General features: G+C 64.1%; 55 protein-coding genes, 2 tRNA genes, 1 other RNA gene and 1 pseudogene (2 of these 59 running past the window's edge). 26 read left to right on the forward strand and 33 right to left on the reverse strand.

What is annotated here, in order from left to right:
* An RNA gene (gene rnpB, locus ACIQLF_RS06755) (RNase P RNA component class A) lies at nt 1-363 on the reverse strand; it reaches 3 nt to the left of the window's first position.
* A 101-nt stretch (nt 364-464) separates the two neighbouring features.
* Between rnpB and ACIQLF_RS06760 the strand changes: the two genes are divergently transcribed.
* Nucleotides 465-1,250 carry a YaaA family protein gene (locus ACIQLF_RS06760; RefSeq protein ID WP_400295939.1) on the forward strand — a complete coding sequence of 262 codons (786 nt, stop codon included), beginning with the start codon at nt 465-467 and terminating at the stop codon, nt 1,248-1,250.
* A gap of 102 nt (nt 1,251-1,352) precedes the next feature.
* Here the strand turns inward: ACIQLF_RS06760 and ACIQLF_RS06765 are convergent, their stop codons facing one another.
* The 4 genes from ACIQLF_RS06765 to ACIQLF_RS06780 all read right to left on the reverse strand — a co-directional run bounded on the left by ACIQLF_RS06765 (nt 1,353) and on the right by ACIQLF_RS06780 (nt 8,614).
* Entirely contained in the window at nt 1,353-1,838 is a 486-nt protein-coding gene (locus tag ACIQLF_RS06765; RefSeq protein WP_400295941.1) for a glyoxalase, read from the reverse strand.
* Nucleotides 1,835-2,596, reverse strand: a complete 762-nt coding sequence (locus ACIQLF_RS06770) for a zinc ribbon domain-containing protein (RefSeq protein WP_400295943.1) — start codon at nt 2,594-2,596, stop codon at nt 1,835-1,837. The genes ACIQLF_RS06765 and ACIQLF_RS06770 overlap by 4 nt, the downstream gene beginning before the upstream one ends.
* A gap of 251 nt (nt 2,597-2,847) precedes the next feature.
* Nucleotides 2,848-6,981 carry a Pls/PosA family non-ribosomal peptide synthetase gene (locus ACIQLF_RS06775; protein ID WP_400295945.1) on the reverse strand — a complete coding sequence of 1,378 codons (4,134 nt, stop codon included), beginning with the start codon at nt 6,979-6,981 and terminating at the stop codon, nt 2,848-2,850.
* Between the two features lie 658 nt (nt 6,982-7,639).
* Nucleotides 7,640-8,614, reverse strand: coding sequence for a Nif3-like dinuclear metal center hexameric protein (locus tag ACIQLF_RS06780; RefSeq protein WP_400296399.1), 975 nt, complete (start codon nt 8,612-8,614; stop codon nt 7,640-7,642).
* Between the two features lie 349 nt (nt 8,615-8,963).
* Between ACIQLF_RS06780 and msrA the strand changes: the two genes are divergently transcribed.
* The 3 genes from msrA to epsC all read left to right on the forward strand — a co-directional run bounded on the left by msrA (nt 8,964) and on the right by epsC (nt 11,274).
* On the forward strand, nt 8,964-9,506 hold the full coding sequence (gene msrA, locus ACIQLF_RS06785) for a peptide-methionine (S)-S-oxide reductase MsrA (RefSeq protein ID WP_400296401.1): 543 nt from the start codon (nt 8,964-8,966) through the stop codon (nt 9,504-9,506).
* A gap of 93 nt (nt 9,507-9,599) precedes the next feature.
* A complete protein-coding gene (gene cysK / locus ACIQLF_RS06790; RefSeq protein ID WP_400296403.1) occupies nt 9,600-10,535 on the forward strand; it encodes a cysteine synthase A in 936 nt (311 codons plus the stop codon).
* 154 nt (nt 10,536-10,689) lie between these two features.
* Nucleotides 10,690-11,274: a serine O-acetyltransferase EpsC gene (epsC, locus tag ACIQLF_RS06795; protein ID WP_400295948.1), complete on the forward strand. Its 585-nt coding sequence runs from the start codon at nt 10,690-10,692 to the stop codon at nt 11,272-11,274.
* 96 nt (nt 11,275-11,370) lie between these two features.
* On the opposite strand, the gene ACIQLF_RS06800 is transcribed toward epsC, so the two are convergent.
* The 3 genes from ACIQLF_RS06800 to ACIQLF_RS06810 form a co-directional block, all read right to left on the reverse strand.
* Nucleotides 11,371-12,474 (reverse strand): ATP-binding protein, encoded by a 1,104-nt coding sequence (locus tag ACIQLF_RS06800; protein WP_400295951.1) that lies wholly within the window; start codon nt 12,472-12,474, stop codon nt 11,371-11,373.
* A 144-nt stretch (nt 12,475-12,618) separates the two neighbouring features.
* On the reverse strand, nt 12,619-13,575 hold the full coding sequence (locus tag ACIQLF_RS06805; protein ID WP_400295953.1) for a proline dehydrogenase family protein: 957 nt from the start codon (nt 13,573-13,575) through the stop codon (nt 12,619-12,621).
* 121 nt (nt 13,576-13,696) lie between these two features.
* The gene (locus ACIQLF_RS06810; protein ID WP_400295955.1) at nt 13,697-14,701 is read right to left on the reverse strand and encodes an aldo/keto reductase family protein; all 1,005 of its coding nucleotides are present in this window, start codon (nt 14,699-14,701) and stop codon (nt 13,697-13,699) included.
* 186 nt (nt 14,702-14,887) lie between these two features.
* Between ACIQLF_RS06810 and ACIQLF_RS06815 the strand changes: the two genes are divergently transcribed.
* From ACIQLF_RS06815 to ACIQLF_RS06825, 3 genes are all read left to right on the forward strand, one after another.
* Nucleotides 14,888-15,889: a DUF4236 domain-containing protein gene (locus ACIQLF_RS06815; protein WP_400295957.1), complete on the forward strand. Its 1,002-nt coding sequence runs from the start codon at nt 14,888-14,890 to the stop codon at nt 15,887-15,889.
* Between the two features lie 186 nt (nt 15,890-16,075).
* Nucleotides 16,076-16,768: a hypothetical protein gene (locus ACIQLF_RS06820; RefSeq protein ID WP_400295959.1), complete on the forward strand. Its 693-nt coding sequence runs from the start codon at nt 16,076-16,078 to the stop codon at nt 16,766-16,768.
* A gap of 121 nt (nt 16,769-16,889) precedes the next feature.
* On the forward strand, nt 16,890-17,060 hold the full coding sequence (locus ACIQLF_RS06825) for a hypothetical protein (RefSeq protein WP_400295961.1): 171 nt from the start codon (nt 16,890-16,892) through the stop codon (nt 17,058-17,060).
* Between the two features lie 71 nt (nt 17,061-17,131).
* Here ACIQLF_RS06825 and gndA read toward each other — a convergent pair whose 3' ends face one another.
* A complete protein-coding gene (gene gndA / locus ACIQLF_RS06830) occupies nt 17,132-18,571 on the reverse strand; it encodes an NADP-dependent phosphogluconate dehydrogenase (RefSeq protein ID WP_400295964.1) in 1,440 nt (479 codons plus the stop codon).
* A gap of 212 nt (nt 18,572-18,783) precedes the next feature.
* Here gndA and ACIQLF_RS06835 point away from each other — a divergent pair, with 212 nt between their 5' ends.
* The 6 genes from ACIQLF_RS06835 to ACIQLF_RS06860 all read left to right on the forward strand — a co-directional run bounded on the left by ACIQLF_RS06835 (nt 18,784) and on the right by ACIQLF_RS06860 (nt 22,115).
* Nucleotides 18,784-19,509: a FadR/GntR family transcriptional regulator gene (locus tag ACIQLF_RS06835; protein WP_400295966.1), complete on the forward strand. Its 726-nt coding sequence runs from the start codon at nt 18,784-18,786 to the stop codon at nt 19,507-19,509.
* Nucleotides 19,510-19,584: 75 nt separating this feature from the next.
* The gene (locus ACIQLF_RS06840; protein WP_400295969.1) at nt 19,585-20,064 is read left to right on the forward strand and encodes a DUF2975 domain-containing protein; all 480 of its coding nucleotides are present in this window, start codon (nt 19,585-19,587) and stop codon (nt 20,062-20,064) included.
* Nucleotides 20,064-20,294: a helix-turn-helix domain-containing protein gene (locus tag ACIQLF_RS06845; protein WP_400295971.1), complete on the forward strand. Its 231-nt coding sequence runs from the start codon at nt 20,064-20,066 to the stop codon at nt 20,292-20,294. Before ACIQLF_RS06840 ends, ACIQLF_RS06845 begins: the two co-directional genes overlap by 1 nt.
* Nucleotides 20,294-20,533: a hypothetical protein gene (locus ACIQLF_RS06850; RefSeq protein WP_400295974.1), complete on the forward strand. Its 240-nt coding sequence runs from the start codon at nt 20,294-20,296 to the stop codon at nt 20,531-20,533. The genes ACIQLF_RS06845 and ACIQLF_RS06850 overlap by 1 nt, the downstream gene beginning before the upstream one ends.
* 78 nt (nt 20,534-20,611) lie before the next feature.
* A complete protein-coding gene (locus ACIQLF_RS06855) occupies nt 20,612-21,415 on the forward strand; it encodes a ferritin-like domain-containing protein (protein WP_400295976.1) in 804 nt (267 codons plus the stop codon).
* A gap of 136 nt (nt 21,416-21,551) precedes the next feature.
* Nucleotides 21,552-22,115: a hypothetical protein gene (locus ACIQLF_RS06860; RefSeq protein ID WP_400295979.1), complete on the forward strand. Its 564-nt coding sequence runs from the start codon at nt 21,552-21,554 to the stop codon at nt 22,113-22,115.
* Between the two features lie 139 nt (nt 22,116-22,254).
* On the opposite strand, the gene ACIQLF_RS06865 is transcribed toward ACIQLF_RS06860, so the two are convergent.
* The 4 genes from ACIQLF_RS06865 to ACIQLF_RS06880 form a co-directional block, all read right to left on the reverse strand.
* A complete protein-coding gene (locus tag ACIQLF_RS06865) occupies nt 22,255-23,295 on the reverse strand; it encodes an L-idonate 5-dehydrogenase (protein WP_400295981.1) in 1,041 nt (346 codons plus the stop codon).
* Complete coding sequence (locus ACIQLF_RS06870; protein ID WP_400295983.1) at nt 23,285-24,058, reverse strand: SDR family oxidoreductase; 774 nt, start codon at nt 24,056-24,058, stop codon at nt 23,285-23,287. Before ACIQLF_RS06870 ends, ACIQLF_RS06865 begins: the two co-directional genes overlap by 11 nt.
* A 31-nt stretch (nt 24,059-24,089) precedes the next feature.
* A complete protein-coding gene (locus ACIQLF_RS06875) occupies nt 24,090-25,496 on the reverse strand; it encodes a GntP family permease (protein ID WP_400295985.1) in 1,407 nt (468 codons plus the stop codon).
* A 61-nt stretch (nt 25,497-25,557) separates the two neighbouring features.
* Complete coding sequence (locus ACIQLF_RS06880; protein WP_400295988.1) at nt 25,558-26,076, reverse strand: gluconokinase; 519 nt, start codon at nt 26,074-26,076, stop codon at nt 25,558-25,560.
* A gap of 290 nt (nt 26,077-26,366) precedes the next feature.
* Here ACIQLF_RS06880 and ACIQLF_RS06885 point away from each other — a divergent pair, with 290 nt between their 5' ends.
* The gene (locus tag ACIQLF_RS06885; RefSeq protein WP_400295990.1) at nt 26,367-26,552 is read left to right on the forward strand and encodes a CsbD family protein; all 186 of its coding nucleotides are present in this window, start codon (nt 26,367-26,369) and stop codon (nt 26,550-26,552) included.
* A 152-nt stretch (nt 26,553-26,704) separates the two neighbouring features.
* On the opposite strand, the gene ACIQLF_RS06890 is transcribed toward ACIQLF_RS06885, so the two are convergent.
* The 7 genes from ACIQLF_RS06890 to argE form a co-directional block, all read right to left on the reverse strand.
* Nucleotides 26,705-26,780, reverse strand: a tRNA-Val gene (locus ACIQLF_RS06890).
* Between the two features lie 261 nt (nt 26,781-27,041).
* Nucleotides 27,042-28,316: a sensor histidine kinase gene (locus tag ACIQLF_RS06895; protein WP_400295993.1), complete on the reverse strand. Its 1,275-nt coding sequence runs from the start codon at nt 28,314-28,316 to the stop codon at nt 27,042-27,044.
* Nucleotides 28,317-28,351: 35 nt separating this feature from the next.
* Complete coding sequence (locus tag ACIQLF_RS06900; RefSeq protein ID WP_400295996.1) at nt 28,352-29,014, reverse strand: response regulator; 663 nt, start codon at nt 29,012-29,014, stop codon at nt 28,352-28,354.
* A gap of 150 nt (nt 29,015-29,164) precedes the next feature.
* Nucleotides 29,165-30,139 carry a BTAD domain-containing putative transcriptional regulator gene (locus ACIQLF_RS06905; protein WP_400295999.1) on the reverse strand — a complete coding sequence of 325 codons (975 nt, stop codon included), beginning with the start codon at nt 30,137-30,139 and terminating at the stop codon, nt 29,165-29,167.
* 739 nt (nt 30,140-30,878) lie between these two features.
* Entirely contained in the window at nt 30,879-31,241 is a 363-nt protein-coding gene (locus ACIQLF_RS06910; RefSeq protein ID WP_400296002.1) for a hypothetical protein, read from the reverse strand.
* Nucleotides 31,238-32,032: an MFS transporter gene (locus ACIQLF_RS06915; protein WP_400296005.1), complete on the reverse strand. Its 795-nt coding sequence runs from the start codon at nt 32,030-32,032 to the stop codon at nt 31,238-31,240. The genes ACIQLF_RS06910 and ACIQLF_RS06915 overlap by 4 nt, the downstream gene beginning before the upstream one ends.
* Before the next feature lie 167 nt (nt 32,033-32,199).
* Entirely contained in the window at nt 32,200-33,345 is a 1,146-nt protein-coding gene (gene argE / locus ACIQLF_RS06920; protein ID WP_400296008.1) for an acetylornithine deacetylase, read from the reverse strand.
* Nucleotides 33,346-33,604: 259 nt separating this feature from the next.
* On the opposite strand from argE, the gene ACIQLF_RS06925 reads away from it, so the two are divergent.
* Nucleotides 33,605-33,748 carry a hypothetical protein gene (locus tag ACIQLF_RS06925; RefSeq protein ID WP_400296011.1) on the forward strand — a complete coding sequence of 48 codons (144 nt, stop codon included), beginning with the start codon at nt 33,605-33,607 and terminating at the stop codon, nt 33,746-33,748.
* Nucleotides 33,749-33,851: 103 nt separating this feature from the next.
* Here ACIQLF_RS06925 and ACIQLF_RS06930 read toward each other — a convergent pair whose 3' ends face one another.
* The 6 genes and pseudogenes from ACIQLF_RS06930 to ACIQLF_RS06955 form a co-directional block, all read right to left on the reverse strand.
* On the reverse strand, nt 33,852-34,334 hold the full coding sequence (locus ACIQLF_RS06930) for a response regulator transcription factor (protein ID WP_400296014.1): 483 nt from the start codon (nt 34,332-34,334) through the stop codon (nt 33,852-33,854).
* A gap of 91 nt (nt 34,335-34,425) precedes the next feature.
* A complete protein-coding gene (locus ACIQLF_RS06935; RefSeq protein WP_400296405.1) occupies nt 34,426-35,061 on the reverse strand; it encodes a bacterial transcriptional activator domain-containing protein in 636 nt (211 codons plus the stop codon).
* A 24-nt stretch (nt 35,062-35,085) separates the two neighbouring features.
* Nucleotides 35,086-35,355: pseudogene (locus ACIQLF_RS06940) on the reverse strand (winged helix-turn-helix domain-containing protein); the annotation flags it as partial.
* Between the two features lie 553 nt (nt 35,356-35,908).
* Nucleotides 35,909-35,984 (reverse strand) — tRNA-Val (locus tag ACIQLF_RS06945).
* A gap of 120 nt (nt 35,985-36,104) precedes the next feature.
* Entirely contained in the window at nt 36,105-36,596 is a 492-nt protein-coding gene (locus ACIQLF_RS06950) for a redoxin domain-containing protein (RefSeq protein ID WP_400296016.1), read from the reverse strand.
* Nucleotides 36,597-36,600: 4 nt separating this feature from the next.
* A complete protein-coding gene (locus tag ACIQLF_RS06955; protein WP_400296019.1) occupies nt 36,601-37,017 on the reverse strand; it encodes a DUF3052 domain-containing protein in 417 nt (138 codons plus the stop codon).
* A 332-nt stretch (nt 37,018-37,349) separates the two neighbouring features.
* On the opposite strand from ACIQLF_RS06955, the gene aceE reads away from it, so the two are divergent.
* The 6 genes from aceE to fabF all read left to right on the forward strand — a co-directional run bounded on the left by aceE (nt 37,350) and on the right by fabF (nt 45,455).
* A complete protein-coding gene (aceE, locus tag ACIQLF_RS06960) occupies nt 37,350-40,097 on the forward strand; it encodes a pyruvate dehydrogenase (acetyl-transferring), homodimeric type (protein ID WP_400296021.1) in 2,748 nt (915 codons plus the stop codon).
* 202 nt (nt 40,098-40,299) lie between these two features.
* Complete coding sequence (locus ACIQLF_RS06965; protein ID WP_400296024.1) at nt 40,300-41,556, forward strand: PucR family transcriptional regulator; 1,257 nt, start codon at nt 40,300-40,302, stop codon at nt 41,554-41,556.
* Nucleotides 41,557-41,642: 86 nt separating this feature from the next.
* Complete coding sequence (locus tag ACIQLF_RS06970) at nt 41,643-42,566, forward strand: ACP S-malonyltransferase (protein ID WP_400296026.1); 924 nt, start codon at nt 41,643-41,645, stop codon at nt 42,564-42,566.
* Nucleotides 42,567-42,581: 15 nt separating this feature from the next.
* Nucleotides 42,582-43,637 carry a beta-ketoacyl-ACP synthase III gene (locus ACIQLF_RS06975; protein WP_400296029.1) on the forward strand — a complete coding sequence of 352 codons (1,056 nt, stop codon included), beginning with the start codon at nt 42,582-42,584 and terminating at the stop codon, nt 43,635-43,637.
* A gap of 96 nt (nt 43,638-43,733) precedes the next feature.
* Nucleotides 43,734-43,979, forward strand: a complete 246-nt coding sequence (locus ACIQLF_RS06980; RefSeq protein WP_400296032.1) for an acyl carrier protein — start codon at nt 43,734-43,736, stop codon at nt 43,977-43,979.
* A gap of 237 nt (nt 43,980-44,216) precedes the next feature.
* Nucleotides 44,217-45,455 carry a beta-ketoacyl-ACP synthase II gene (fabF, locus tag ACIQLF_RS06985; RefSeq protein ID WP_400296035.1) on the forward strand — a complete coding sequence of 413 codons (1,239 nt, stop codon included), beginning with the start codon at nt 44,217-44,219 and terminating at the stop codon, nt 45,453-45,455.
* Between the two features lie 251 nt (nt 45,456-45,706).
* On the opposite strand, the gene ACIQLF_RS06990 is transcribed toward fabF, so the two are convergent.
* The 5 genes from ACIQLF_RS06990 to dprA all read right to left on the reverse strand — a co-directional run bounded on the left by ACIQLF_RS06990 (nt 45,707) and on the right by dprA (nt 49,581).
* Entirely contained in the window at nt 45,707-46,132 is a 426-nt protein-coding gene (locus ACIQLF_RS06990; RefSeq protein WP_400296407.1) for a dihydrofolate reductase family protein, read from the reverse strand.
* The gene (locus tag ACIQLF_RS06995) at nt 46,036-46,344 is read right to left on the reverse strand and encodes a hypothetical protein (protein WP_400296038.1); all 309 of its coding nucleotides are present in this window, start codon (nt 46,342-46,344) and stop codon (nt 46,036-46,038) included. Before ACIQLF_RS06995 ends, ACIQLF_RS06990 begins: the two co-directional genes overlap by 97 nt.
* Before the next feature lie 211 nt (nt 46,345-46,555).
* Nucleotides 46,556-47,059 carry a DUF3145 domain-containing protein gene (locus tag ACIQLF_RS07000; RefSeq protein WP_209996617.1) on the reverse strand — a complete coding sequence of 168 codons (504 nt, stop codon included), beginning with the start codon at nt 47,057-47,059 and terminating at the stop codon, nt 46,556-46,558.
* A 131-nt stretch (nt 47,060-47,190) separates the two neighbouring features.
* Nucleotides 47,191-48,174: a tyrosine recombinase XerC gene (locus ACIQLF_RS07005; protein WP_400296042.1), complete on the reverse strand. Its 984-nt coding sequence runs from the start codon at nt 48,172-48,174 to the stop codon at nt 47,191-47,193.
* A gap of 108 nt (nt 48,175-48,282) precedes the next feature.
* On the reverse strand, nt 48,283-49,581 hold the full coding sequence (gene dprA / locus ACIQLF_RS07010) for a DNA-processing protein DprA (RefSeq protein WP_400296044.1): 1,299 nt from the start codon (nt 49,579-49,581) through the stop codon (nt 48,283-48,285).
* Nucleotides 49,582-49,976: 395 nt separating this feature from the next.
* Between dprA and ACIQLF_RS07015 the strand changes: the two genes are divergently transcribed.
* The 4 genes from ACIQLF_RS07015 to ACIQLF_RS07030 all read left to right on the forward strand — a co-directional run bounded on the left by ACIQLF_RS07015 (nt 49,977) and on the right by ACIQLF_RS07030 (nt 53,503).
* Nucleotides 49,977-50,915 (forward strand): ABC transporter substrate-binding protein, encoded by a 939-nt coding sequence (locus ACIQLF_RS07015; protein WP_400296047.1) that lies wholly within the window; start codon nt 49,977-49,979, stop codon nt 50,913-50,915.
* 124 nt (nt 50,916-51,039) lie between these two features.
* Nucleotides 51,040-52,116: an ABC transporter ATP-binding protein gene (locus ACIQLF_RS07020; protein ID WP_400296049.1), complete on the forward strand. Its 1,077-nt coding sequence runs from the start codon at nt 51,040-51,042 to the stop codon at nt 52,114-52,116.
* A complete protein-coding gene (locus ACIQLF_RS07025) occupies nt 52,113-52,844 on the forward strand; it encodes an ABC transporter permease (RefSeq protein ID WP_400296051.1) in 732 nt (243 codons plus the stop codon). Before ACIQLF_RS07020 ends, ACIQLF_RS07025 begins: the two co-directional genes overlap by 4 nt.
* Complete coding sequence (locus ACIQLF_RS07030) at nt 52,841-53,503, forward strand: ABC transporter permease (protein ID WP_400296054.1); 663 nt, start codon at nt 52,841-52,843, stop codon at nt 53,501-53,503. Before ACIQLF_RS07025 ends, ACIQLF_RS07030 begins: the two co-directional genes overlap by 4 nt.
* On the opposite strand, the gene ACIQLF_RS07035 is transcribed toward ACIQLF_RS07030, so the two are convergent.
* Nucleotides 53,500-53,853 carry a hypothetical protein gene (locus tag ACIQLF_RS07035; RefSeq protein ID WP_400296057.1) on the reverse strand — a complete coding sequence of 118 codons (354 nt, stop codon included), beginning with the start codon at nt 53,851-53,853 and terminating at the stop codon, nt 53,500-53,502. The genes ACIQLF_RS07030 and ACIQLF_RS07035 overlap by 4 nt on opposite strands.
* Before the next feature lie 37 nt (nt 53,854-53,890).
* Nucleotides 53,891-54,541, reverse strand: coding sequence for an ATP-binding protein (locus ACIQLF_RS07040; RefSeq protein WP_400296059.1), 651 nt, complete (start codon nt 54,539-54,541; stop codon nt 53,891-53,893).
* 21 nt (nt 54,542-54,562) lie between these two features.
* Between ACIQLF_RS07040 and ACIQLF_RS07045 the strand changes: the two genes are divergently transcribed.
* Nucleotides 54,563-55,174, forward strand: partial view of a recombinase family protein gene (locus ACIQLF_RS07045; RefSeq protein WP_400296062.1) — the beginning only. Its footprint extends 846 nt past the window's final position; only the first 612 of its 1,458 coding nucleotides appear in the window; the start codon lies at nt 54,563-54,565; its stop codon lies off the right edge, out of view.

Raw genomic sequence — 55,174 nt, forward strand, 5'->3', positions numbered from 1 at the left:
ACGGGATGGCCTGTACGCCGGGTTTTGTGCCGCGGTCGGTTACCCGAATCGCGGTGACGATCATCTATCTAGGAGTGCCGTTGCCGACACCCTCAAGCAGTCCACCCGACTACATTGAGCGAACAACCCAGTAGTCTGTCTGACCTTGCTCCGGGTGGGGTTTACCTAGCCGCCCCAGTCACCTGGGGCGCTGGTGGTCTCTTACACCACCGTTTCACCCTTACCCGCACGAATGCGGGCGGTCTATTCTCTGTGGCACTGGCCTGCGGGTTACCCCGAGTGGGCGTTACCCACCACCCTGTTCTGTGGAGCCCGGACGTTCCTCGGGCCACTTGCGTGGCACGCGATCGTCCGGCCATCCCGTCCAGCGTTCAATTCTAGTCCCATTCGCGGTGCCGCTTTGCACATCGATGGCCGGCATTCACGAAAGCGGGTTTGGATGGCGAGGCGATTAGTATCGATGGGTGCTGATCTTGCTTCCGCCCTCCGAGGGCAAACAACCCGCTTCAAGCGGCGAACCGTTCGACGCAGATGCCCTGCAGTTCCCGGAACTGAATGCGCATCGCCACCAGCTCCTGGACGTGCTGGCGGAGGTTTCGCGCGGCGAGGATGCCCTTGACGTGCTCGGCGTGGGCAAGTCGTTGGTCGAGGAGGTCACCCGCAACATTGAGCTGCACCGGGAGCCAGCGGCTGCGGCCCACGCTGTCTATACCGGGGTGCTCTTTGAGGCGCTCGGCTACGAACGGCTTGATGCGGCGCAACAGGGCTTGGCCGACCGGAGCATCCTGGTGATCTCCGCACTCTGGGGCGCCGTCGGCTTCGCTGACCGGATCCCGGCTTACAGGTTGTCGATGTCCGTGAAGTTGCCGGAGATCGGCAAGCTGGCCAGCTGGTGGAAGCCGAAGCTGACCCCGGTGCTCAACGAACGGGCCGCGGGCGAACTGGTGGTCGATTGCCGGTCGAGCACCTATGCTGCGGCATGGGTGCCGGCACCCGCGCAGACCGTCAGCGTTTCGGTGTTCCAGCTGCGTGGCGGGGTGCGCAAGGTCGTCTCGCACTTTGCCAAGCACACCCGCGGCGAATTGGCCGCGCACCTGCTCACGCGCGGCACCGAGGTGTCGACGCCCGAGGAATTGCTGGCCGCGGCACAGGAACGCTGGGAGGCGGAACTCGTGACGGGGGCCGCACGCAAGGCGCACCAGTTGAACATCATCCTGCCCGAGGACCACGCGTTCCGGGCCGTGGGCTAGCAGACAGAGGATTTTCGGCGGCGTGCGGCCCTGCCGCATGCCATCTTCACCGGACAGCGCATTGTCCGATCGCAGTGTTCCCCGGGTGGCCGCCGGGTCACGCTAATCCTCGGCGACCAGCTCGAACTCGAATCCGTCCGGATCGACAAGGTACGCGGCGTAGTGCTGCGGGCCGCCGGCGAACGGGTGGGCGTCGGCAAACAACAGCCTGAATCCGCGCTCGATGGCAGCGGACGTGATCCCGTCGACGCGGCTCCGGCTCCCGGCAGCGAACGCCAGGTGGTTGACCCCCGGGGCGCAGCGTTGGTGTACAACGGGCAGGACGTCGGGACCCGATTCGAGCACGATGTAGTCGTGCGCCCCCTGGTAGCTCACGCCGTTGGCCCAGGGCTCCCCCGGGCTGTAACCAAGTTGCTCCAGCAGCCAGCCGACGGTGGCGCGGGATGCGTCGAAGTCGCGGACCCAGAGCTCGGTGTGGTGCAGGCGGCCGCTGCCCGGTACCGGCATGTATTCCGGCACGGGCACCGAACCCAGGGGCCCGGAGTCCGGGTGACCCGGGTGACCCGCGGTTTTGCCGGACGGGCTCATGAACCCCACTCGCTGCTGCGGACCAGGATGGCGCCGGAGTCTGGGCAGAAGACGATGTCGTCTGCCGGAGCCGCCTTGATTTCAGCGAGGTCGCCGGCGGCCAGTGCTATGCCGCTGGCCTCAGAAGCGCCGTGGAAGAGCCGGGCAGCGCCGATGCCGGAGCGGGTGCGGATGCGCTCGTAGGTGCTGAACAGGCCCTCCTCGAAGGTGGCTGCCAATTCCTTGCGCCGGGCCTCGACGGCTGCCAGCTCTTCCTTCAGCGCGGCAACGGCCGCGTCGCGGCGGGCCGTGTGGGCGTCCAGCTCCGCGGAACGCTGGATGTTCAGTGCCGCCGCGGCGTCGTGCTCGGCCTGGAGGTCCTCCAGTTCGCCCATGATCTCCAACTCTGCGTCCTCGAGGTCGCTGCGGCGCTTGGTCAGGGATTCGACCTCGTGGGACAGTGCCATCATGTCGCTGGCCGAGCCTGCGTTGGTGTCGATCCGCTTCTGGTCCTTGTTGATGTGCGCGGTCACCTTTTCGACGGCAGCCTCGGATTCCTTCAGCGCGGCTTGCTGGGCGGTGAGGCGGGCGAGAACCTCGGCCAGCGAGGTACCGGACTCTGTGAGCCGCGCCTGCGCGGCATCGACCTCGGCGTCGTTGGAGGCCTCGGCGATGGTGCGCTTGAGCTTGGTGATTTCCGAATCGAGCCGTGCCAAGTCCAGGAGTCGAAGTTGTTCCGCCGGTGCTGCCTTTGCCATGGTGTCCTCCGCAATACGCACGGTACCCGCCTATGCCGCGGGCACGAGGCGATCGGTGATCGCTTAGCCACAACACTAGTGCGCCGGGGTCGAACGCAGGGTTCTCGACCCGCCGGGGCGGTGGCGGGCAACATCGACCTGCCAAACCCGCCAACCGGCTGACGGTGGCGATGCGGTCGAATTGCACCGTGAGTGGTAATGCCGCCACCCAGCGGGCACATACCCGTCGAAGCGATGTCGGTTCATCGTCCTCTAGGTCCCGGCAGCCCGTGTCAGGCTCGGTGCTTGCCGTGCTGGCGCACGGCTTCCCTCGGCTTTCGAACCACGTAGGCCGACAGGTCCTGCGCAGGGTTGCCGCCGAACATTCCATTTGCCGGAACCTCGGAGCCCTTCATCAGGAATGCATCGGAATCCAGCACGGAGTCGTCATGCATGGTCACCCCGTAGTGGACATACCCGCTCACGCCGATCGTGACCCTCGAGCCAATGGAGATGGAATCAAGCTTGAAGGCACCGTCTTCCATCGAGTGGCATTGGATGCAGCTCCCCGCATTCAGGATCGTGTCGTCACCCAAGGAAACCAGCGTCTTTTCCGGAATCGCGCACCCGTCATCGAATAGCCTCCTGCCCACCTTCACGCCCAAGCATCGCCAGATGAAGGATTTGAACGGCGTGCCGTTGAATGCGCCAAGATAACCCCCGGCAGCGAATTTCCAAAAGCGCTCGTGGTTCCAAAAGGGAACCTCGTAGATGGAGCAGAAGCGCGGGATGAGTTTGTGCCCAAGTTGGGCGAGGCGTTCGGCGGCAATGGACACGGTTACTAATGTCATGCCGATGAGCAGCAGACCGAGCGCAACGACGGGCGCGCCTAGGTCTTCAAGATAGGTCAGGTCTATCGATCCGATCCACAGCGCCAGGAAGGCATAGACCCATTGCAGCATCAGGAACATCGCAAGGGTGACGCCGTTGTGTCGGTTCTTGGCGGGGAGGCGCATCCCCATTTCCTCCGCCGATTTCAGGTCGTCGAAGGCGGCATCCCGCTGAACCGAGCGCGGGATTTCGAAGGAAGGCGACCCCAGAAGACCTATCCCTTCCCGGATTGACCCGTCAATGGGAACCATGGCCCGGGTCCCGAACAAGCAATTTTCCCCGGTCTTCCCCGCTGGCGGATAGGTAACGTCGTTGCCAAAGAAATTGTTGCCTCCAATGCGGGTGGGTGCCAGGCGGAACGAGGTGTTCGATACCTCCGCGGTGATGATTGACAGGCCATCCGACACCATGGTTCCGGAGCCCACCGTGACCATGAACGGGGTGTCATGCTTGACTTCGACCCCGTAGTTGGACCCCGTTTGCACCGGGTTCGGGTGGTGGTATCCGATCCAGTTCAGGTAGTAGAGAATGAGTGAGCTGTCACCCGCGAGGTGCTTGAAATAGCGGAGATTCGTGATCCGTGCAACGGTCCGCTGAACGGCGTAGTGGAAGCCATAGAGGGGATAGACCTTGCCCGGGGTCAGGAACTGGTTTAGGAGCCTCGGCAGGGTGGCGACCACAAGCAGACCACCGATGATCCCGACAGCCACAGCGACAAAGGAAACGACCAGCAGCTCGGCGGAGAACCTTCCCGTGTCCTTCCAAAGCAGCCCTGATTGCAGGTAGCCCGGCAAGAACTCCGCTACCAAGAAGATGCCGAGGGGCGCGATGAGAAAAAGCCTATTGAACACGACCCAGAAGCTATAGATGATCTTCCGTCTCAAGGTGCATAGCGCCGGTTCAACGGCCCGGTAATCGGTGTCCGTGCGCTGGGCAGGAGTCCCGTGCCAGCTCTGGTGGGCAGGAACTACTTGCCCACGTTGCAAGGATGAGGAGTGGCCAAGCTGGGAGCCATCCCCCATCGCGGTGTCGATGTCCAAGACCGTCTTCTCACCCACCAGGACATTCTTGCCCAACGTCACGGGACCAAGCTGGATGACCCCCCGATGGGCGCGGTAGCCGTTGTAGAGGCAATCCTTGCGGACCACCGTGCCGTCTCCGATCGTCAACAGATCGGTGCACACGGGCACGGCGGTGGAGAAGAGGGCGACATCGTGCCCGATCTTGGCGCCGAGGAGACGCAAATAGACATTGAACAACGGCGTCCCGGCGAACATCCGCAGTGGATTGCTGAGAAGCAGCGCCTTGACGAACCAGAATTTCACATAACCCGCGGACCAGATCGGAATCTCACGGGCCGTCCACCGGCCAACAAGCATCCATTTCAGGGCAATGGGGACTATCGACAAGCCTGCAAAGGTTGCCAGGCCAAACACGACGGATCGCAGCCAAAGATGCAGCAGGTCAGGTGCCGCCGCCGCCCAGTAGTATCCGATGACCATGAGGGTGACCGTGACGTATGTGTAAGCCAGGAAGATCAACATCTGGAGGGCACCGGTGGTGACGAACTGGCGGGTTGTCGCCTGTGTTCCCTCAGCCGCTTCGGGATACTGGACGTGCTGAACCGTGGCAACGCCCGTCCTCGTCACAACCGCCGCCAATTCTTCAACGGTCGGGTTTTGGTAGATGTCCCTCATGGCTAGCGGGGGAAGCGCGCTGTTCTTCCGGGTGTGGGAACAGAAATATGCAAGCAACAGGGAGTTTGCCCCAAGATCGCTGAAGAAATTTGCGCGCGTGGATACGACCTCGACCTTGAGAACTTCGGCCAAGGAAGAAGCCAGAAGTTCCTCCGTTTCATTTGCCGGAGCCGTGTATTCCTGGGCGTCGGCGCCGGAACGCGGGGACGTCGGCGGCGGCAGGCGCTTTCGATCCGCCTTGTCGCTGGGCAACATCGGTATGGTTTCCAGCTGCTCCAAGTACGCCGGCACCATGTAGCCGGGCAAACGCTGTTGTAGACGATCCCTCAGCGTCGCCTTATCCAGCGCCCTGGTGTCATGGCGCAGGCTGTAGTAAGCAACCAACTCAGCCATCCCCGGCACCGGCTCGTATGGGACGACCACTGCCTGGGCCACCCCGGGAACCTGTAGCAGCACCGATTCGATTTCCGTTAGTTCTATCCGATAGCCACGGATCTTGACCTGGGTATCGATCCGGCCGAAGTATTCGATCTCGCCGGCTTCATTGATCCGGCCCAGATCGCCGGTGCGGTAGATCCTCCCCGACGGGTTGTTGTCGATCTCCAAGAAATCCGCGATGAAGGCCTTGTCGGTCAGATCGTCACGATTGACGTATCCCCTGGCCAGCCCTATACCCGCCAAACCGATTTCGCCCCTCGAGCCGGCTGGCAATGCCATCGGTTCGTCGGGGTCCAGGATGACCACCGAGTAGCTGGGCAAAGGTATCCCCAGCGTGACGGGACGGGTGGGATCAACGACCGAGTACGTGGCAGTGACTGTGGCCTCGGTGGGTCCGTAGACATTCAAGAAGCGGCGGCCCGGACGGTGCCAGCGCACGATCAGGTCACGCGGGCAGGCCTCACCCGAGACCAGAAGGAACCTGAGGGTGGGGATGTCCTCATCGATGGTGGCCAACAAGGTCGGCACGCAGCACATGGCCGTGATCCTGTTTGCCACCAGGAACTCGGCCAGCTCCGCCCCAAGCAGCGCGGTTCCGCTTGGCTTGGGAACCAACGTGGCGCCGGACATCCAGGGAACCCAGATCTCCTCCACGGAGAAGTCGAATGCGATGGTCATGCCCTGGTAAACCCTGTCCCGTTCCAGGAACCCGTAGGTGTCGGCGGCAACCCTGACGAAGTTACAGATGCTGGCGTGCTCGATCGCCACGCCCTTGGGGCGTCCGGTGGTGCCGGATGTGTAGATGATGTAGGCCAGTTGTTCCGTCGACGAGCCTTTTTCCACTGCGCTCAGGCGCGAGGACTCCAATGAATCGATCAGCCCGGCTTCCTCGTCCAATGCGGTGACGGGAACCACGGCGTCCACGAGGCACTCCCTCAAATGCGCCAGAGTCAGAACCATGGCGACGTCTGCGTCGGCAATGATGTAGGAGAGCCTGTCAGCAGGATATCCGGCATCCAGGGGAACATAAGCGGCATGGATCTTAAGCACGGCGAGCATCCCCACGAACGAACGCGTCGGCTCGTCGAAAAGCAGCGCGATCTTGTCACCGGACCGACACCCTCGAGCGAGCAGATGACGGGCAAGTTGGTTGGCCTTGCCATCCAACTGGTCGTAGGTGAGCGTGAGCGTCCGGCAGTCAACCGCCAGGCGTGATTCGTTTCCGGCGTCGCGCAGCCGGTCACATTGCTCTTCAAAGAGCTGGTCCAGCCGTTCGCCGGGCAGCCAGCGGGCTTCCTGGTTTTCATCCGCTGCAACCAATACCTGGCCACGCATCAAGCCCAAGGGCGCGCGTGCAGGTTCATCCTGGGACTTCGTTTGAACGACATTTCCCTTGTGCATGGGAAACTCCTGGTTCGCGCAGGCAACCGCCTGTGGTTCCCAAGCGGCTGCGGTATGGCATGTCGATTGTCGCTTCGGCTGTTCGGTGCCATCGAGCAGCATTCGGCGGGGTATCGGCAAATGGCGCGAGCGTGTCCGGGCTTTGGGTTCCCGGGCTTCCTTATGCAGGTAAATTCGACGAGTCGTGCCCCTGCATCGAACGCGACACGGGCAACCCGGTCACGTCGACGCATTCAGTTCAATTAGCCATGATGATTTCCGATCGCCGGGACAATTCCTGCGGCCAGTCTGGCACCGTCCATGAGGGCACACAAGGCCTCACGGGGGCCTTTGGCCGCTGGGTATGACACCGCTTCCTGACGCTCGCAAAGCCAACAGCCGGTCTCGACTTTCGATGCCCGTCGACATCCATGAAAAGGCCAGGTTGCCAGCTGTGCGATGGACTTCGAGAAGTAGTCCGGGCATCCCGCGACGCTTTCGCGGATTCGGACTTCCCGGCAAATTTCAGGCGCCACACAGGATCATGGCGTGGCCTTCCTCGCCTGGGGAAACGAAGACTGGCCCCGGGCCAGGGTCATCGGGTCGACGATCACGGCCGACGCCGTCCGGTCGAGCATGCGTCGGGGTCCGGTGTTGGCCTGGCCAGCGACACCCGACGCTACGGGGTGAGGATGAAGTCCCAGGGATCGGAATTGATCTTGGAGACCTCGGCCTCGACCGAGTGGCCCAGGTCGTGCAGCACGTTGACCAGGGCGTCGGCGGCCGAGGGCAGCCACAGCCATTCGCTGGCGAAGTGGGAGACGTCGATCAGGTACGGCTTGCCGTTCAGCGAGGCCTCGCGGGCCTCGGAGGCGGGGTGGTGGCGCAGGTCGGCGGTGACGTAGACGTCGGCCTCGGAATCGCGAACGGCGTCGAAGAGCGAATCGCCGGCGCCGCCGCAGACGGCGACCTTCTGGACGATTCCTGCACGCTCGCCCGCGACGCGCACTCCCCCGGCCACGGAGGGCAGTGCGGAGAAGACGCGGCTGGCGAATTCCTGCAGCAGCATCGGTTCGGGCAGCATGCCGACGCGGCCGATGCCCTCTTCGGGCAGCCCGGCGCTGGAGGGCGCCAGCGGCTTGGTGTCCGTGACACCCAGGATGTCTGCCAGCACGTCGGAGACGCCGCCAAGCGCGGAATCGGCGTTGGTATGCGCGGTCACCAGTGCGCAACCGGATTCGATCAGCAGGTGCACGGCCTCGCCCTTGAAGCCCGTTGCGGCGACGGAATTCACGGACTTAAGCAGCAGCGGGTGGTGGGTGACCAGCAGGTCGGTGCCGCGCGAGACGGCATCGGCAATCACCTCGAGCGTGGGGTCGACGGCAAACATGATGCGGCGCACCGGACGCTCTGGGCGGCCAACGACGGGTCCGACGGCGTCCCAGCTCTCGGCCAGGGACGAGGGCCAGAGTTCCTCGATGGCCAGCAGCACCTCGCCCAGGGTCGGGGTGGTCAGCACGGGGGCCGGCTCGACTGCGCTTTCGTCGTCGGGATCCTGGCCATCTGCAACGTCGCGGGGACCCTCGGCGGCCACGGCATCGTTCGTTGCCGACTCGGCGGCCGACCCGGCAACGGCCAGCCCCGCAGTGGGCATCGCGGCACCGGCATGTCCGGCCACGCCGGGCAGCGTTGAAACGTTACCCGGTACGGAGGCCATTGCCCCGTGATCGGATTCGGGCATGGTTGCTGAGGCCTGGTCGACCACTTCCGGGTCCGTCCGGTCGGAGACGATACGCATGCCGTGTGGCTGTCCCTTGTTGCTTTGCATGCATCTACCGTAACCGGATCGGCGCGCTTTGGACGCATGGCCGGGATTGGTTTGGGCGCATGTGCCGGGAATGAAATGCCGTGTCCCGTGATTGAGTATCCATGTGAACGATTTTTCAATCTCCGACATCCCGATCCGCTTTTCGCCGACCAGCGAAGGCGGCGACGGACAGCTGTTGCGCACCTTTGTCCTAGCAGGCGGCTGTTTTTGGTGCTTGGACGCGGTGTACCAGCGGACCCGCGGGGTGTCCTCGGTGATTTCCGGCTACACCGGCGGACACGAGCCGGCGCCCACTTACAGGTCGGTCTGCGCGGGAAACACGGGTCACGCGGAAGCCGTCGCCGTAACATTCGACCCGGCGATCGTGCCCGAGGAAGTCATTCTTGACATGTTCTTCACCACGCATGATCCCACCACGCTGAACCGGCAGGGCTACGACGTTGGCACGCAATACCGCTCGGCGATGTACCCGCTGGATGCCGACCAGGACGAGCTTTTCCGCGAATTCGTGCGGAAATTTGCCGGGTTGTACCCCGACCCGATCGTGACGGCCATCGAGGAACCCGCGGACTTCTTTGTCGCTGAGGGCATCCACCAGGACTACTACAACCGGTTCCCCCGCGAGGGCTACTGCCGCGTCATTATCGACCCGAAACTCGCCAAGGCGAGGAAATATTACGCCGCGTGGCTTGAAGAACCCGTCGAACCGCGAGGCTGACTAGGCTTATAGCCAACCACTTGACCACGGTTCAACACTGCGGGACCGCTTGCATGTAAGGACACATCCACCATGGCTAAGGAAACATCAACCATGTCGAAGATCTACAACGACGTCACCGAAATCGTCGGCCGCACCCCGCTGGTGCGCCTGAACCGCCTGGCCGAGGGACTGCCGGGCAACATCGCGGTGAAGCTGGAGTTCTACAACCCGGCAAACTCGGTCAAGGACCGCATCGGCGTGGCCATCGTGAACGCCGCCGAGGCATCGGGCGCGCTGAAGCCGGGCGGAACCATCGTCGAGGGCACCTCCGGCAACACCGGCATCGCCCTGGCCATGGTCGGTGCGGCACGCGGCTACAAGGTTGTCCTGACCATGCCGGAGACCATGAGCACCGAGCGCCGCGTCATGCTGCGCGCCTTCGGCGCCGAGATCGTGCTGACCCCGGGTTCCGAGGGCATGCGCGGCGCGGTGGAGAAGGCCAAGGAGATCGTGGCGACCACCGAGAACGCCATCTGGGCGCAGCAGTTCGCCAACGTCGCCAACCCGAACATCCACGAGGCCACCACCGGCCCGGAGATCTGGGAAGACACCGACGGAGAGATCGACATCCTCGTTGCGGGCATCGGCACCGGCGGCACCATCACCGGCGCCGGCCGCTTCCTGAAGCGCCAGAAGCCGTCCCTACAGGTCATCGCGGTGGAGCCGAAGGATTCGGCGATCCTCAACGGCGGCAAGCCGGGCCCGCACAAGATCCAGGGCCTGGGCGCCAACTTCATTCCCGAGGTGCTGGACACCGAGCTGTACGACGAAGTGCTTGACGCCGCGATCGATGACTCCGTGTCCGTTGCCCGCGCGCTCGGCACCCAGGAAGGCATCCTCGGCGGCATCTCCGGCGGCGCCGCCGTCTGGGGCGCCCTGCAGGTCGCGGCCCGCGAGGAGAACAAGGGCAAGCTGATCGTCGCCGTGATCCCCGACTTCGGCGAACGCTACATCTCCACCCTGCTCTTCGACGACATCCGCGGCTAGGCTTTAGCAGCACTTTCCGGTGGACCGACCCTCCGCGCGGTGCGCCCCGATTCCCGGGGCGCGCCGGGCGGAAGGGGCGAGTCCGCCGCTTTTGGTTTCCCGCGCCGCAAGCCGGGGAACCTCCCGAACAAACCCCTGGAACAAAGGTCACGTTGTGAGTTTCTTTTCCCGATTGCGCGAGGATCTAGTCAGCGCGAGCGCCCATGATCCTGCCGCCCGCGGCAATGCCGAGAACTTCCTGGCGTACTCCGGGTTGCATGCCATCTGGATCTACAGGCTGACCCATCGGCTCTGGCAGAATCCCAGGTTGCGCTTCCCGGCGCGGCTGATTTCCCAGGCCGGCCGGTTCGTCACCGGGATCGAAATCCACCCGGGCGCGACGATCGGCCGCCGCTTCTTCATCGACCACGGCATGGGCGTCGTGATCGGCGAGACAGCGGAGATCGGCGACGACGTGATGATCTACCACGGCGTCACGCTCGGCGGGCGGTCGCTGGCAAAGGTCAAGCGCCACCCGACCATCGGTGACCGCGTGGTGATCGGTGCCGGCGCCAAGGTGCTGGGGCCGATCGTGATCGGCGCGGACTCGGCCATCGGCGCCAACTCCGTGGTGGTCAAGGACGCACCGGAAGGCTCGATCATCACCGGCATCCCGGCGAAGAACCGCCCCCGCACTCTGGAGGAGCGCAAGCCGGCGGTGGATCCTGCCGAGTACATCGACCCGGCCATGTGGATCTAGCCGGATCGCAAAACAGAGAATTGCCGCGGCGTCGGAGCCTTCCCCTTTCGGGGCGGTTTCGACGCCGCTTTTCTTTGCCCGCCGACCGGACCGTGGTTAGGCCCCGTCCGGGTACTTGGCCAGCAGGTACTCACGCAGGCCCGGGATGGCGAACCGGATGTTTCCACGCCCCGCTGGCTCGGCCAGGCCGGCGGCGATCAGCCGGGAACGGTAGTTGCCCGAGGTGTTGCGCCTGTCCCCCATGCGGGCGCCGACCTCGGCGATCGAGGACGGTCCGTCGTCCACGGCCATGGCCAGCAGGAAGTCCAGGTCCTTGGACGAGGCCTCGGAGAGCGCCGCCTCGATGACAACCCGGGTGTTGCGACGCCGGGCGACCCGAGTCGCCTTCTCGATGTCGCCGACGTCGATCGTCCCGGAGCCGACCTCCGCCAGCTGCCACAGGTGGTAGCCGACCAGCTGGATCAGGAACGGGTATCCGTCGGTGGCCTCGGCGGCCTGCCTGGCCAGCCCGGGGGAAAGCGTGAAGCCGGCGTCGTTGAAGGTTTCCAGGTAGGAGGCCTTGACCTCGCCGACCGCGGCGGCGTGCAGGTCGATCCGGTCCGCCCGGCGCAGGAAGGTGGCGACGCCCTCGTTCAGCAGGTCGGAGACGGCTGCGGGCAGCCCGGCGAACACCAGCGCCACGGGCAGGCCGTCGCGGATGAAGTGCTGGACGCTGGCTGCAAGCTGCGCCAGCTCGCTGCGGTCGGCCGCATGGATTTCGTCGACCGTGATCAGCAACCCGGTTTTCTGCGCCTCGAGGTGGCCCAGGAGCTCCTCGCCGAGCTGCCGCCAGTCAAGCTGTTGCTCGGGCGGGAGGCTGGTGGCGATGCTGAACCCGCCCGCGGAGATCCCGGTGATGCGCCGCCGCGGGGGCCCGTCGCCGAGTTCGTCGGCCGCGTGCTCCATGGCCTTGCCCAAGCGGCCGAGGAAGCCGGCCGTCGCCGTTTCGGAGATGACGACCCAGCCCTTGGCACGCGCCATGTCCTCAGCGACGCCGAGCATCACGGTCTTTCCGATGCCTCGGGCACCGGTGATGATGGAGAGCAGCCCGGGTGCGCCGGATCGGATGTCGAGTCCGTACTCGAACTCGTCGAGGACTCCCGTGCGGCCGATGATGTCCGGCGGTGTCGCACCGGCGGTCGGGCGGAATGGGTTGATCACTGGCAACTCCGGTGAATAGTTGTGTCATCTGTGAATACTTGTGTAATAAGTGTAATCCAGTGTTCGCAACCCGCAAGGTCCCGATCGTTGGCGCCCTCAAGTGCGAAAACCGCAGCGCAGCGGGACGCCCGCCGGCCGATGGATCTACGCCGTGGGAAGCAGGTTCAGGTCGGCCAGGGCCGCCAGAGCGCGCTCGGGGTGTTCAGCCATGCGGTTGAGCACGTACAGCCACCATTCCCCGCCGAAGACGATGTACTCGCGCGTGGCGTAGCCCTGGGCACCCAGTCGATCCATCAACTGCGTGCCAAGCCCCAGCAGCATTTCGAATTCGATCTGGCCGCCCTTCAGGGCATCACCGTGCTCGGCGATGAGGGCATCGACCAGTTCCTCGTCGTGCGTGGCAAATGCCGCGCGGTGCCCCGATTCCACCAGCCGGGCAGCCAGCGAACGGTACGCGACGGCGAGCTCCCGGCTGTTGCGGGGGTAGGCAACGGATTCCGGCTCAAGGAAGGCGCCCTTGACCAACCGGATCGTTCCCGGGCGCTTCAGGACGCGTTCGAGGTCCGCAGGCGTCCGGTGCAGCCTTGCCTGAAGCGTGATGCCGATCCGCGGGATCTCGTCGGAAAGCCGATCGTACAGATCCAGGACGAGGTCGGTCCGGTCCGACCCTTCGGCGGAAATCATGAGGGTGGTTCCCTGCGCCTCCGTTGCCCGGGCAAGTGCCCGGACGTGTTCCAGCGCAAGCTCGGGGTCAACGAGCGCACCGAGGTGCGTCAGGTCGAAGGAGATGGTGCCGGGCAGCTCGGATTCTCCCATCGCAGTGGCCACGTCCAGGAAAACCCCCGCCTCGGACACGGCCAACTCGCGTGTGCGCACCGACTCACCCGCGTATTCGATGCTGACACGGTGGCCCCGGTCCATGGCCTTCCGCGCGGTTAGTATCGCTTCCTCGACGGTGTCCCCCGCGGTGTATCTCCGCGAAACTCGCGTTGCCATCTCTGCCAGCACCGGCGAGGACATGACCCGCGCTTTCAGGCCCTCGTCCAGGGCAAATGTCCGCAGCGTATCGGCCGCGCGTTCCAACTCATAAGCACTTGTCATAGCCCTAAACGTAACCCACGACGGATCATGTTCCTGCGCAGGTTACGCATCTGCCGGGCGAACAATCGGACGTTGTCGCCGGAGCACGGCAGCACCATTTCGGGAGGGATCCGTTCGACACCTACGCCGGGCGCTTCTCCGGGCTCACGGTCATGGCCGGGTCGCGCTCGACCGAGTCGCCAAGTGCATCGTCGATGGCGGCCATCAGCTCCGGCGGGATCACCACGCCGGATGCCTTGACGTTCTCCGCCACCTGCTCGGGCCGCGAGGCACCCACCAGGGCAGTGGCGACGTTCGGGTTTTGCAGGACCCAGGCGATGGCCAGTTGGGACATCTTCAGCGCCAGCTCGTCGGCGATCGGCCGCAGCTTCTGGACACGTTCGAGCAGCACGTCGTCCATGAACCGGGAGATGGTGTTTTGACCGCCCTTTTCATCCGTGGCGCGGCTTCCGGCCGGGGCGGGCTGGCCGGGAAGGTACTTGCCGGAGAGGACTCCCTGCGCCATCGGGGACCAGACGACCTGGGACATGCCCAGCTCCCTGGAGGCAGGCACCACCTCGGCCTCGATCACGCGCCACAGCGCCGAATACTGGGGCTGGTTGGAGACCAATGAGAACCCCGCCTGCCGGGCCAGTCGCTGGCCTTCGCGCAACTGGGCGGCCGACCACTCGGAGACGCCGATGTACAGGGCCTTGCCGGCACGCACTACGTCGGCGAACGCCTGGATCGTCTCCTCAAGGGGCGTCTCATGGTCGTACCGGTGCGCCTGGTAGAGGTCGACATAGTCCATGTCCAGGCGCCGCAGCGAACCGTTGATGCCCTCCATGATGTGCTTTCGGGACAGGCCTGTGTCGTTGGGTCCCTTGGGGCCGACTGGCCAGTACACCTTGGTGAAGACCTCAAGTGATTCGCGGCGCTGCGACTTCAGTGCCGCCCCGAGCACTTCCTCGGCGGCACCGTTGGCATAGGCGTCGGCCGTGTCAAAGGTCGTGATGCCAGCATCGAGTGCCGCCCTGACGCAGGCGGCCGCGACATCGTTTTCCACCTGGGAGCCGTGGGTGAGCCAATTGCCGTAGGTGATTTCGGTGATCTTGAGCCCGGAGGCCCCGAGGAATCGATAGTCCATGGGACCGAGCCTATGCCCGCCCGCCAACCGCGGACAAGGACCAGCCGTTCGGACAGCAGACCGAAGAACGGCGGCACGGGCAGGTTGGTGCGCCGTGCCGATCCGGGATGCGTCGGGGTCGTCTGTCTAGACTGGTTCAAGCCGAACAGAGCACGATTCAAGGGGGAAATTGTTGTGGGATTCAGGATGAGGAAGTCGTTCAAGATCGCGCCGGGAATCCGCATGACGGTCACCCCGAAGAGCCTCGGACTGAGCGCGGGCGTGAAGGGTGCCCGGATTTCCGCCAACACCTCGGGCCGCGTCACCCACACCGTCGGCATTCCCGGTACCGGCATCTCACACGTCAGCACCTCCACGTTAGGCGGCTCCGTGCGGCGCACGGCCACCCCTGCCGGAAATGCGGCGCACGCAGCTCCGCCCGCTCCCCCGACGCCCGGGATCTTTGCGCCGAAGTGGGAGAAGGAACTGCACCGGCATTTGGTCGCGAAACCCGATCTGCAGCAGCTCAAGCGCGTCGCCATCGAACACCCGGCCGCGCGACAGATCGCCGCATTCCGGGAGGCCGCCGACGATGCCTTGCCGACAAACAACTTCAACCGCGGGATCGAGCTGCTGACATGGCTTTTTGAAATCGGGTACGACCCTGCTGCGGATCCGTTCGTGCTCAAGTACCTGCCCGGGCGCACGGTGGCCGCCATCAACATCGCCGAGGGAATCACCGCGGAACTGTCGACGGACCACGATTTCATAGGCCTGTTGCTGGCCGAGGTCCACCAGGCCGCGGGAAACCTGCCTGCCGCCGTCGACGCGGTGGAACAGTTGACACCGAGCACCGTTGCCGCCGTCTCGTTGGCCGAACTGTATTCCTGCCAGCGACGGTGGGACGACGTGGTTGCACTGACCGACGGAATCTCCAACGTGGACGAGGCCGCCACTTTCCTGCTGATCCAGCGCGCCATTGCTCTGCGCGAGCTCGCGTTCCTGGATGCCGCCCGAGATGCATTCAAGGAGGCGTTGAGGATCCGGTCCAGGCCCGCCGCCCTGCGGCACCGAGCGCTAATCGAGCGTGGGCGGTTGCTCCTCGCACAAGGCAAGCGATCGCTTGCCCGGAAGGACTTTGAAAAGGTATTGGCGGAAGACTCCAGCTATCCCGGGCTCATGGGCCAGCTGGACCACTTGGCCGATTGATTCCCGTGTGAAAACTCCAGAGGTGCTCCCGGTTGAGCCAGGAGGATGTCGCGCATCCCAGGTTCAACTGGGCAGGCTGGCGCTTTACACCTCCGCCGACCGCCGACCACTATCCCAAACAGTGCCGTCTCTTCACGAGGACCGGGTTCGACCTGGCCCTAGGGCCGCGTTGGACAAAGCCCGGTCATGGACGGCACAGCAGCGTCCGTGTTGCACCTTGCCGATGCCAGTTCGATTGGAGTTCATGACGTGGATCGCCAAGATGCCGACCGTTTCACCAGTGGGTCCTGCCCATGGGGTGCGGCCGAGCGCGACACGCCTTGGCTGGATGTCCATGGCGACGGCTATTGGATTCGCTGCTACAGGACTGGCCACAACAGCTTTGAATGGTTCCTGGCCTTGCGCAGCGGACAAAGCTACGAAAGCACACAACCAACGTCGATCCGTGCAGACATCGTCCCTGACCAGGCAATCTTTCCGGACGCAATTCTTGACGCGTTTTCCGAGATAGAAATTGCCGCGCCACGGCTGGAACATGCGGAGGCCGGGCTCGAGATTGAGACGGGACTGGGAACCCTAAGCTTCGACCGGGACCCTTTCGAAACCCGCGAGACCGACATCCTGCATTTTCCACGCACCCTTCCACCATCGACCGACACCGAACGAGTTCCCCACGTACTGCGACTCGTCCCGAATTCGCGGTCCACCCGGAAGAAGCGACGATTCCTGCCCCACAGGCCAGCGAACATTTTTCAAGGCTCGGACCCGTGGCTGGACTTTGAAATCGACGGCCGGCTCCTGTCCTCGTGGCTGGAGCAGAGGGGCGCAGGAACCCCGTCGATCATCGACTCATGCCAGACGAATTTGCAGGCTAGCTAGCCGTGACGACGCGGCCAGACAGCAGCTGGATTGCTTGTCGGGCCCGCGGCTGCATGAATCGGGACGGGACCCCTGGTTGCTGGGTTGCCCCTGTGGCGACCCGGGCTGTGGCGGACTAACGGTGCGCATCACTCGAACCGAGGGCCGGGTAGTGTGGTCGGACTTTGCCTATTCATGGTGCTACGGGGATGACGACTACTTCGGAAACTACGTGCCGGCGGCCGGCGAATTCGTGTTCGACGAGGCCCAGTACGACGCGGAAATCGCCGACGCCCGGAACCGGCTGCCCTAAGCGACCGCACGCAAAGAGGTGGTGCCCCGCAAAAACAGGGGTACCACCTCTTGGGGTGAAACGCGTGAAGACTAGTGGGTGTCTTCGGCTTCGATTTCAGTCTTGTCGCCGCTCCACTGAGTGTGGAACGATCCCTCGACATCGACGCGGTTGTAGGTGTGCGCACCGAAGAGGTCGCGCAGGCCCTGGGTCAACGCGGCCGGCAGGCGCTTGCGGCGCAGGCCGTCGTAGTAGGCCAGCGAGGAGGAGAACACCGGAACCGGCACACCCATCTGGACGGCGGTGGCGACCACGCGGCGCCAGGCCGGGACGGCCTCGGCGATGGCGGCGGCGAAGGCCGGGGCGAAGAGCAGGTTGGCCGGCTTCTCGTCCTCGGCGTAGGCCTTGGTGATGTCGGCAAGCAGGGCCGCGCGGATGATGCAGCCTTCACGCCACAGCGAGGCGATCTCGTCGAGCTTCAGGTCCCAGTTGTATTCCTTGCCGGCGGACGTGAGCATGTCCAGGCCCTGGGCGTAGGAAACCAGCTTGGAGGCGAAGAGCGCCTGGCGCACGTCCTCGACGAAGTTCTCGCCGAGCTCCACGGCGATCTCGTGGCCAACGAGGACTTCCTGGCCGATGGCACGCTGGTCACGCTGCGAAGACAGGCCTCGGGCGAAGACGGATTCGGCGATGGCGGAGATCGGGGAACCCAGGTCCAGGCCGGACTGCACGGTCCAGCGGCCGGTGCCCTTCTGGCCTGCGGAGTCGACGATGACGTCGACGAGCGGCGAACCGGTCTTGGCGTCGACGTGGGCCAACACCTCGGCGGTGATCTCGATGAGGAAGGAGGCGAGCTCGCCCTTGTTCCATTCCTCGAAGATCGCTGCCTGGGCGGCGGGCTCAAGGCCGGCTCCGGTGCGCAGCAGGTCGTAGGCCTCGCCAATGACCTGCATGTCGGCGTACTCGATGCCGTTGTGGACCATCTTCACGAAGTGGCCGGCACCGTCGGTGGAGATCCACGCGCAGCACGGGGCCCCGTCGATGGCCTTGGCGGAAATCTTTTCGAGCATCGGGCCCAGGGCGTCGTAGGACTCCTTGGAACCGCCCGGCATGATCGAGGGGCCCAGCAGTGCGCCCTCTTCGCCGCCGGATACGCCGACGCCGACGAAGTGCAGGCCCTTGGTTGCCAGGTCGGCCTCGCGGCGGCGGGTGTCCTGGAAATTGGAGTTGCCGCCATCGATGATGATGTCGCCCTCTTCGAGCAGCGGGACCAGGGAGTCGATCACGGAGTCGACCGGGCCACCTGCCTTGACCATGATCATGACGCGGCGGGGAGTTTCGAGGCTCGCGACGAGTTCTTCCATGGTTTCGGTGCGGATGAAGTCGCCTTCATCGCCGTGTGCGGCCAACAGGGCGTCGGTCTTGGCGACCGAGCGGTTGTGCAGGGCAACGGTGTAGCCGTTGCGGGCGAAGTTACGGGCAAGGTTTGCGCCCATGACGGCTAGGCCGGTGACGCCAATCTGTGCAGGCATGAAGTCTCCATCGGTTGCGAATATCGAAGCCGGGCAAGATACCGGCACGACAAGCGCCGGGCACGGCTTCGTGACTACCCACCAGCTTAGTTTGTCCGGTGTGCACAAGGCCAAATAAACACGCTTCGTTGCAAGAAATTGCCCCCGGAATGGGCGCGATTCTGGGAGTTGGCTGGTCGGTTTGTGTGCGAAGTAACCTATAAGGTTGAGTCATGCCCAATAGCTTGCACCACCGCGCAGTGGAACACGTCGGAAGCCGAATTGTCGACGGCTCCATTCCCGCCGGCGCGGTCGTCCTGGCTTCGGAGATCGAAACCGAGCTTGGGGTCTCCCGCTCGGTGGTTCGCGAGGCCGTCCGGGTGCTTGCCTCCGCCGGGCTGGTGGTCTCCACCAAGCGCGTCGGCATCCGCGTCTTGCCACCAGAGGACTGGAATCCCTTCGATCCGCTGGTGATCAGGTGGCGCTTGGCCAGCGGCGGACTGGGTGCCCAGCTGCGTTCACTCACGGAGCTTCGCGTCGCGGTGGAACCGATGGCCGCGGAACTCGCCGCCGAACACGCCCCGGATGAATTCTGCGGCGAGCTCCTGAACCTTGCCGCGCAAATGCGACATGCCGGCCGGTCCGGGGACCTCCACACGTTCCTGGAACTGGACATCCGCTTCCACTCGCTGGTGCTGGCCGCCTCGGGCAACGAAATGTTTGCGAACCTCGCCAACCCGATCGGCGAAACCCTGCGCGGTCGAACCGAACTCGGGCTCATGCCCGAACGCCCGCACGAGGAGGCGCTCACCTGGCACCAAGCCGTCGCCGACGCGATCTCCGCACACGTGCCGCAGGACGCGCGGGCCTCGATGGAGAAGATCATGCGGCGGACCAACCAGGAGATTTGCGGCGTCTGGGCCGACAAACCAAGGATCTTCCCCCGCCCCAAGAACTAGGCGATTCGGGAAACACTAAGGGTCCGATTCTCGGAATCGATTGACTTTCGATAGATTCCTATCGATACTCGATACATGAAACGATCCGTTATCCTCGCTTTGCGCGTGTTGCTCGTCTTGGTGTTCCTGGTCTTGCTGCTGGGCCAGATAGTCGTCGTTCCGAGCTACACACTGGAATCCGCGACGGCGTTTCCCGAAGTGGCGTTCCTTGCCGGACCCTACACGGTCATTGCCGTTGCAGGAATCGCCTGCGTCCAGATCGGGCTGTTCGCAACCTGGGTGCTGCTTTCCATGGTGGAACGCAATGCGATCTTCACCGAGCATGCGTTCCGCTGGGTGAACGTCATCATCGGCGCCGCCATCGCCCTGACGCTCCTCACCGTATTTGCCGGCGTGCACCTCCTGGCCGTGGTCCGGGTCGGGGGACCCGGCGTGGTGCTGGCCGTCAGCGCGGCGGGAATCGCTGGCGCATCCATCGTCCTGCTCATGTTGGTCATGCGCGGGTTGCTCCGCAGCGCGACGACTCTCGAAAACGAGCTGGCAGAGGTCGTCTGATGGCCATCATCGTCGACATCGACATCGAGCTCTCCAAACGGAAAATGTCGGTGAATGATTTCGCCGACGCCGTGGGGATCTCCCCCGCCAACATCGCCGTGCTCAAGAACGGGAGGGCCAAGGCCGTGCGGTTCAGCACCCTCGATGCGATCTGCAAGGTCCTGGAATGCCAGCCCGGGGACATCCTGCGCTGGGTTCCCGACGGGCCGGAGAACCAGAACGGCCCCTGATGGGCGCCCCATCGAGAAAGGTCCTCGTTGCCGGCCTGCCGATCGCACTTTTGGTCGCACTGGCACTTTGGATCCTTCCCGGGTTGAAGTGGGACAAGGCCATGGACGCATGCATGCGAAGCGACGGCGGTGCGACCGGTTTCGAGATCCAGTGGAGCTACCTGCCGACCGGCTACCTGTGCACCACGAGCGACCGTGAACCCGGGAACGAACACCTCATTCCCTTCCTGACCCTCTAGGAAATCCAACCAATTTCAAGAATGAAAACCCACAGGGGACCACTCCTGCCTTTTGGAGTACCCCGGATCGGAGACATCATGACGGAACCACTGAGCATGGACGCAGGCGCCGCCACCGTATCAAAGCCCGTTACATTCGACCGCTGGCTTGAACATTTCCGCGCCAACCCGGCACACCATCGGCTCATCGAAGCCGACATCGAATGGGACGCACGCTCGAACCTGGACGAACCGACGCGACAGGCGTTCATCAACTCGTTCCAGCGCTTCGAACTCGGTGAAAGCGGCGACGGAAAACGCCTTCTTTCCAAGGCGGCTCTCGAGGGCGACCCGACCTACCTGGCCGCGCTTGAGCTGCTGGTTCGCGAGGAACAGAAGCACTCGGCGCTCTTCCGCCGCGGCCTGGACCACCTGGAGGCACCCAGCCTCAAGGCACACTGGTCGGACGCGGCATTCACCGTGCTGCGCCGGGCGCTCGGCCTGCGCACGGAGCTGGGCCTCTTCCTGATCGTCGAATCGGTGTCCATGGGCTATTTCACGGCACTTGCCGAGCGGGCTCCCGATCCGGTGCTGCGGGGCATCGGCCTCCGGATCGCCAGCGACGAGCAGGACCACATCCGCTTCCAGATCGACCGCCTGCGCCAGGGATTCCGCGACACGCCCCGCGCCGGACGCATGCTGATCGGTCTGGCTTGGGGAGTCATCGCCGGCGGTGCGGCAGCGGTCCTGGCGCTGGACCATGGCCCGGCCCTGCGGGCCTGCGGTCTTTCCCCGGCGAGGTACTGGCGGCAGGCAATGGTGGGATTCCGCCGCGCATCGCGCTCGGTGCTGGCGAACCCCGGAGCGGAACCCATGGGGCCGTTGGCCAAGGACTACCGTTAGCACCGCGCCCATCCGGCCGTGGGCGCGGCACCGGGAAGCATGGCAAAGCACCAATCCGGTGACGCGACGGACGTGAACGCTATGCTGGCGACAAGGCAGGATGCCCTGCCTTCCCTGCGACGCCGGAGCGTGCACCATGGATGAAAACGAACTGCCGCACCTTGTCACCTTGATCGGTGCGCTGCGTGCGGCGCGGACCGAGGACAGCATCTTTGGCACCGTCGTCCAGGAGGACAGCAAGTCGGCATGTGGCGCGACATTTTCCGTGCGCGCCAGGACCAACGAGGGAACGTACGAATACGACGAGGTCGGTACCGGGCATTCGGTGGTCTACTACCCTTCCGAGGCCTCGCTGGTTGTCGTCTACGACGGCGAGTCCGCGTCCATGTCGTTCGGGCACCCGCATTTTCCGATGTTTGCCCCGGCGCTTGGCATGTTCAGCCCGCTGGACCTGCCCATCTGGGGCGGAGGCGCTGACGGGAACACCGTGACCTCCGCCCGGCCCGGGCAACCCGGGCACATGCGCGTTGAGTTCGGCAACAAGGACGACCCGTTCCATCCGGCGACGCGCGGATACGCGATCGTCGACCTGGCATTGGGCGTGGTCATGGAGATGGAATTCCAGGGGAAGCACTTCACCACCACCAACGTGCGCACGCTGCCGCTGTTGCGGGGATTCGACAGGGAATTCGATTCCTAGGTTTGGTTCGCTGGATCGACGCCCGGGTTTAACAACGAAGCACCCGCCCGGTTCTCTAACGGGAGACCGGGAGGGTGCTTCGCCATTGCGTTGCAACAGTTTTAGGTGTTGCGAGTGTGGCCGGGTGCGAACCCTGCCGTCAGAACTTCAGCAGGACCTTTCCGGATTCCGCCGAGTTCCTCGCCGTCTCGAATGCCCCCAAGGCATCGTTGACGTCGAATTCGTGAGTGACGATGGCCGCGGTGTCCAGCGTGCCGTCGGCCAAGGCTTCAAGAACCTCGTCAATCTCGTCATTGAACCGGAAGGAGCCAACCAGTTCAAGCTCGCGCGTAATCGCCAGGGAAATCAAGGCAGGCTGCTCGCCCGAGGGAAGCAGGCCAACCATGACAATCCGGCCGCCTCGAACGCTACCACGCACGGCGGATGCGAGTCCACGCGGGTTGCCGCTGGCCTCGATGACCACGTCGGCCTCGACTGCGGCGATGGCCTGCTCATCCGTGGCCTTCAAGGTTGCCGTCGCCCCTGCGGCCGTCGCGATTTCCAGCGGCTTGTCGAACATGTCGACGGCGATGATCTCGGCTGCTCCCGCGCGCTTGAGGACCGCAACGGCCAGGGCCCCGATGGGGCCGGCGCCGATCACCATCACGCGCTTGCCGGCCACGACGCCCGCACGCGAGACTGCGTGCCAGGCGACCGCGGCGGGTTCGGCCAGCGCCGCATCACGCAGGGAAAGGCCTTCGGGCAGCGTCCGCAGCATGCGCGAGGGAAGGTTCACGATGGTTGCGAACGCGCCCTCGGTGTGCGGGTATCGCGCGGCCGAGCCCAGGTAGGTGCAGCCCGGGGACAGGTTCGGCCGTTCCTCCGGATAGCGTGCACCGGTTCCTCCCGGGGTCGCCGGGTGCACGGCAACGCGGGTGCCGGCCACCGGGCCGGTGCCGTCGGCCGCGGCGTCGATCACGGTGCCGACGATCTCGTGGCCCAGGACCATCGGCGCCTTGAGGATCGACTCCCCCGCGGCCCCGTGGCTCCAGTAGTGTAGGTCGGATCCGCAGATGCCGCCGTAGGCGATGGCGATCCGGGCCTCGTTGGCCGCCGGCGCCGGGATCTCGATGGCCTCGACGCGCAGGTCGCCCGCGGCGTGGGCGACGACGGCCGTGGCGGTGCTGGTGTTAGACGACAACTGTCATTCCTCCGTCGATGAAGATGGTCTGTCCGTTGACGTAGTTCGAGCCGTCCGAGGCCAGCCAGACGGCCGGTCCGGCGAGGTCCGCGACGGTGCCCCAGCGCCCGGCCGGGGTGCGTCCCAGGATCCAGGAGTTGAAGTCCGGGTCGTCGACGAGCTTCTGCGTCATTTCCGTGTGGATGTAGCCGGGGGCGATGCCGTTGATCTGTAGGCCCGAGGCCGCCCATTCGGCGGTCATCGCGCGGGTCAGGTTGCGCAGGCCGCCCTTGGCCGCGGTGTACGCGGAGATGGTCGGGCGGGCCAGGTCCGTCTGCACGGAGCAGATGTTGATGATCTTGCCCTCGCCGCGGGCGAGCATGCCCCGGGCCGCCTCGCGGCCCACCAGGAACGCGCTGGTCAGGTTGGTGTCCAGCACGCGCTGCCAGTCGGCGACGTCGAGGTCCAGCAACGGCACGCGGTGCTGGATCCCGGCGTTGTTGACCAGGATGCGCAGCGGGCCCACCTCGGCCTCGATCCTGGCGATGTTCAGTGCCACCGCCTCGGCGTCGGTGACGTCGAAGGCGCTGGAGAAGATCCGCCCCGCACCGTAGCGCGCGGTGAACTCCGCTGCGGTCTCGGCGAGGCGGGCCTCGTCGCGGCCGTGCAGCACCACCGTGGCGCCGGCGTAGGCCAATGCCGCGGCCAGTTCGCGGCCGATGCCGCGAGAGGATCCGGTGACCAGCGCGATGCGGCCGGTCAGGTCAAAGAGGTTGCTACCCATGGACTTTCTCCTGTGCTCTCGGTTGGTTTGGCTAGGCTACGGCGCCGGCAACGGCGAAGATGCCCAGGGCGATGATGAAGCCGCAGATGCCGACCAGGGCCTGGCCCACGGTCCACACCTTCAGCGTGGTCTTCACGTCCATGCCGAAGAAGCGCGAGACCAGCCAGAAACCGGAGTCGTTGACGTGGCCGGCGAACACCGAGCCCGCTGCCAGTGCCAGCACGATGGCCACGACCTCGATCGAGTTGAAGTCGGCGTTGCCGACGACCACAGGCTGGACGATCGCTGCGGCCGTGGTCAGGGCGACGGTTGCCGAACCCTGTGCCACGCGGACCACGGCGGCGATGATGAAGCCGGCCACGATGATCGGCAGGCCGACGGCTTCCAGCGAGCTGGCGACGGCGTCGCCGATGCCGCTGGCGCGCAGCACGGCACCGAACATGCCGCCGGCGCCGGTGATCAGGATGATTGAGCAGACCGGGCCGAGCGCGGAATCGGTGACGGCCTCGATGAGCGTCTTGTCCTTGTTCTGCTTGTAGCCCAGCAGGTACATGGCCAGCAGCACGGTGATCAGCAGCGCGATCGGGGTTTCGCCCAGCAGACGCAGGATCTGCACCCAGGTTTCGTTCTTGTCGACGATGCCGGCGGTGGCCAGCGCGTTCAGGCCGGTGTTCATGAAGATCAGGATCAGCGGCAGCAGCAGCAGGGTCACCACGGTGCGCAGTGACGGCGTGGAGGCGAAGTCGTGCTGTTCCTGTTCGCTGCCGTCCAGGATGTCCGGGATGGCGATGTTGTACTTGCGTCCCACGTACTTGCCGAAGAGGTGGCCGACGAAGTACCAGGTCGGGAGCGCCACGACGAGGCCGAGCAGCAGCACCAGTCCGACGTTGGCCTCAAGCAGGCCGGAGGCGGCAACCGGACCCGGGTGCGGCGGCACGAAGATGTGCATGACGGAGAAGGCCGTGGCGGCCGGGAAGGCGTAGCCGAGGAAGGAGCCGCCCAGGCGGCGTGCCACGGTGAAGATGATCGGCAGCATGACCACAAGGCCGGCGTCGAAGAAGATCGGGAAGCCGAAGAGCAGCGAAGCGACGGACAACGCCAAGGGTGCACGCTTCTCGCCGAACTTGCTGATCAGCGCGTTGGTGAGGATCTCTGCGCCGCCACTGGTTTCAAGCATGCGGCCCAGCATCGCACCAAGGCCGACCAGCAGCGCGACGGAGGCCAATGTGCCGCCGAAGCCGCCGGTCAGCGTGGGCACGATCGAGCCGACCGGGATGCCGGTGGCGACGGCGGTCAGCAGCGAAATGACGACCAATGCCACGAAGGCATGGATCCGCCACTTGATGATCAGCAGCAGGAGCAGCAGGATTGCGCCTGCTGCGATTGCCAGGAGCGCGGGGGCACCCAGCGTCCAGTTCATGACTAACTCGTCGGTCATCGTTGTCCTCATGAGATGTGATGTGGTGGGGGTCGGGCGGGAATGCCCTCAAACTTGTGGGTTAAACGGAGCCCAGGTGAAGCGCCACTGCGGCGACTATTTCGTCCGGCGTGAGTGAGACATCCACTTCCACTGCCGCCTCGTCGGATGCAATCGCCTCAAGGGTGTTGAGCTGCGAGGCCAGGAGCGTCGGGGGCATGTATTCGTGGCTGCGCTCGTCAAGACGGTTCTGGATCAATTCAGGAGATCCACTCAAGTGCACGAAAACGGTGCCTGGTTCGCGGGAACGAAGGAGATCCCGGTAACTGCGCTTGAGTGCCGAGCAGGCAATGATGGCAGGAATTCCGGCCGCGACGCTGGTGGCCAGGGCCTCACCGATCGTCTCGAGCCAGGGGCGACGATCGTCGTCGTTGAGAGGCTGGCCTGCAGCCATTTTGTCCTTGTTGGACTTTGGGTGCAGGTCGTCGCCATCGATGAAGGCCAAGCCGAGCTGGGAGGCAAGCTTCTGTCCGACAGTCGACTTTCCGCAACCGGAAACACCCATAACGATCATGGGTGGGTAGGCAGGGTTGGTCATCATCACTCCATCGTGGCTCTCAAATTAATATCTGACATAAATCACATAGTTTCGTGATAAATCAGATTTATACAGCCTAGAACTCCATCCGTGAGGTGTCAACCACACTTTTCCGCGCCGCTTTTCGACAATTTTCGGCATCCCGGAATCCGCGTCAACGCGGGGATCCAAACGCCCTCCAGCGCTGGCCTCAGGCAATACACATCTCGGATTCAGCGGATCCGCCCAGCCAACGCCATGGTTGGCCTCATAGCGTGGGAAATCCAGGCAAGATCAACGAAGGGAGAGCCCGCATGGGACTCGCAGACAAGATCAGCAACAAGGCACAGGAATTCGCCGGACAGGCCAAGGAGAAGTTGGGCGACGCGACCGACAACGAAAAGCTCCGGGCGGAAGGGCTCAAGGATCAGGCCGAGGCCAAGGTCAAGCAAGCCGGCGAACACGTAAAAGATGCGGCCAAGGACATCACCGGCCAATAGTGCCAAGGGCTAGTGGCACGGTTCCGGCCTCGGGGTCGTTGCTTGGGCCGAGTCGTACCCACCTCCGCGTCGTAGTCGCACATTGGCACCGGGGTGCAAAACGAAAAAGCTCCGTTGTCCAGATTTTCATCTGGACAACGGAGCTTTTTCAGTGGTGGGCCCTACCGGGATCGAACCGATGACATTCACGGTGTAAACGTGACGCTCTACCAGCTGAGCTAAAGGCCCTGAAACAACTTTTTCTTCGAATACTTTCGAATCACTTCGTTGCGACAAGTAGATAATTTAGTACACACAACACTGACTTGGCAAATCGGCATGCATCGAACTGCCCAAGGCCCCTTTGAAACGCCGTCCAGCATGCCGAAATACACAGACTTTGCAGGACCTTTCCACCAGACGCTTGCTACCCCTGGATTTGGGACGCCCCCCGCCATAAACGGGAACGGCAATCTTGGCATGTTGAGGTTCAAACCGACAACCGTAATGCTACTGACGGCCGCCGGTGGTGACAGAGAGGCTGGTTCCACCGCCCAGGGTGCTGACGATTTCCAGCCGGGCACCAACCAATTCTGCGGCATCCGACATCATGCGCAGCCCGAAATGCGATTCTTCGTTGCCATTGAGCACATCGAACCCGCTGCCGTCATCCGTGATGCGCAGGGTCCGGAACTCACCCTCGGGTTTCAGGCTCAGCTGCACGTTCTTTGCCTCGGCGTGTTTCATGATGTTCACCAAGGCTTCGCGCCCGACCCGGTAGAGCATTGTCGCCTGGCCGTCCTCCAATGCGACCGGTTCGTCAATGTCGACCCGCATACGGATCCCCTTGCTTCGTGTGCGTTCAACCAGCACGGACAGTGCCGCCGGCAGTTCTGCCGCATTCACCGGCGTGGAATATAGTTCGCTGGTTACATCACGCAGCTTGCGAATACTCCCCTGCAATATCTCACTGGGCGAATCGGCTCCACCGGCGGGCGGTGTGGGATCCAAAACGTAGGCCAACCCGGCCAGGTCCTGGATGATGTCGTCGTGCAAATCCCGGGCGAGCCTGGCCCGTTCCTGCTCACCCGCTTCGATGGCCTGCTGCAGCAGTGCGCGACGAGCCCGTTGATATCGTTGCACCCGTTTTGCCAGCGCTATGCCGGGAATGAGCTGCGCAGCCTGCAGCACGCCCAATGCCACCAAAAACACCGGGATCATGCCAAGGAGCATATGCTTTTCTGGCAAACGCACTACATCGGCGTGAAAGTACATTTCGAAGATCAGGGGGGTATCCGTGCCGACACCTGACGCTACGTAGACCTCGACCAGGTCCTCGCCGCCCGCTTCGTAGATATTCTCGCCCTCTTCCTGTGGCCCCAGGCTGACCACACCCGGTCCCCCGGCGAGCAATTCCTCGGCCCACGGCTCAAGCGGGAAAGTTTTTCCAATGAGCTCGGCCAGATCCGAGTAAAGGATCGTTCCGTCGGCATTCCAGACCTTGGTGCGCAGGATCATTTCATCGGACGTCCACGGGGACATCCGGGCATCGACCTGGTCCACCACGGATTTATCCCCTGCAGACAGTTCAGCACCGAGGACGGGCCCGATTGCGTAGTCCGCCAATCGTTGCGTGAGCTCAAGGACTTCTTCCTTCGCCAGTTCCTGGGCAACGCTTCGCACCCATAAGGTAGCGGGAATGGATACTGCCAGGAGAACCACCAAACCAGTGAGCAGGAACCTGACGATTGCCGAGCGTACGGCCGAGCCCTCCTCGCGCAGCATGATACTGGAGGGCCTGGTGCGTCGTCGCAAGCCAATCATTTGATGCCTTCACCCACGAGCCCCAACCTGGTGGCCGTGGCAACGGCCTCAAGTTGGGAATGGGCATTGAGTTTACTCAAAATCGACTTCACATACCCGCGACATGTGTGGGCACTGATTGCCAATGTCCGGGCATTGGCCACCACGTCAAAGCCCTGGCTCATCAACTGCAACACTTCCAGCTCCCGCGCAGTCATGCCGGGGTTCACGGAAGGCTCCGGTTGGCGGGGCTTCAACATCTCGGACATGAGTGCCGGACCGACTATGAAGCCGCCCTGCCGTGCCGTGCGCAAGACTTCCAAAACTACGGACAGCGCCCCGTCCTTCGGCAGGAAACCGCACACCCCAAGGGAAGCCGCCCGTTGCATCGCTTGGGAAGTCGGGTCGCCGGTAAGCATCACGATACGAACCGACGGCATCACCTTAAGGATCCGTTCAGATCCCTGAAGCCCGTCTCCGTCCGGCAGCCGGTAGTCGATCACCACCAAATCCGGCTCAAGTTCGCGGCAAAGAGCAACCCCCGCCTCAACCGTGTTGGCCGTACCTACACATTGCAGGTCCGTCTCTCGATTCAGTGCTCCCGACAGCAAATCAGCAAATGTGGCGTGATCGTCAATCACGACAATTCTAGATACTGCAATTCCTTTGTCCCCAGACATGGAATTCATGATTCCCCCCGGCACTTTCCCAAGAAACGATCCCAAACATCGGGTACCAGATTCGGCCTAAAGGCCAGTATTGCGATGACTTTACGCATTGGCAAGGCGGAAACGCCCTGCCCTGTCATGGTTTGGTCTAATTCGTGGCGATTAGACAGCGGCAGCCGTCATCATGCGCTCAACATAACCACGCACGATGGTGCCCGCTTCGCACAAAGTGATTTTCCCGTCGCTGGGGGCGCCTAACTGATCCGCCGGCAACCCGGCCACACCGCCATTGGCACACTCAAGTGCCAGCAAAGCCCTGATCACTAGGGCAAAGTCATCGTTCGACGACGAAGTTTCCTGCAACATTCGACGTTGCGCCTGCTGCAGCAGCTCCCCGGGTTGGCACCCCAACTCGCTGTCCATGACCCGGCGGCATTGATCGAAGGCCTGCAGCCCCCGCAGCGGTTGTCTGCTTCGCTCCATTCCAAGGATCAGCACCGACCAAGCGGGTTCGTTGAGCGGGTCAACGTCCACCACTTGCTGGGCCAGGCTTATAGCCTCGCTTAGCTGCCCCAGTCCCAGTGCCGTTTCGGCGGCCAGCACCCTGGCAGCCATGACCCTGGCAGCATGCAGGGTGCGTTCGGCTTCTGCCCATTCCGGCAGGAGCTCGTGGCCCAGCAGCGGCTCACCGGACAAGGCCAGCGCCTGCCGCAACAAAGCCGCGGCCTGCTGCCCCGTGGCTTGTTCAGCGCGGGTCAACAGCGAGTCGAAGTGGGCCAAATCCAGATCAATGAGCTCCGCATCGAGAAGGTACCCTCCTGTGGCGGTCTTCAGCACTCCGCGCTTGCCCTCGCCCGGCTGCAGACATCGCCGCAACACCGAAACATATGATTCAAGGGTTGCCACAGCGGTCGAAGGCGCCGAATCCATCCACAGCATGTCGATGAGTGTTCCTTTTGAAACCGCCGAGCCCAGGTGAAGCAAGAGAATCTCAAGAATTTGCCGCGATTTCGGCCCACCAAGTTGCTGGGCGCTAAGCACTTCTGCTCCACGACGGATTTGCAATGTTCCAAGCACCTTGGCGCTTACACGCCCACCGGCACAGTCCCCTACCGCGATTACATCAGTGGCATTCACTTTGTTGCTCCCCAAGTGCTTATCCCCAATTTACTGACAAACCCCATACTTCAGTCTTCGGGCAGCCGGCATAAGCCGCTATCGAGGGGGGCCGCGGCCCCCCGAAAAAAGGGGTGTCAACCACGAAGAGATCACAATTTGAATGATGTGTTACGTGGTTTGCCGGACGTCTCGCCTGTCGCCGTCGACAAGGATCACCAGCAATCCCGGGAAAGCCTCGAACGATGAAATGCATCGAGGGCCCGGCTTGGGGGAAGCGGGACCCTCGATGGCACCGCAGAATTTGTGCGGTACAGGCTCGAGGACCCGATTTGGACAACCGGTGCGCCGAGCAAGCGGTTCACCTCGAAGCCTGATGGACGTCTGCATCGGCCTTTGACCGTGGCTAAACCGTATGAATATCATCTACCCCAAAGGTTGTGAAAAGCTTCGGATTTCCGCAGGTTCCGTCGGAAGCTGCGGGCTCCACCCGACGGAACCTGCGAAATCGAAGCGATGCCATTCGGGGTGTGATCCTGATGGTCTGCCAGCCGGGCCAAAGGTCCAAAAAGCAGCAGCCCGACCGGATTCCATCCGATCGGGCTGCCTTGGGTTCACGTGCGCTGGGGCAAGCGCACAGTCGAATTTGTCTTAGCCGCTGTGGTCGTCCTCATGGCACGACCAGGAAGGGGTCGCCCAACCGGTAGTTGACGGGGCGGTGCGTCTCCGAGATCCACCCACCAGCCCCGCCCCGCTGCCGCTATCGCTGGTTGTATCGCGTGCGCACGAAGTACAAGCCGACGAGCGAAATCACGGCGATCGCCATGTAGTAGAAGCTTGGCGCATTCAGCGATCCCGTGACGCTCCGCAACCAAGTCAGCACCAGCGGCGCGATGCCGCCGAGCAAGGTGACCCCGAAGTTGTAGGTCACGGCCAGACCCGTGCCACGAATCGACGCCGGGAACAGCGACGAGAGCAGCGCCGGGAGCGGACCGAAGTAGAACGCCATAAGCACACCCAACAGGGCAATGACGATGATCAGCGTCGGAATCGTCGGGTTGGTGACCATGAGCTGGAGCAGCGGCCAGGCCAGCAGGAGCGCGGCGATGGCCGCGTAGGTCATGACCTTGGCGGGCACACACGGTCTGCCAGGTGGCCCACGAACTGAACACCAATCAGCGTGATAAGGCCAGCAACAACACCGCCGAGGAATGCCGCGGCGGCCGGAATATGCAGGTTCTTCACCGCAAACGTCGGCATGTACAGAATCATGTAGACGGAGATGATGGCCACGCCAATGACTGCGGAACCTGCAAGCAGGCGGCCGTAGTGGTTGACCAGCGGCACCTTCAACGGCGCGTGCTCCTTCTCACCGTTGATGAATTCCTCGGTTTCATCGAGCTTGGCGCGGATGTAGAGGCCAACCGGACCGATCAGCAAGCCGACGAAGAACGGCACCCGCCAGCCCCAGCTGTACAGCGCCTCTTCCGAAAGCCATTGGGTCAACGCGAAGCCGAAGGGGGAGGCCAGCAGCATCGAGGCGCCCTGGGCGGCAACCTGCCAGGATGAATAGAACGCCTTCCGGTGCGGTGCCGTCTCGATCAGGAACGCCGTGGCGGTGCCGAACTCGCCGCCTGCGGAGAAACCCTGGACCAGGCGGGAGGTCAGGATGATCACCGCTCCCCACACGCCAACCTGGGCGTAGGTCTGCGCCAGGGCCATAATCAGGGTGCCGAGTACCATCAGCATGAGGGTCAGCGTCAGTGCGTTCTTCCGCCCCTTGCGGTCCGCGTAGCTGCCGAGCACCATGCCGCCGAGCGGGCGGATCAGGTACGAAATCGCGAAGGTCGCGAAGGTGAGGATCAGCGCGAACGTGCCATCGGATTCGGGATAGAAGTTCTTGGCGATGACCACGGCGAAGGTCGCTTAGACAATGATGTCGAACCATTCCAGGGCGGCGCCGATAGAGCTGCTGATCACCGCCTTCTTGGCAGAGGCCAGCTGCTGCGGGGTGACGGTCATTGCGTCAGCCATGTTGTTCCCCTTGGGTGTATCAGGTGCGGGTAATGTATCGCTGGAGCTCAGGAGCCCACCTTGGCCAGGAGGTTCTCGATGAACGCCTCGCATGCTGCGATCTGCTCCAGTTCGATGAACTCGTCCGGGGCATGGGCCTGGGCGATGTCGCCGGGGCCGCAAACAACGGTGGGGATTCCTGCGTTGAAGAACATGCCGGCCTCGGTGCCGTAGGTTGCCTTGTCGGGGCTGGGGATGCCACCCAGCTCGGCGGCCAGTGCGACGACCCCGGCGTCCTCTGGCGTGTCCAGGCCCGGGGTCTGGGCCAGCACGGCGAAATCGACGCGGACGTCCTTGTTCTGCTCGCGCATGGACTCCTCGATGCGCAGCGCCTCAGCGCGGAAGCGCTCAATGACCTCGGTCGGGTCGTCGGCGGCGATCGAACGGAACTCGAAGTGCAGGGTGCATTCCGCAGGGATGGTGTTGACCGCGATGCCGCCGTCGATCTTGTTCACCGTGGTGGTGGTGTAGGGAACGATGAAGGCCTCATCGAACGGGCCGTCCTGCCGGAAGCCCTGCGCCATCGAGTCGACGACGCGGGTGAATTCCGCCGCGGCCGAAATCGCGTTGACACCCTGGGTGGTCAGCGAAGAGTGGGCCGCCACGCCGTGGAATTCCACGCGGATCACGTTGACGGACTTGTGGCCGCGGACCACGCGCATGCTGGTCGGCTCCCCCACGATGCATCCGCGCGGGGCCAGGCCGGCTGCCGTGATGGCTGCGACGAGGTCGACGGCCCCGAGGCAGCCGACTTCCTCGTCGTAGGAGAAGGCCAGGTGGATAGGCTCGTTCAGTTTCGCCGCGGCGATCGCCTCCAGCTTGGCCATGATGACCGCGATGAAAGACTTCATGTCGCTGGTGCCGCGGGCGTAGAGCTTGCCGTCGCGGATCTCCGGGGTGAACGGGTCGCTGCTCCAGACCTGCCCGTCGACCGGGACCACGTCGGTGTGTCCCGAAAGCACGATGCCGCCGGTGCGGGTGCCGTCCGCGGCCGGGATGGTCGCCAGGAGGTTGGCTTTGTTGCCTTCGTTGTTGCGCACCAGGGTCGAGTCGATGCCCAGGGCCTCAAGCCGCTCCACTACGTAGTCGATCAGGGGAAGGTTGCTGTCCCGGCTGGTGGTGTCAAAGCCGATCAACTTGGTGATTTCAGCCATTGTCGCTTCTGTGGGCGCTGGTGACATTTTTGCTCCTCAAGGTATTCCGGCAAATCGACTGCCAATGTTGTCATATCTCAAAATACGGATTCAATGCATCTCACTATATGGACACCCAAACCGTGATCGAGCTTACACACTTCCAGTGAACCACCGGCCACCGGCCACCGGCCAGCGTTAGGGACGCAATGGGAGCCGTCGCTTCCGTGACGGGAGGATTGGCACGCATCCATGACATCATTCCCATGGAGTCAGACACGTGGATTCCCCCGATGCCCTGCAACCGCCAATCGCCGACGGCGGTCACCGGGTCCGGGGCCTGGTGGAGCTCGCAGCCATCGAGCAGCGCCGCGCGCAAATCCGCGCGGCTGACTATTCAGTGGAGGAAGTGGCTGGATTCTAGGCCGATCGCCCGCGGGTCAGCCACGAGCTGGGCGGGTTCCGAAACGGACTTCGCGTTGCCGGCGACATCGCGTCCGTCGGACGCACTCCGAAACGCACCAAATTCACGCATGCCCGGCATTGGGCCCCGGGGATCCTTGTCCTGGCCGGGCGTGCGGGCGGGAGCGCAGTTCGGGAGCCACCACGAACCCTCCGCTGCGCATCGTCCGCAGCACCTCCAACAGGCTGCCCAGCGCACCGTCCTTGGGCATGAAGCCGCAGACTCCGATGGAAGCCGCACGTTGGATGGCATGCCTCGTGGGATCGCCGGTGAGCATTGCGATGCGGATACGCGGGTCGTGTGCAAGGAGTCGCTCCGCCGCATGCAATCCGCTGCCATCGGGCAACCGGTAGTCCAACACCACCATGTCCGGCACGGTCCCGGCACAAAGCTCGACGCCGTCGTTCACGGAATGTGCAGTGCCCACGCACTTCAGGTCCTGCTGGCGGTCCAAAGCTGCCGACAGGAGGCCGGCAAAGGTCCGATGGTCGTCGATCACCACGAACCTCGAGATCGGTGCGTCTTGCTTCCCCGGCTCAGCATCCATGGGTTCCACCGGCGCTTCCGCCACAGCCGCCTCGGGCGTTCAAGATGGGTCTCACCCGTTGCAAGAGCATGGAGGATTCCGTCTTTCCCGTTCAGACCACGACCTGGACCAAGGCGCGTTGCACGTACCCCGCGACGATCGTCCCGGCTTCTTGAACGCTGAATTCCTGCTGGGCGGCCGAGGGCACCTCCCAGGTAAGCGCCATGCGATTCTTGCCCGTAAGCGATCCTTGGATAGCCAGAAGAGCGCGGATTGCTTGACCGAAATCGTCGTTTTCCGCCGAGGTGTCGAACAACATGCGTGCCTGCGCGCTCTGCAGAACTGGCCCCGGCCGGCAGCCCATTTCCTGGTCCAGGATCCGGCGGCAACGTTCAAATGCCTGCAGGCCCTGCACCGGGTTTCCGCCTTGTTCCATGCCCAAGATCAAGCACGTCCACGCGGGTTCGTTCAGCGCATCGGCGTCCAGGACTCGTTGCGCCAAACGGACTGCATCGGACGACAGCCCCAGCTCCAAAGCCGCCTCCGCCGCCTGAACCCTGGCGGCGGCCACCCGAGCCGCGTGCACGCACCGTTCGGTTTCCGCCCATTCGGGCAGCAATTCATTGCCCAGCAGCGGTTCATTTGCCATTTCCAGCGCCTCCTGCAAAAAGGCGTATGCCTGCTGGGCCCCGGAATGCTCAGCCCGGCCAAGCAGCGCGTCAAAGCGTGCAAGGTCAAGGTCGATCATTTCTTGTTCCAACAGGTAGCCCCCTGTCGTGGTCTTCAACACCCCGCTCTTGCCTTCGCCTGGCTGCAGGCAGCGGCGAAGCACCGAAACATACGACTCAAGCGTCGATACGGCTGCCGCCGGAGCCGCGCCATCCCACAACAGGTCGACTAGCATGCTCTTCGAGACGGGAGTCCCCAGGTGCATGAGCAGGATTTCCAGGATCTGCCGAGACTTTGGCCCTCCCAGTTGCTGGGCGTTCAACACCTCATTGCCGCGGCAGATACGAAGAGCGCCCAGGATTTTGACATCCATCCGAGGCCCCGCTGCAGATCCGTCCCCGAATTCCCCATTGATGATCTTCACGTCGAAACTCCCCAATCGAGTGACTCCCCAAATATGACATGACCCATGTTTCCCGGAGTTTGTTCGCCCCAAAAGCCCAATACAGGGGTGACGGCACCCCTCAATTTAGGGGATTTCCGGAATCGGCCCAAGCGACAGTCGGGAACGTCAACGAGGGTCCTGACCTGGGGGGAAGCCAAGACCCTCGCCTGTGCCGCAAAAATTGGTGCGGCCTCGGCCCGAAACTGACGGATGGGGAACCCGGAGCTCGAGCCTGTCGACTTTTCCTGTGGCCCCCCGGATAGGCCATCGCAGGCCTGGTGCCGGCTCGGGGGTCCTTGGTTCAGCCGTGGAATGATCTTCCCGGCCCAACCTTATGAAAAGCCTTGAACCGTTCTCTCGACGGTTCATTCCCGCCTGGCAACCGGGTCTTGCAACTCGCCGCCGACGGTCGGGCCGCATCACGGAACGCAAAAACCCGCAGTTCCCGTTGGTGCAACCGTGGGGAACTGCGGGTCTAATTTGGTGGGCCCTACCGGGATCGAACCGATGACATTCACGGTGTAAACGTGACGCTCTACCAGCTGAGCTAAAGGCCCTCCTCGACACTACTGGTTCGAACGGAATTACTTCCGTTCGAAGTGTTCGTGACAAGTATCTAACTTAGCGGATGACCCACCCCAGTTGTCGAATCGACGCAATGTGATCTTCGACAACCACTAGGTGAGTAGGTCAATCGCCTCTCTGTAGCGCACGATGGCGCGCGCCTGATGGATGGGTGAACTAAAGGAATCAACCACGTGTGTTCCACGGATGAGGAACGTGTGACGCGTTGCCGCGCCTGACTCGAAATCGAAGGCCCCGAAGCGTGTTGCAACGGCGCCGTGCGGCCAAAAATCGGCCAACAGGTCAAACCCAAAACGGGATTGGTCTGCGTAGGTTCGCAAAGCGAACTTGTGATCCACGGATACGCCCAGGATGCGAACACCCCGGGCGGTGAATTCATTTCGTACTTTTTCGAGCTCTTCAAGCTCAGACCCACAAACCGCGGAAAACGCGAACGGGTAAAAGACTAAAAAGTAGGCTTGCTCCCCCAAAGCACGGGACTCGATGAGTTCCCCGTGTTGATTGGGCAAGGCGAAGCCCGGGGCCGTCTCACCGGCCCCCGGCGCCGGGTGGTCATTCCCGGAAACCGATTGTGATGTTTCCAACGCCCTAGTTTTTGCGGCGCGCAACAAGTCGGGTTGCCGACCAGTCCTCGGAAACACCCTCGGTATTTGTCACATGAAGTCCCGCGGTTGGCGCATCCTCTTGGATTGATGCAGGTGTCACATAGCCGTCGCGCCCCGACTTTGGGGTCAACAGCCACACAACACCCTTCTCATCCAGGCTGACCAGCGAATCGACAAGGGCATCAACAAGATCCCCGTCGTCGGCACGCCACCAGTAGACGATTCCGTCTACTACCTCGTGATCTTCTTCAGTAAGTAGCTCGGAGCCCACCGTTTCCTCTAGGGAATCGCGGAGGTCAAAGTCCACATCGTCGTCGTATCCGAGTTCCTGAATCAGGTCCCCATCTTTGAAGCCCATTTTCTGTGCGGCTTCGTGCTTTGCCGGTGCGGCGTCGCTCACGTCACTCCTCCTGCTGGTGTTCAAGCGTCTGGTACAACCAAACACCCTTTTTGCGCTCCCATCAAGCGCAGAGCCTCCAACACGCCGAAATAGTGACGACTTCGACCCACTTTCACCGTCCGAGACCCCCTCTGAGCACCATTAACGAATTTCTCGGATGCAACGCAGGTACAGGTTGAGCACCGTCGAGCACTAGAGTGTTATCGAAGGTCCGCGACCAACCACCCTTGGGGAACGGGCCACAAACTTTGGCGTTTGCAACGCCACTGTGTGTTGAATACGAAACTTTCATTCAACACACAGCCCCCGCTGTACCCCATAACGAGGAGAAGATGGACGTGGCTGTAGAGGAACATATCTCTCACATCCGTAGCGGCTTGACTAGCCAGTTGCCGGATCGGGATCCGGAGGAGACCGCCGAATGGCTTGAGTCCTTCGACGATCTGGTTGAGACGCAGGGCACCGAACGCGCCCAGTACATTGTTCGTTCGCTGCTGCAGCGCGCCGGCGCAAAGTCCGTGGGCGTTCCCATGGTCACCACCACGGACTACGTGAACACGATTCCCGTGGACCAGGAACCAGAGTTCCCGGGCGACGAGCAAGTCGAACGCCGCTACCGCGCCTACATGCGCTGGAACGCCGCCGTCATGGTCCACCGCGGCCAGCGCCCCGGCGTCGGGGTCGGCGGACACATCTCCACCTACGCCGGCGCCGCCACCCTGTACGAGGTGGGCTTCAACCACTTCTTCCGCGGCAAGAACCACCCCGGAGGCGGCGACCAGGTCTTCTTCCAGGGCCATGCCTCGCCGGGCATGTACGCCCGCGCCTTCATGGAGGGCCGCCTCTCCGAGGAGGACATGGACGGCTTCCGCCAGGAAAAGTCCCGCCAGGGCCACGCCCTGCCCTCCTACCCGCACCCGCGCTCCCTGCCGGACTTCTGGGAGTTCCCGACCGTGTCCATGGGCATCGGCCCGATGAACGCGATCTACCAGGCGCAGTCCAACCGCTACCTGCAGAACCGCGGCATCAAGGACACCTCCGACCAGCACGTCTGGGCCTTCCTGGGCGACGGCGAAATGGACGAGCCCGAATCCCGCGGCCTGCTGCAGCTGGCGGCCAACGAAAAGCTCGACAACCTCACCTTCGTGGTCAACTGCAACCTGCAGCGCCTCGACGGCCCGGTGCGCGGCAACGGCAAGATCATGCAGGAGCTTGAGGCGTTCTTCCGCGGCGCGGGCTGGAACGTCATCAAGGTCGTCTGGGGCCGCGAGTGGGACGCCCTGCTCGAGAAGGACGCCGGCAACGCCCTGGTTGACATCATGAACCAGACCCCGGACGGGGACTACCAGACCTACAAGGCCGAGAACGGCGCGTTCGTGCGCGAGCACTTCTTCGGCAAGTCCCCGGAAACCAAGGAAATGGTCGCCGACCTCACCGACGAGGACATCTGGAACCTCAAGCGCGGCGGCCACGACTACCACAAGGTCTACGCCGCCTACAAGGCCGCCACCGAGTTCAAGGGCAAGCCGACGGTCATCCTGACCAAGACGGTCAAGGGCTACGGCCTGGGCCCGCACTTCGAGGCGCGCAACGCGACGCACCAGATGAAGAAAATGACCCTGGAGGACCTCAAGGGCTTCCGCGACCACCTGCGCATCCCGATCACCGACGAGCAGCTGGAGGCCGACCCGTACCTGCCGCCGTACTACCGCCCGGCGGATGACTCGGCGGAGTTCAAGTACATGATGGAACGCCGCGCCGCCCTCGGCGGCGCCGTGCCGTCGCGCCGCACGAAGTCCAAGGAGATCCACCTCCCGGAGGACAAGGCCTACGACACCGCCTCGCGTGGGTCGGGCAAGCAGCAGGCCGCCACCACCATGGCGTTCGTGCGCCTGCTCAAGGACCTGATGCGCGACAAGGACTTCGGCAAGCGCGTGGTCCCGATCGTGCCCGACGAGTCGCGCACCTTCGGCATGGATGCCTTCTTCCCGACCGCGAAGATCTACAACCCGGCCGGGCAGAACTACCTGTCCGTGGACCGCGAACTGGTCCTGGCGTACAAGGAATCCCCGGCCGGGCAGCTGATCCACCCGGGCATCAACGAGGCCGGCGCCGTCGCGGCGTTCACCGCCGCGGGCACCTCCTACGCCACCCACGACGAGCCGCTGATCCCGATCTACGTGTTCTACTCGATGTTCGGCTTCCAGCGCACCGGCGATGCCTTCTGGGCGGCCGCCGACCAGATGACCCGCGGGTTCATCATGGGCGCCACCGCCGGGCGCACCACGCTGACCGGCGAGGGCCTGCAGCACGCGGACGGCCACTCCCCGATCCTCGCGGCCACCAACCCCGCGGTGCTCACCTACGACCCGGCCTACGGGTACGAGATCGGCCACATCATGCGTGATGGCTTGGAGCGCATGTATGGCGGCAAGCACGAGGACCCGAACGTGATGTACTACATCACGCTCTACAACGAGCCGTACCAGCAGCCGAAGGAACCCGAGGACCTGGACGTCGAGGGTGTCAAGCGCGGCATCTACCTGGCCTCCCCGGCCAAGATCGACGGCCCGCGCGCCCAGCTTCTCGCCTCCGGCGTGGCTGTGCCGTGGACCATCGCGGCCCAGCGCATGCTCGCCGAGGACTGGGGCGTATCGGCCGACGTCTGGTCGGTGACCTCGTGGAACGAGCTGCGCCGCGACGGCCTGGAGTGCGAGGAAGCTTCCTTCCTCGATCCGGCCGCCGAGCCTCGCATTCCGTTCGTCGCCCAGCAGCTTGCCGGCGCCACCGGCCCGGTTGTTGCGGTGACCGACTACATGAAGGCCGTGCCGGACCAGATCCGCCAGTTCGTGCCGAACGAGTTCGCGACCCTGGGCGCCGACGGGTTCGGCTTCTCCGACACCCGCGCCGCCGCGCGCCGCTTCTTCAAGATCGACGCACACTCGGTGGTTGTTCGCACGCTGCAGATGCTGGCCAAGCGCGGGGAGGTCGACGCCTCGGCGCCGGCCGCCGCATTCGCCAAGTACCAGCTGAACGACGTCAACGCCGGCACCAGCGGAAACGCCGGTGGCGAAGCCTAAGGCATAGCACCACGGCAGACGGTGGCGCCGGATCCCCACGGGGAACCGGCGCCACCGTCTTTTTCGTGCCCGTCACCTTGCCACTGCGGTCTTGTGCCCGAAATTCCGACCTCACCCTTTTGCCGGCACGTGGAGCACCGCGGTCTTTGTGTGAACACTACAAAATAGTGCCAGCGGCCATGTGGTGCGTATGCTCGTATTCATGAGTGACGAGCAAGCGGCGAATCTGGGCCAGCGGATCAGGCCGTTCCGCCAAGCCAAGGCCAGCCCCGAAACCCTCAAACGGCTCAAACAGCACCTGGGGGTGCTATCCACGGTTGCGCTCAAGCACCTCGACCAGTCGCTGCCCTGGTACCGCGGGCTGCGCCCCGAGGAACGCGCCGCACTCGGGCTCGTCGCCCAAAAGGGCATCGCCTCGTTCGTCTCCTGGTACGAGCGCCCCACCACCTCCCCGCAGTGGGTCATCAACGACGTGTTCGGCGCCGCGCCGACAGAGCTGACCCGCTCCATCAGCCTGCAAAAGGCGTTGCAGCTGATCCGCACCATCGTCGAGGTCGTCGAATCCCAGGTGCCGGACATCGCCCCGGAGGCCGAACACACCCAGCTTCGCGAGGCGGTCCTGCGCTACTCGCGCGAGGTGGCATTCGCCGCAGCCGACGTCTACGCCCGCGCCGCGGAAACCCGCGGCGCCTGGGACTCGAGGCTGGAGGCCCTGGTCGTCGACGCGGTCATGCGAGGCGAAAGCCAGGACTCTCTGCGTTCCCGCATTGCCGCGGTGGGGTGGAAGTCCAACGAGAACATCATGATCATGATCGGCGCCACGCCGGCCTCCTCGCAGGTGGGTTTTGTCAGCGAACTGCGCCGGGCCGCGGCCCGCTATTCGCGGGATTCGCTGGTAGGCGTGCACGGCGAACGGGCGATCCTGATGCTTGGCGGCGTGGGCGCCGACCGTACCGGGCTGGACCGGCTGGCCTCCTTTTTCGGCGAGGGCCACGTGGTCTACAGCCCGCTGGCGCCCACCCTGAAGGAAGCCCCCTCCTGCGCCCAGGCCGCCTTCGCGGCGATCGCCGCGGCCAAGGCCTGGCCGCTGGCCCCGCGCCCCGTGGCCGCCGACGACCTGTGGCCCGAACGCGTGATGAACAACGACACCGAGGCGCGCCACGCACTGGTCACGGGCATCTACGACCCGCTGCTGAAGGCAGGGAACGGCCTGGTCGAGACGCTCTCCAGCTATCTTTCGCTGGGGCATTCGCTCGAGGGCACGGCCCGCGAGCTGTTCGTTCACGCGAACACCGTGCGCTACCGGCTCAAGCGCGTGTGCGACGTGACGGGCTGGGATCCGCTGGTTCCGCGCGAGGCGTTCGTGCTGCAGACCGCGCTGGTGGTCGGCCGGCTGGATGCCGAAACGATCGAACACCCGCCCGAAACGCGGCAATCCATGCCGCGGACCGCCCACTGAATCCTGTAGGATTCCTACAAAAGCACGCCGCCAAGTCGGTGTGCGAAAACAGCCGCAGTGAATGACTTCTTTGGAAAGCTGGAGTAGTGCTAGCAATCGTGTGCCCAGGACAGGGCTCTCAGACCCCCGGATTCCTTTCCCCATGGCTGGAAGTCGCGGGTGTCTCCGAACATCTCGCGGGACTTTCCGCCATCACCGGTCGTGACCTCACGGCCCACGGAACGGTATCCGACGAGGAAACCATCAAGGACACCGCCGTCGCGCAGCCGCTGATCGTGGCCGCCGGGCTCATTGCGGCCCGCGCGCTCTTCGGCGAGGCCCTCCCGGCCAACACCGTGCTTGCCGGCCACTCCGTCGGCGAGATCACCGCAACGGCCCTTGCCGGCGCGCTGAGCGAAAACGATGCGATGGTCTTCGTGCGCGAACGCGCCAACGCCATGGCGCTTGCCGCCGCGGCTACTCCCACCGGCATGGCAGCTGTCCTCGGCGGCGACGCCGAGGAAGTCAACGCAGCCATCGTCGCGGCGGGACTCACCCCGGCCAACGCCAACGGCGGCGGCCAGATCGTGGCCGCAGGCACGATCGAGCAGATCGAGGCCTTCGCGGCCAATCCGCCGGCCAAGGCCCGAGTCATCCCGCTGAAGGTCGCCGGCGCGTTCCACACGCACCACATGGCCCCGGCCGTTGCCGTCCTCGAAGAGCTTTCCGCATCGCTCACCGCCAACAACCCGTCCACCACGCTGCTGTCCAACTACGACGGCAACGCCGTGGCCGGCGGCCAGGACAACTTGGCCTCCCTGGTCGCCCAGGTGTCCCGCCCGGTCCGCTGGGACCTGTGCATGGAGCAGCTTGCAGCCCTCGGCGTCACCGGCATCCTGGAACTGCCGCCGGCCGGAACCCTCGTGGGGTTGGCCCGCCGCGGCCTCAAGGGCGTTCCCACCCTCGCGCTGAAGTCCCCCGAAGACCTCGAGGCCGCACGCGCCTTCGTCGCCGAACACACCCAAGCCTAAGGAAGAGCACCAAACATGACCGCAGTGATGAACCAGACGCCCACGCGCGAGTTCAGCCGGATCCACGGCGTAGGCTCCTTCCGCCCGGATGTCATCGTTACCAACGAAGACGTCTGCCAGTGGATCGACTCCTCCGACGAGTGGATCCAGCAGCGCACCGGCATCGTGACGCGCGCCCGCGCCGACGAAAACACCTCGCTGCTGGACATGGCGGAAGGCGCGGCCCGCGCCGCGCTCGCCTCCGCGGGCATCGAGGCGAGCCAGCTGGGCGCCGTCATCGTCTCCACGGTGACCTTCCCGCACGCCACCCCGTCGGCGGCCGCCGCACTGGCCGACCGCATCGGAGCCACCCCGGCCCCGGCCTTCGACATCTCCGCAGCCTGCGCCGGCTACTGCTACGGCGTGGCCCAGGGCGACGCCCTGGTCCGCTCGGGCATGGCCGAGTACGTGCTGGTCGTCGGCGCCGAAAAGCTTTCGGACTACATCGACAACCACGAGCGCACCATCTCCTTCCTGCTGGGCGACGGCGCCGGCGCCGTCATCATCGGCCCCTCGGACACCACGGGCATCTCCCCGTCGGTGTGGGGCTCGGACGGATCGAAGTGGTCGGCCATAGGCATGACCCACTCGCAGCTTGACCTGCGCGACGCGGTGCTCGCCGCCGAGTCCTCCCCGGAGGGCACCGCCCTGGTGGCAAGCACCGAGGCCCAGCTGTGGCCGACGCTGCGCCAGGACGGCCAGACGGTCTTCCGCTGGGCGGTCTGGGAAATGGCGAAGATGGCCAAGCTGGCCCTCGAAAGGGCCGGAATCACTTCCGCCGACCTTGCCGCATTCATCCCCCACCAGGCGAACATGCGCATCATCGACGAGATGGTCAAGCAGCTGAAGCTTCCCGAGTCGGTGGTTGTCGCCCGCGACATCGCCGAGGCCGGCAACACCTCCGCGGCATCGATCCCGATGGCCATGGACCGCATGCTCAAGGATAACCCGGAGCTCTCCGGCGGACTGGCGCTGCAGATCGGGTTTGGCGCCGGGCTTGTCTTTGGCGCACAGGTCGTTGTCCTGCCCTAGGCTTAACACTCAGGGATACAACCCATAATCCGGACCGCACCAAGCGGTTTGAACAGTCGTCGGGCATTGCCCGGCAAAAACAGAAAAGGAGCCATCATGGCTAGCAACGAAGAGATTCTGGCCGGCTTGGCCGAGATCGTCAACGAAGAGACCGGCCTGGCCACCGAGGCAGTCGAAATGGACAAGTCCTTCACCGAGGACCTGGATATCGACTCCATCTCGATGATGACCATCGTGGTCAACGCCGAAGAGAAGTTCGACGTGAAGATCCCGGACGAAGAGGTCAAGAACCTGAAGACCGTTGCGGATGCAGTGACCTTCATCGCGGGCGCACAGGCCTAAGTGGCCTTCCGATCCTTCCCTCGGGCCCGTTCCGCTTGGCGGAGCGGGCCCGGGGGCAGGACCGGGCTTGGGCACCCGTTGTGCCCCCTCAACTTGCTTACCGGTTTCGCAACCGATTCCCAGACTTTTTCGATCCAATCCGGATCCCTGCGCACCAACCCCGCGCCGGGCCCCGATGCTTGGATCGCGCACTAGCCTCGCTAGTCGTTTCGACCCCAACCAGTAGAGAGTTTCCTCATGGCTCGCAAAGTTGTAATCACCGGCCTCGGCGCCACCACCCCCATCGGCGGCGATGTCCCAACCCTGTGGGCCAACGCACTCAAGGGTGTCTCGGGCGCCCACACCCTGACCGATGAGTGGGTTGAAAAATACAACCTGCCGGTGAAGTTCGCCGCCAAGGCCTCCACCCCGGCCTCCGAGGTGCTGTCCCGCGTCGAGATGAAGCGCATGGACCCGTCCACCCAGTTCGCCGTGGTTGCTGCGCGCGAGGCCTGGAAGGACTCCGGCATCGAGGAAGTCGACCACGATCGCCTGGCCGTGGCCTTCGCCACCGGCATCGGCGGCGTATGGACCCTGCTTGACGCCTGGGACACGCTGAAGGAAAAGGGCCCGCGCCGCGTGCTGCCCATGACCGTTCCGATGCTCATGCCAAACGGCCCGGCCGCAGCCGTCTCCCTGGACCTCGGCGCACGCGCCGGCGCCCACACCCCGGTTTCTGCTTGCGCCTCGGGCACCGAGGCCATGCACATCGGCCTTGAACTGATCCGTTCGGGCAAGGCCGACGTTGTGGTTTGCGGTGGCGCCGAGGCAGCCATCCACCCGATGCCGATGGCCTCGTTCGCCGCCATGCAGGCGTTGTCCAAGCGCAACGACGACCCGGAGCACGCATCGCGTCCGTACGACATCGACCGCGACGGCTTTGTCATGGGCGAAGGCGCAGGTGCCTTGGTCCTCGAGGCCGAGGAGCACGCCGTTGCCCGCGGCGCCAGGATCTACGCCGAGCTTGCCGGCACCTCGGTGACCGCCGACGCGTACCACATCACCGCTCCGGATCCGGAGGGCCTCGGTGCCACCCGCGCGCTGAAGGCGGCAATGTTCGACGGCCGCATCCAGCCGGAGGACGTCGTGCACGTCAACGCACACGCAACCTCCACCCCGGTTGGCGACAAGCCCGAGTACACCGCGCTGCGCGCCGCACTGGGCAGCCACCTGGACAACGTCTGCGTGTCGGCCACCAAGTCCCAGATGGGCCACCTGCTCGGCGCCTCCGGCGCCGTCGAGTCGGTCCTCTCGGTCTTGGCCGTCTACCACCGCAAGGCGCCAGTCACCATCAACCTGGAAAACCAGGATCCGGAAATCCCGCTGGATGTCGTCGTCGGCACCCCGCGCGAACTGCCGGAGGGATCCATCGTGGTCCTGAACAACTCGTTCGGTTTCGGCGGACACAACGCCGTCGTCGCAATCCGCAGCGTCTAGCAGATTCGTTGGCCCCACGGGCCACGTGAAGTCGGGGTCGTGCTCCACCGCGTTGGTGGAACACGACCCCGATCCCGTTTAACTCGATCACGGTCTGGGGCCATGCAGCCGTGTGGCCTTCGGCCGGCGGGTCAATGCATTCAACCGTCGGCAGTCCATCGCGGGCGGTCAGGAGGACCTGCCTCGCACCGCCACAGGAGATTTGTCCGCAGCACCACCGCAATGTGGCTCGACGCGATGGCGGACAAGCCCTAGTCGTCCCGCTTCGCTTTGGACATGTCCCACACGCGGGGCGTTCCGTCGGCCAGCGCGTATCGCTGCATGACGGCGCCTTTTGGCGTGGCAACCATCGGCTCGATGAGTTTGAGATTCGTCGGAACCACCGCGCCTGCGAACACCTTCTTACCGCTGCCGAGGAGGATCGGGTACACCCAGAGCGTGAGCCGGTCGAAGAGCCGCCCGGCCAACAGGGTCTGCACGAAATCAAGGTTGCCGATGACATGGACGTTCGCGTGGCGGTCGCGCAGGTCGCGGACGGCGCCGGCCGTATCCGGACCAAGCAACGTGAAGTTGGCCCAAGCTAGGGTACGCGGTTGCCGAGAGGCGACGTACTTCGGAAGGTGGTTGAAAAGCCTCGAAATGTTTCCGTCCGCGCCCTCCTCCTGTTGCTGGGGCAGTACGCGGCGAAGATATCGTAGGTCCGGCTCCCGAGCAGCAGTGCGCCCATTCCGGCCATCCCGGAGTTGACCTGCTCATCGACGACCTCATCCCAGAGCGGCGCCTGCCAGCCGCCAAACCTGAACCCGCTCTCGGGGTCCTCATCCGGCCCGCCGGGCGCCTGCGCAACGCCATCGAGCGTCGCAAAGGGGTCGATGCGGATGAGTCCCATGCAGTGCTCCTTCCTGGTCGCCCGCCGTCGCCCCGGCGACGGGAACGCCACGAGGCTGCCACACGGCTTCCGGCAATGCAACCGGAATCGGGCGCCGCACACGAGCACCCCGCGCCGATGCAAAATCCCCGGCCTCGGTTCCACCTGAAAGAGTTGTCTCTTCGTGGATCCGAAACCGGGGATGGAAGGCAGTGCTTGATGGAAGGCGTCGTTAGATCACTTGGTGGAGCCAGCGAACCGGCGCACCCTCTGCCGCATAACGGAAGGGCTCAAGTTCCTCGTCCCAGGCCTCACCCAAGGCGATGGACAGTTCCTGGTAAACGACGGCAGGATCGCCTGCGCCCTTTTCGTAGGCCCAACGGATGCGTTCCTCGCTGACCATGATGTTGCCGGCGGCGTCCGTTGTGGCATGGAAGATTCCCAGCTCCGGGGTGTGGGACCAACGGCTGGAATCGACACCGGGACTGGCTTCCTCGGTGACTTCGTAGCGCAGGTGTGCCCAACCGCGCAGCGCGGAGGCCAGTAGCGCACCGGTGCCCGGCTTGCCGGTCCAGTTAACCTCGGCACGTGACATACCCGGAGCGGCATTTTGCTCACTCCAGTGCAAATCGGTGCGCTGTTCGACCACTGAACCGATCGCCCATTCAATATGCGGGCACAACGCTGAAGGGGCTGAGTGTACGAAAAGTACGCCCCTGGTCATTGCTTCAGACATGCCTTCCTCCGATTTGCTGTTGGAACGTCTTCCCCAACGCCAACAACCCAGTTCGAAGGACAGTAAATCCTATTAAGTATTCTGCATGATTATACGTCTTTCGGCCAGTGACTTTGGCACATGACTTCAAGTTATGCGCGCGGATGGGCCCTCTGGTAGCTCTCCTTGAGCCGTTCGACCGAAACGTGCGTGTAGAGCTGCGTGGTGGCCAGCGAGGAGTGTCCCAGGATTTCCTGAACGGCCCTCAGGTCAGCACCGCGATCGAGCAAATGGGTTGCCGCACTGTGGCGCAAGGCGTGGGGTCCGCGGGCGGCGGTGTCCCCGAGGTCGGCGAGCGCTTTTGAGACGACTTCGCGGGCTTGGCGGGCATCGAGGCGTTTGCCTCGTTTGCCGAGGAGCAGTGCGGGGCCTGAGTGTTCGTTGCGGAGTGTGGGTCGTGAGCGGCGGAGCCAGTTGTCCAGTGCGTTGAGTGCGGGTTGACCGAACGGGACTGTGCGTTCCTTGTCTCCCTTGCCGATGACGCGTAGGGTGCGTCGGTCGAGGTCGAGGCTGTCTATGTCCAGGGATACGAGTTCGCCGACGCGGATTGCTGTGGCGTAGAGCAGTTCGAGGATGAGTGTGTTGCGGTCGGCGAGCGCGCGTTCTTCTGCGGTGGGTTCTTTTGTGTCCGTGTTTCCTTGGTTTGTTGGTCGTGGCGGGGCGTCGAACATGCGTTGGATTTGGTTGCTTTGCAGGACGTGCGGGAGTCGTTGTTCGCGTTTGGGCGATTGGAGGCGGCTTGCGGGATTTGTGTCGATGAGGTTTTCGCGGAGCGCCCAGGCCAGGAAGCTGCGTATCGATGCGGAGCGGCGGGAGAGGGTGGCTCTGGCGAGGCCTGATTCCTGCAGGGTCATGAGCCAGGTGCGCAGCAGTGGGAGGTCTATGCCTTCCAGGGTTTGGGCGCCGCGTGGGATTGCGTAGGTGAGGAGGTTGGTGATGTCGGAGCTGTAGGCGCGTAGTGTGTGTTCGCTGCGTGAGCGTTCGAGGCGCATGTGCCGGAGGAAGCCATCGTGGGCGCTTTGGAGTGCGGCGGGGATGGTGATGGGTTCGGATTTTTGTTCGGGTCTTTGTGGCACGTCTCTACTGTCTCCCAGTGACGGCGTACGGGCAACGGTGCCACGCCGGAGGGTGCTGGTGATCCGGTGCGGGGATTGCCCTGGTTCGCATGGGCGTATGGTCAATTGCTAGCGCGGGAGAGGGCTTTGGTCTTGGAGTCCTTGTTGCCGTGGCTTTCCGTTGGGGTATCTGCGCATCCAGCCTTCTGGCTTGGATTGGGCGAGTCCCTTGGCGGCGAGGCGGCTGAGTCCGCCGAGGATTGAGCCGATTCCCAGGCCTGCGAGGATTGCGAGTTCGTCGACGGTGCGTGGCGAGCGTGTGGGCAGTGCGTCCAGGAGCAGGAGGTCCTGGACTGCCAGTCCGTCGTATTCGCGGTTGTCTTCCCCTTTGGTGGTGTTTGTTTCCCCCATGGGAGGTGAGCCATTTGTCTGGTGTGCGGCAATGGATGTCCCTAGTAGTTCGAGGGCTTCGGCGGCGTCGGTGATGAGGGTTGCAGCACCCTCCCTGATGAGGCGGTGGCATCCTGCGGAATTTGCCGAGTAGACAGATCCCGGGACTGCCCCCACCTCGCGGCCCATCTCGGCGGCGTGGTGTGCTGTGCTTAGCGCCCCGGAGCGCCAGCGTGCTTCGCTGACGATTGTCAGTGAGCACAGTGCGGCGATGAGTCTGTTGCGTTGCAGGAATCTCCAGCGTGTGGGGGTGGATCCCGGGGCGACTTCGGAGATGAGCAGCCCCTCGCGGTGCACCCGGTGGAGGAGGTCTTCGTTCCCTGCGGGGTAGAAGCGGTCCAGTCCCCCGGCCATGACGGCGATGGTTGAGGGGCGTGTTGTGGCTTCTCCCTCTGGCGGTTCTTCGGCGAGCGCGGCTTTGTGTGCCTTGGCGTCGATTCCGTAGGCTCCCCCTGAGACGATGCATATGCCGTTCCTTACCAGTCCCGCGGCCAGCTCGGCGGTGATGGTGCGGCCGTACTCTGTGGCATCCCGTGAGCCGACGATTGCGACCAAGGCGTTGGGCTCACGCAGGGTGTCGAGGGTTCCCTTGCCCCTGTACCAGAGTGCATGGGGCGCTGCGAGTCCGAGGGCGTCGAATCCGCGTGGCCAGTTTTCGTCGCCGGGCAGGAGGATTCCCCCTCCGAGGTTGTTCATGAGCTGCAGGTCTGCTTGGGGGTTTGCGACGCTTGCGCGTGCACGCCATCTGTCGAGTCCGGCATCGAGGCGCAGGTTCGTGCGGGAGGCTCCGTGTGCGTCCAGGAGATCGGCTACCTGTTGTTGGGTTCGGGCGGGCGCCGGTCCCGTGTGTTCGCGGATCATGCGGTAGGCCTCGACTGCGCCCAGGATTGCCACGAGTGCGGCGCCGGTTTGGTCGTTGGGTTCGATGATTCTCGTGAGTCCTGCTCTGGCGGTGGTTTCGTCGTTGTTCTGTTCCATGTGGTGGTGTCCCCTGGTTCCCTTGGCATTTTGCCTGCTTGTCCCCCTGTGGCTGTTATTGCCTTGGTAGGGGGTGGACCCATCATGGGTAACTCCCGGTTCGGGTTGGTGCGATCGGATCCGGGCTGTGCCTATCCGCGGGTTGGCGCTGTTTCCCGGTCCTTGTGCGGGCAAGTCCCCCGCCGGATTGGGCACCGTTGGGCATCGCCAGCCTGGCGCGGCGGGGAGTGACGGTGACGTACGGTGACTTGCGGGAATCCGAATTGGCCGGCCTGAATAGTCAAATATTGCTTGTGGCCTGCCTAGTAGGCAACGATGGACAAGTGGCTCCCGCCCCCAGGCGGAAGCGAGATAGATCTTCCATCAGAATCTCTCTAGACGAAGTCAGGCTAACAATGACGAACAGAAGAAGACTTCCCCTCCTTGCCGCCCTCTCGGTGGTCGCCGGATCGCTTATCCTCAGTGGCTGCTCGGATCCCACCGCGGCCCCGGCTCCTTCCGGCGGTTCGGCCGCCGCTTCGAAGTTGACGGTTTCCTCGGCCAACTTCACGGAATCCGAGATCATCGGCAACCTCTACGCCGAGGCGCTCAAGGCCAAGGGCTACGACGTGGCGACGAAATTCAACATTGGCTCCCGCGAGGCCTATATCCCGGCTCTCGCGGACGGTTCCATTGACTTGATCCCCGACTACACCGGCAACCTGTTGCTCTTCTTGGACAAGAACGCGGATGTCAGCACGCCCGCTTCGATCCTCAATGGGCTTCCGGCCGCGCTGTTGGCAAAGAACCTCGCTGCGCTTACCCCCGCCGCGGCGGAGGACAAGGACTCAGTGGTTGTCACCCGCGCCACCGCCGACAAATGGAACCTGAAGTCCATCGGCGATCTGGCCGCCCACAATGCCGAGGTGACGATGGCCGGGCCGCCGGAGTTCAAGGAACGCCCGGTCGGTTTGCCGGGGCTGGAGAAGAACTACGGTCTGGTGCCAGCCAAGTTCGTCCCGATTGCCGATGGCGGTGGCCCGGCAACCGTGAAGGCGCTATTGGATGGCTCCGTGACCGCGGCGAACATCTTCACCACCAGCACCGCAATTCCGGCGAACGATCTTGTGGTCTTGGAGGATCCCAAGAACAACTTCCCCGCCCAGCAGGTCATCCCCGTGGCGGGCAAGGACAAGCTGGACATAAAGGCAATCGAGACCATCGACGCGGTGTCGGCGAAGCTGAGCACGGAGGAGCTGATCAAGCTCAACGGGCAGGTCTCCGGGGATTCGAAGACGGAGCCGAAGGCCGCGGCGATCGCCTGGCTGACCGAGCAGGGTTTGATCTCCAAGTAGGACAAGAAACCACTATCGAACACATGTTCGAACGGGGGTTGGTTGCCGTTACCCGCCGGTGGCCAACCCCCATATTATTCCCGGAATCACGCGCCAACACCACCTCCCAGAAGGAACCTTCCCGATGATCACCTTCGAATCCGTCTCCAAGACCTACCCCGGGGGCACCACCGCAGTGGAGAACCTCGACCTTCACATCGAAACGGGTTCCTTCACGGTCCTCGTGGGGCCCAGCGGCTGCGGAAAGACGACTTCAATGCGCATGATCAACCGCATGGTCACCCCCACCGGCGGGCGCATCCTGGTCGACGGGCAGGACGTGGCGGGCATCCGCCCGGTGTCCCTGCGCCTGGGTATCGGATACGTCCTGCAAAACGGCGGCCTGTTCCCGCACCGCACCGTGATCGACAACGTCGCCACCGTCCAGCGGCTGCTCGGGCTCTCCAAGGCAGAAGCCAGGGCCAAGGCCCACGAGGCCCTGGAACGCGTCGGACTGGACGCGTCGGTGGCAAAGCGATATCCGGCGCAGCTCTCCGGCGGCCAGCAACAGCGCGTGGGCGTGGCACGCGCGCTGGCGGCCGACCCGCCCATCCTGTTGATGGACGAGCCGTTCAGCGCCGTGGACCCGATTGTGCGCGAGGAACTCCAGCAGGAGGTCAGGCACCTGCAGGCCGAAATCAAGAAGACCATCGTCATGGTCACCCACGACATCGACGAGGCGCTGACCCTCGGGGACAAGATCGCCGTCATGGCTCCGGGCGGCCGCCTGCAGCAGTACGCCCCGCCCGCTGAGATCCTCACGCGTCCGGCGAACTCGTTCGTGGCCTCGCTGGTGTCCAAGGACCGCGGCTTCCGGGCGCTTTCCTTCGACACGCTCGATCGCGTCTCCAGCACCCCGCTGCCGGCCCCGCGCGGCGACGGGAGCATCGACATGTCCTCATTCGCCCCCGGGTGGATCCTGGAGCCAGGCAACGGCCACGGGACGGACGGAACGGCCCAATGGGTCAACACGGGCGGAACGCGCTTTGCCGTCGCCGGCGCGCTGCGCCCCGGGGATTCCATGCGCGCGGGCCTTGACGCGGTGCTGGCTTCCCCGATCGCCGCCGCGCTGCTGCTTGACGGGGCGGGACGCCCTGCCGGCTACCTCACCCTCGAGGATCTGGCCCCGCACCTTCACCCCGGGGTGGTGGCAGGCGCATGAAATGGCTGCTCGCAAACCCCGAACAGGTGTGGGAGCTGACGCTCGAACACCTGTACCTCTCGGTCGTCCCCATCGTCATCGGACTGGTCCTGGCGTTGGGACTGGGGCTCGTCTTCGGAAACCGCCGGCGAGCGCGATCCGTGATCACCACCCTGGCGAGTGCCGTCTTCACGGTGCCGTCGCTGGCGTTGTTCGTGGTGATTCCCACGCTGCTTGGCACGCAGATCCTGGATCCGGTCAACGTGGTGATCGCGTTGAGCCTGTATTCGGCGTCGCTGTTGGTGCGCACGGTCTTTGACGCGCTGGATGCGGTTCCCGCCGATGTGCTCAGTTCGGCCGAGGCGATGGGGTACTCGCCGGCGCGGCGTCGCCTCCTGGTGGACCTTCCGCTGGCGGTGGGCCCGCTGGCCGCAGGAACCCGCGTGGCCGCCGTGACGAACGTTTCGCTGGTTTCGGTGGGCGCGGTGATCGGCATCGGCGGCCTGGGGCAGCTGTTCACCTCCGGGTACCAGCGCAACTACCCCGACCAGATCCTGGCGGGCATCATCATGATCCTGTTGCTGGCCATGGTGCTTGACCGGGTGCTTGCGGTGATCGGCCAGCTGTTGACCCCGTGGCTTTCGGCGAAGAACACCGGCGGCTCGGCGAGCGCCGCGCCGGTGCGCACGGTTGCGGGCCTGCCCGTACCGCAGGCAACCGGCGGTACGGAATCGGGAGGCAAGAAATGATCAACGACATGCTGAGCTACCTGGGCACCGGCGCCAATTGGGCGGGCGAGGGCGGAATCGCCGCACGGCTGGCCGAACACCTCTGGTACTCCCTGCTTGCGGTTCTTGCGGCCCTGGTGGTCGCCTTCCCGCTGGGGTTGTTCATCGGCCACACCGGGCGCGGCAAGGTCGTGCTGGTGTCCCTGTCCAACGTCCTGCGGGCGCTGCCGTCCCTGGGCATCATGACGCTGCTGGTGTTGCTGATGGGTCTGGGCCTCTTCCCGCCCCTGGTGGCGCTGGTCCTCATCGCCATTCCACCGATCCTTGCCGGGGTGTACTCGGGGGTGGCAAACGTGGACCCGCTGGTCGTGGATTCGGCGCGTGCCATCGGCATGAAGGATTCGCGCATCATCCTGCAGGTCGAGCTACCGCTGGCCTTGCCGTTGATGCTGGGCGGGCTGCGCGGGGCGATCCTGCAGGTCATCGCCACCGCGACCATTGCCGCCTACGTGAACCTCGGCGGGCTGGGCCGCTACATCTTCGACGGACTTGCCCTGTACGACTACGGCCAGGTCCTGGTCGGTGCGGCCCTGGTGACCGGGCTTGCGCTGCTTGTCGATGGCTTGATGGCGCTGCTGGTCAAGCGGTTCTCACCGGCACGTCGGTACGTCGCGGCCTAGCCCCGTCTGGCCCGCACTGCGGCCAGGACCATCCCAACCACGATGGTGATCGGCATATTGCCGATGTACCCGATCTTTCCGATGGCGCCGATCGAGGCCACGGACCCAATGGATCCAACCGAGACGATGGAGGCGATCGATCCGATAGAGATGAGCGAGGCTATCGATCCCGCCGAAGAGACGGATGCGATGCAGCCCGCAGAGGTCAGCGAGGCAATGGATCCTGCCGAAGCCACCGAGCCGATGGAGCCTGCGGACGCGTAGGAGGCTATCGACCCCGCCGAGGCATTCAACGAGCATTCATCCGCGGCGGAACGTGTGGTTGGTTTCGAGGAGTTCGGGGTGCGCATGGGAACCATCTTCCATGTTCCGACCCCGACGCGTCGACTACCCGACATCCCCCTTGCCGTGCTGGCGCAGCTGCAGGGCCACGTCCACGTCCTCCGCCGTGGGACAGGCGTGGGAGTTCAGGTCCGCGATGCTCCAGGCGATGCGCAGCACGCGATCGTAGCCGCGGGCGCTGAGCCGGAGGGATTCGGCAGCCTTGCTCAACCCCGCGGTGGCAGCCGACAGCAGGCGCAGCTCGTTGCGCAGGATCGAACCGGGAACCTCGGCGTTGGTGCCGATGCCCCAGCGCTTGAGCCGTTCCCGCTGTTGCACCCTGGCCTCGCGGACGCGGACGGCCACCAATGCGGAGGACTCGACCGGGCCGCGGGAAGCCATTTCGCGTGCCGAAAGCTGCGGGACAAAAAGCTGCATGTCGATCCGGTCCAGCAACGGGCCCGAGAGCCTAGCCAGGTACCGGCGCCGCTGCATCGGTGTGCAGGTGCAGTCGGTCCCCTTGCCCAGGTTGCGACCGCACGGGCACGGGTTCGCCGCCATCACCAGCTGGAACCGGGCCGGGTAGGTCGCAGTGCCCGCCGCCCGGTGCAGGGTCAGCACCCCGGACTCGAGCGGCTGGCGCAGCGCGTCGAGCGCCGTGGCGCTGAACTCGGGACTTTCATCAAGAGTGTTGACAACACTCCCCGCTTCCCGCATAGTGATCGGCAGAGATTTCCCATGTCAGACCCCAAAACTACCCCCATACGATGTGCCATATACGCCAGAATCAGCGACGACAAGCGTGGCGAGGGCCTTGGCGTGGAACGTCAGGAGCAGGCATGTCGAGAGCTTGCTGAGAGGAACGGCTGGGAAGTTGTCCTTGTCAAAGTCGATAACGGAATCAGTGCTTACTCTGGAAAGCCTCGTCCGTCGTACATAGCAATGGTGGACGCCATCAAGCGCGGCGAAGTCGACGTAGTAATCGCGTGGCAGCTCGACCGTCTATATCGACGGATGCGAGAACTCGAGGACTACATCGAACTTGTGGAAGCCTCTGGAATCCAGACTCAAACGGTGATGGCTGGAGCGTTTGACCTCAACACGGCTATGGGACGAGCAATGGCACGAACAGCAGTCTCATTCGCGACTCTTGAAGTGGACAACTCAAAGGACCGTGTTCTATCGGCCAAGCTTCAGGCGGCTAAGTCTGGACTACCTAGCGGCGGCAACCGTGCCTACGGTTATGAGCAAAACGGCATGGTCATCATCGAGAAAGAAGCTGCGGTAGCTCGGGAGATCATTGACCGCTACATACGTGGCGACTCTTGGAACTCAATTGCCCTGGACCTA

This window comes from Paeniglutamicibacter sp. NPDC091659 (assembly GCF_044756805.1).
In the GTDB taxonomy this organism is placed as follows: Bacteria; Actinomycetota; Actinomycetes; order Actinomycetales; family Micrococcaceae; genus Paeniglutamicibacter.

What these genes read in the sequence shown, in the direction of transcription:
- ACIQLF_RS06765 (WP_400295941.1), bottom strand. Translation starts at nt 1,838, where the DNA reads ATGAGCCCGTCCGGCAAAACCGCGGGTCACCCGGGTCACCCGGACTCC.
- ACIQLF_RS06775 (WP_400295945.1), bottom strand. Translation starts at nt 6,981, where the DNA reads ATGCACAAGGGAAATGTCGTTCAAACGAAGTCCCAGGATGAACCTGCA.
- ACIQLF_RS06780 (WP_400296399.1), bottom strand. Translation starts at nt 8,614, where the DNA reads ATGCCCACTGCGGGGCTGGCCGTTGCCGGGTCGGCCGCCGAGTCGGCA.
- cysK (WP_400296403.1), top strand. Translation starts at nt 9,600, where the DNA reads ATGTCGAAGATCTACAACGACGTCACCGAAATCGTCGGCCGCACCCCG.
- ACIQLF_RS06805 (WP_400295953.1), bottom strand. Translation starts at nt 13,575, where the DNA reads ATGACAAGTGCTTATGAGTTGGAACGCGCGGCCGATACGCTGCGGACA.
- ACIQLF_RS06810 (WP_400295955.1), bottom strand. Translation starts at nt 14,701, where the DNA reads ATGGACTATCGATTCCTCGGGGCCTCCGGGCTCAAGATCACCGAAATC.
- ACIQLF_RS06815 (WP_400295957.1), top strand. Translation starts at nt 14,888, where the DNA reads ATGAGGAAGTCGTTCAAGATCGCGCCGGGAATCCGCATGACGGTCACC.
- ACIQLF_RS06820 (WP_400295959.1), top strand. Translation starts at nt 16,076, where the DNA reads ATGGACGGCACAGCAGCGTCCGTGTTGCACCTTGCCGATGCCAGTTCG.
- gndA (WP_400295964.1), bottom strand. Translation starts at nt 18,571, where the DNA reads ATGCCTGCACAGATTGGCGTCACCGGCCTAGCCGTCATGGGCGCAAAC.
- ACIQLF_RS06835 (WP_400295966.1), top strand. Translation starts at nt 18,784, where the DNA reads ATGCCCAATAGCTTGCACCACCGCGCAGTGGAACACGTCGGAAGCCGA.
- ACIQLF_RS06840 (WP_400295969.1), top strand. Translation starts at nt 19,585, where the DNA reads ATGAAACGATCCGTTATCCTCGCTTTGCGCGTGTTGCTCGTCTTGGTG.
- ACIQLF_RS06845 (WP_400295971.1), top strand. Translation starts at nt 20,064, where the DNA reads ATGGCCATCATCGTCGACATCGACATCGAGCTCTCCAAACGGAAAATG.
- ACIQLF_RS06850 (WP_400295974.1), top strand. Translation starts at nt 20,294, where the DNA reads ATGGGCGCCCCATCGAGAAAGGTCCTCGTTGCCGGCCTGCCGATCGCA.
- ACIQLF_RS06855 (WP_400295976.1), top strand. Translation starts at nt 20,612, where the DNA reads ATGACGGAACCACTGAGCATGGACGCAGGCGCCGCCACCGTATCAAAG.
- ACIQLF_RS06860 (WP_400295979.1), top strand. Translation starts at nt 21,552, where the DNA reads ATGGATGAAAACGAACTGCCGCACCTTGTCACCTTGATCGGTGCGCTG.
- ACIQLF_RS06870 (WP_400295983.1), bottom strand. Translation starts at nt 24,058, where the DNA reads ATGGGTAGCAACCTCTTTGACCTGACCGGCCGCATCGCGCTGGTCACC.
- ACIQLF_RS06875 (WP_400295985.1), bottom strand. Translation starts at nt 25,496, where the DNA reads ATGACCGACGAGTTAGTCATGAACTGGACGCTGGGTGCCCCCGCGCTC.
- ACIQLF_RS06880 (WP_400295988.1), bottom strand. Translation starts at nt 26,076, where the DNA reads ATGATGACCAACCCTGCCTACCCACCCATGATCGTTATGGGTGTTTCC.
- ACIQLF_RS06885 (WP_400295990.1), top strand. Translation starts at nt 26,367, where the DNA reads ATGGGACTCGCAGACAAGATCAGCAACAAGGCACAGGAATTCGCCGGA.
- ACIQLF_RS06895 (WP_400295993.1), bottom strand. Translation starts at nt 28,316, where the DNA reads ATGCTGCGCGAGGAGGGCTCGGCCGTACGCTCGGCAATCGTCAGGTTC.
- ACIQLF_RS06900 (WP_400295996.1), bottom strand. Translation starts at nt 29,014, where the DNA reads ATGTCTGGGGACAAAGGAATTGCAGTATCTAGAATTGTCGTGATTGAC.
- ACIQLF_RS06910 (WP_400296002.1), bottom strand. Translation starts at nt 31,241, where the DNA reads ATGACCTACGCGGCCATCGCCGCGCTCCTGCTGGCCTGGCCGCTGCTC.
- argE (WP_400296008.1), bottom strand. Translation starts at nt 33,345, where the DNA reads ATGGCTGAAATCACCAAGTTGATCGGCTTTGACACCACCAGCCGGGAC.
- ACIQLF_RS06930 (WP_400296014.1), bottom strand. Translation starts at nt 34,334, where the DNA reads ATGGATGCTGAGCCGGGGAAGCAAGACGCACCGATCTCGAGGTTCGTG.
- ACIQLF_RS06935 (WP_400296405.1), bottom strand. Translation starts at nt 35,061, where the DNA reads ATGATCGACCTTGACCTTGCACGCTTTGACGCGCTGCTTGGCCGGGCT.
- aceE (WP_400296021.1), top strand. Translation starts at nt 37,350, where the DNA reads ATGGACGTGGCTGTAGAGGAACATATCTCTCACATCCGTAGCGGCTTG.
- ACIQLF_RS06965 (WP_400296024.1), top strand. Translation starts at nt 40,300, where the DNA reads ATGAGTGACGAGCAAGCGGCGAATCTGGGCCAGCGGATCAGGCCGTTC.
- ACIQLF_RS06975 (WP_400296029.1), top strand. Translation starts at nt 42,582, where the DNA reads ATGACCGCAGTGATGAACCAGACGCCCACGCGCGAGTTCAGCCGGATC.
- ACIQLF_RS06980 (WP_400296032.1), top strand. Translation starts at nt 43,734, where the DNA reads ATGGCTAGCAACGAAGAGATTCTGGCCGGCTTGGCCGAGATCGTCAAC.
- fabF (WP_400296035.1), top strand. Translation starts at nt 44,217, where the DNA reads ATGGCTCGCAAAGTTGTAATCACCGGCCTCGGCGCCACCACCCCCATC.
- ACIQLF_RS06995 (WP_400296038.1), bottom strand. Translation starts at nt 46,344, where the DNA reads ATGGGACTCATCCGCATCGACCCCTTTGCGACGCTCGATGGCGTTGCG.
- ACIQLF_RS07000 (WP_209996617.1), bottom strand. Translation starts at nt 47,059, where the DNA reads ATGTCTGAAGCAATGACCAGGGGCGTACTTTTCGTACACTCAGCCCCT.
- dprA (WP_400296044.1), bottom strand. Translation starts at nt 49,581, where the DNA reads ATGGAACAGAACAACGACGAAACCACCGCCAGAGCAGGACTCACGAGA.
- ACIQLF_RS07015 (WP_400296047.1), top strand. Translation starts at nt 49,977, where the DNA reads ATGACGAACAGAAGAAGACTTCCCCTCCTTGCCGCCCTCTCGGTGGTC.
- ACIQLF_RS07020 (WP_400296049.1), top strand. Translation starts at nt 51,040, where the DNA reads ATGATCACCTTCGAATCCGTCTCCAAGACCTACCCCGGGGGCACCACC.
- ACIQLF_RS07025 (WP_400296051.1), top strand. Translation starts at nt 52,113, where the DNA reads ATGAAATGGCTGCTCGCAAACCCCGAACAGGTGTGGGAGCTGACGCTC.
- ACIQLF_RS07030 (WP_400296054.1), top strand. Translation starts at nt 52,841, where the DNA reads ATGATCAACGACATGCTGAGCTACCTGGGCACCGGCGCCAATTGGGCG.
- ACIQLF_RS07035 (WP_400296057.1), bottom strand. Translation starts at nt 53,853, where the DNA reads ATGCGCACCCCGAACTCCTCGAAACCAACCACACGTTCCGCCGCGGAT.
- ACIQLF_RS07040 (WP_400296059.1), bottom strand. Translation starts at nt 54,541, where the DNA reads ATGCGGGAAGCGGGGAGTGTTGTCAACACTCTTGATGAAAGTCCCGAG.